The organism is Microvirga aerilata (assembly GCF_016743775.1).
GTDB classification, from domain to species: Bacteria; Pseudomonadota; Alphaproteobacteria; order Rhizobiales; family Beijerinckiaceae; genus Microvirga; species Microvirga aerilata.
Genome location: NZ_JAEQMY010000035.1, coordinates 1 through 53,696 on the forward strand (window position 1 = coordinate 1; position 53,696 = coordinate 53,696).

Consider the following 53,696-nt stretch of genomic DNA (forward strand, 5'->3'; position numbering starts at 1 on the left):
CGCCTCGATGATCTGCTGCCGTGGGCCTACGCCACTGCGCCAGACCTCAAGGCCGTGGCCTGAGAACAGCGCTTACGTCTCATCGAGAACAGGGCCTTGAACGCCTCTGCAAGCACTACCGCGCAGGCCGTCAACTTCGAAGGACAAACCGATTTATCACGGTCTTGATTGGCCTCCTGCACGATCAAGCACCCAGCGTGCGTCGTTGGTCCCTAAATGCCCTTGCACTGATCGGTACTAAAGCTCAGTTATCTGCAATTCGGGACGCTGTTGTAGCAAACCGCGATGATGCAGATATTTTTGCTGCTGGAGTGTCGGCTCTCGCAGCCGTCCTCGACGCTGACGAAGCTCGTACCTTTTTCCACATCCATGATATGCCGCTAGAAGGTGGTATACTTTTCGCCGCCGCCCAACAAAACGACAACTTCAAGCAAGAGCTACGACAGAGCAGGGTAGATATTGATTACGCGAGTGCGGCAGACTTGCGACTGGTCGGATTATTGATCGGACTCGGGAAGGCCCCCGAAAATCTCTTCTCTCTTAACCACAAAAATGCAGCGGTAATCGGTGCTCTAAACGGACACGACGATAGGCTGGTTGCGCAGTACTCAGTATGGGCGACATATGAAAACCCAAAACTTGGGTTACGTCATCTACGCATCCCTTTGAAGGACATTGAAGCCCAGCGCCCGAATGTCAGGAAATACATTTATCGCTTGATTACATCTCAGGAAGCGGATGCCAAAAGATATTATGAGCAACTGGTGCAAGGCTCACGAGACTCCCAAACCGAAGTTCGGGAGGGTCTCGCTGTAGGAATCAAAGATCTCCGCTTCGACGGGCTCGATCAACTTGTTCTCGACTGGTTTGTTACCGAGGAGAACGACGGTGTACGGCAAGCTCTCTTGGAGCATATGGCGGCTAACGCAGATGTTCTTCCAACATATCGACAAACCGTCATTCAGAGTTTTGAGTCCGCCAGACCAAATTCACTTCTCAGAGCTAGGTTAGAGGCAGCATCGCATAAGACCGACCTGTACCGCGAGTTGAAACTCATCTCCTTGAATCAGGAACAGGAGAGTTTATTCGGTGACATAGAAGAAGAGAGCAGACCATTGTTGCAGAACCCAAGCACTAGCAAGGCGCGAGGCAGCGCAAAGAAACAAGCTAACAACCCAGACGTTGAGGCGGAACGTGCGCGTGTTCTCGTGGTAGTAGCCCTGCCGAAAGAGCTCGCTGCCTTCAATGCAATGTTCGACACCGAGCCAGTCCAAATCGGAAGAGCCGGTGATCCTAACATCTATTCGGTTGGCAGCTTTCCAGATTCCAAGAAATCATCTGGCGGAAGATCGGTTCTCGTTACTTCTTCTGGCATGGGAAATGATAACTCATCATCTGTTGCCGCAAATGCTCTTAGAACCTTTTCTCAGATTGAGCATATTGTGATGGTCGGCATTGCAGGAGGGTGCCCGAATGAACAAAAGCCTGAGGAGCATGTCAGACTAGGAGATGTAGTCACCTCTACAAAAGGGATTATCGGTTACGATAATGTGAAAGCTACAACAGAGGGTAGTGAGATCCGGGGCAGTATCCAAGCACCATCAGCTCGCCTACTTGCCGCACAACGAGGATTGGAAGCGGGTATTCTAGCTCGAAAGAAACCTTGGATCGACTATATCCGGTTTGGGCAGGGTAAGCTTTCAGATAATTTTGCGCGTCCCTCTCCAGATAAGGATGTTCTTCACAATGCTGATGGGACTGCCATAAACCATCCGAACCAGTCGGGCCGTGTTGTTGATGAGCCATTGATCCATGGTGGTGTGATCGGCGCTGCTGACACTTTGCAGAAGGATCCGAAGATGCGAGATCACCTTCGGGATGCACTTGGCGTGAGAGCTATCGAGATGGAAGCAAGTGGTTTGCAAACCGCTGCTTGGGCTCAATCAAAAGACATATTTGTTATTAGGGGCATATGTGACTACTGTGATGCTTTCAAAAATAACGATTGGCAGGAGTACGCTGCTTTAGTTGCAGCAGCTTATGCGCGTGCTCTTATCGAGCACATGCCTTCCGAATGGTTTCCGGATTGATGACTGCACGTCTTAGATCGTTGCGGCAATAATGAATGTAGACTCTTGAAACCTGTTGGTTTTGGGGTGGCCCTAAACTTCATTCCTGTTCAGAGAAAGACACCGCTATAATAGCTTTTCCATATCGAACAGGTGGTAAACACTGCAAGCAGACTGATCTGACCGACCAGTAAGCTTTAACATCAAGGTATACCCTGAGGTGACGTAACCCGTTGGGTCGGTTAATGCGTAACATGAAGGCCAATGCGGGCTGCTGATGCTGCATTCGATCTAAGCGTTGATCCTGAAGTGACACTGGTTTGGTCCAAGAAGGCACTGTCTTTGACCCTTCTGGTCAAGTAAGCGTGATAGCGCCCGAGTCCTACTAAGGGATCCGGGCGCTGGCCTTAGCTCATGCTGCGTTTGGATACATCAGCGCAATTTGGGAGCGACCGCGCGCCACTGTGCCTTCCGACGGATAGTCACGCCACTTCAACAGCCATTGGTCACCGTGCGGCATGAGCACAATCGCCTCGTACCACCCTTCATTGACCGGATCATACGCAAGCACGAGCGAGCCGATCCTGATCTCATCCCAGTCAACAGGGCGCTCTATGGGAGCAGGCACATTCCGAGCGGAATCCTGGGCCGTACGTACTGGCACGGGCTGATCGTCCGGCTGGGTATCAGCAACCATTTCGTGTTGAGGCGTTGCCGGCTCTGAGTCTAGGATTGTTGGATCCAATGGCTCGCCGCCAGTTCCCGGCAAGGTGGTTTTCTCGTCATCACGATGGCCACCACTCAGAGATTGAGCCGAGAATGCACGTTCCAGCTCGTTGTACAGCCCACGATCAATGGTAGGGAGATCAACATTGCCCTGCTTCGGGATATGTCCGCGCGAAAGTTCAACCGCATAAGCTTTCTGAACATCTTCAGTCAGCAACACGACACGTTGGTTTTTGGCGAGTGATGTTGGCACTAACCGATCGGCATCCCTTTGGGTCAACCGGGCGCCACAAGGTTGATCGCCGTTCAGACCAAAGATGAGCACAGCTGGTTCAGCTTTACGAGACTTAGAAGTAGCAGTTCGATTCATGATAGAACTCCTGAAACACCAAGGGCCCCGATGGGGCCCGTGACTGGTGCGTTGAACTTGTTCGATCCAAATGCAGTTAGTTCGAGTGGAATGGCCGCGCTTAGCTCATGGTTACCTCCTCTAATTGCACAGCCATTGTACATGGCCATGCTGGATGATTACCTATTATAACATTATGCTAGCGCATTGCAACAACAAAATTGCCAAACCAGTCAATAACTGCCAGCTTCGCTGACGGAAAAGCTCGGCAAAACTTACAAAACGGTGAGCTTTCTTAGCTTTGCTAAATATCAGCTTAGCATTAACGCCGGATGGTACGGCACTTAAGCGTATACAGCCGAGCTGAAGCTCGGCTGTATACGCTTAAGCTAACGGTTGTGTTTAGTATTGCTAAGCTTGGTTTGACTAAACTATGTTTCAGCTGGCTTTTCAAATGCAGCGGCATGCTATGTCGCATCGCCCAACCCGAAGCTCCTCTGGGGGAGAACCGAGCACGGATGCCAGCGCCGATGAACAGAGCGTCGAGGTGCTCGTCCTGGCGAACCCAGTTATCAAAGCTCCCGCCGCTTTGCGCCGCCAGAATCTCTTTGAATGGCCGATGAGGTCAGGGTCCTTAGATCAGGCCTGCCCCTTCTTGACCAGCATGTGACCGCCTCGAGTTCCGCCAACAGCCAAATTCGAAACCCCAGTCCTGCCGCGCAAGCGCGGCGGCCCGCTTCCGGATCCGCCCACGCTCTCGCGTGGGATCATGCGCTCTGCCGCACACCACCATCCGTCATCCTGTACCAAGTAATGATGGCGGACACGTAGGCCCGGTGAAGAGCGTGGAAGGGAAGTGGCTTCATCGGCACCACCGGGAAAGGCAGAGTATCCGGCCGACCCGTCGAAATATATTCCGCCATCCGAATTCCCATAGCGGTTTGGAGACCCACGCCACGCCCCATGCAGCCGATGTCGACGAGGAGCCCGGGCTGGGGCTCGTGGAGATGGGGCAGGAAGTTTCGGGTGAGCGCTACGCGCCCGCACCAGCGGTGTTGGAACGGCACCCCAGCGAGGCGCGGGAACATCTTGACCACGACCCGCTCCAGGTGCGCCCAGTCAGCGGCGGAGGTAGGTTCCCGGAAGGGACCACGCCCGCCCATGATCAAACGTCCTTCGTGATCAAGCCGGAAGTAGAGAAGAAGCTTTCGAGTATCCGAACAGACCTGGCCATGAGGAAGGATGGACCGGCGCAGGTTGTCGGACAGGGGAGCAGTGGCGACTTGGAAGGAGTTCGGGGCAATGATCGTCTGCCTGAGCCCCGGCACGAGGTCGCCCGTGTAGCCGTTCGTGCACAGCACCACCCGCTCGGCCTCAACAGTCCTCCCATTAGCCACAGTCACGTGCCAGCGTCCGCCTTTCCGGACGAGGCGTGTCGCTGGGCTGCGCCCATAGATGCGCGCGCCCGCCTGCAACGCGGCGCGAGCGAGGCCGCGGGCATAGGCGAGCGGCTGGATCGCCCCGCCTCGCCGGTCGAGCCAGCTCGCCTCATACTGGCCTGTGCCGAGATGAGCCTCCGTGGCGGTCCGGTCCAGGAACTCGACCGGCGCGCCTCGTTCCGCCCAGTCCGCGGCACGTCGGCGGACGGTCTCGACGCTTTCGGGGGTATGCGCACCCTGGATCCACCCTTGGCGCAGATGCGGCACCTCCATCCGGTGTTTGGCGATGAGGTCGAACACCGCATCGGCTGTTCTCCCGGCGAAATTCGCCAAGCGATCCCCGACCTCCTCGCCGAGCATGGAGCGAAGCTCACGAGGGTCGTATTTCAGCCCTGGAATGACTTGGCCGCCGTTGCGGCCGGATCCGCCCCAGCCCGGCTCATGCGCCTCCAGTACGGTCACGTCGACACCTTGCTCGGCGAGGTGGAGCGCAGTCGAAAGTCCGGCATAGCCGGCCCCGATCACGCATATGTCGGCCCGAGCGTCAGCCTCAATCGGCGGTGTCTCGGGTGCCGGCGGCGCTGTTGCGGCCCAAAGAGAGGGGCTTAAGGGAAACGGCTCGGTCATCGGGAAAGACCTTTCAGAGAGGCTTCAGCACGCGCCGCAAGAAATCCTGAGTCCGAGGATTGCGCGGGTCCGTTAATATTTCGGCGGCGGGGCCCTCCTCGGCGATAACACCGCCATCGAGGAAGAGCACACGGTCGGCGACCTCGCGGGCGAATCCGATTTCATGCGTGACCACCACCATGGTCATGCCCTCATCGGCGAGCGACCGCATGACGGCCAGCACGTCGCCTACGAGTTCTGGGTCTAGGGCGGAGGTGGGCTCATCGAAGAGAATCGCCTTCGGTCGCATCGCCAGCGCACGGGCGATCGCGACCCGCTGCTGCTGTCCGCCGGAGAGCTCGTGCGGATGAGCCCCAACCTTGTCCGCGAGCCCTACGCGCTCCAAGAGGAGCCGCCCATGCGCCTGTGCATCCGCCCTTGGCTCGCGTTTTACAAAGATGGGACCCTCGATAACGTTCTCTAGCGCAGTGCGGTGCGGGAAGAGGTTGAAGCGTTGGAAGACCATGGAGACCTGGGTACGCACGGCGGTTATGGACTTTGCTGTCCGGTTCACCGGGATGCCCTCAAACCGGATCGAGCCAGAATCGTAGCCCTCCAGACCGTTAATACACCGTAGGATTGTACTCTTGCCCGATCCTGAAGGGCCGATGATGCACACGACCTCGCCCTTCGACACGTGGGTCGTGATTCCCCGGATGACGCGGTTCGCCCCGAAGCTCTTGTGAACGTTGTCGAGCTCAATCATCGGCATCGCGTCACCTCAGTCCGAAACGCCGCTCGAGGTGGCCGACGAGGAGGATCAACGGGATGCTCATGCACAGGTACAGCAGCGCCACAAGGGTGAAGACGGTCGTATTTTGGAAGGTCGAGGAGGCGATGAGCTTGCCTTGAAGCGCAAGCTCCGCAACCGTAATCGTGGAGGCCTGGGACGAGTCCTTCAGCATCATGATCATGATGTTGCCGTAGGGCGGGAGCACGATCTTGAACGCCTGAGGCAGGATCACTCGCCGCATTGTGAGTCCCCAGCCCATGCCGATGGTTTGGGCCGCCTCCACCTGTCCACGGTCAATCGCCTCAATACCGGCTCGGAAGTTCTCCGACTGATAGGCGGAGTAGGCGATCCCGAGCCCGATGATTGCGGCCTGCACCGCTGTGAGTGAGATGCCAAGGTCTGGCAGGACGAAGTAGATGTAAAAGAGCTGCACGATGATCGGAATGCCCCGGATCGTGTTCACAAATGTCTTGGAAATGCCCGCGAGGATCGGCACTCCCGACACCCGCATGAGCGCCCAGAGAAGGCCAAGTGCGGTCGAGAGCACAAGGGACCCGGCCGTCACGATAAGGGTGAGGCGCAGGCCCTGGAGGAGGATGGGCAGGAACTCGATAGAGTCCTTTAAGAAGCCTTGCATGGGGACCTAGCGGCAGGAGCAGGCGTATTTGGAGGGGTGCGGCGGAGGGCGCCCCCCGGCGGGCACTACTCCTGGAGCCCCCACTTGGTGAGAACCTTGGCCACCGTGCCGTTTTGCTTGAGCTTTGCCAATGACGCGTCGATGTTCCGCAGCAGCTCGCTGTCGCTCTTACGCACCCCGATGCCCACGGATCCCACCACCATGGGCTTGTAACCCTTCACGAGCCGCACCTCGGGAAAGCGGCCTTGCTGGAGGTTATAGGCGACGATGGGTAGATCAGCGAATCCGGCTTTAATGCGGCCGGCGTTCACATCGCGCATGATGTCCGGGATCGTTTCGTAGATCTTCACTTCCGGGAAGAGCCCGCTCTTCTGCAGCGGCTCCACATAGGCTGTGCCGACCTGGACTCCGACGGTGAGGCCCTTCAGGTCCTGAAGCGACGCATATTCCTTGACGTCACTCTTGGGCACGAACAGCCCGTCCCCATAGGTGTAGACCGGGGCCGAGAAATCGATCTGCTGCTTGCGAGGCTCGGTGATGTACATCGCTGCCGCGATAATATCGATGCGGTTCGAGGTGAGTGAGCCGATGAGCGCAGAAAACTGCATCGGCTCCACCTGAACCCCGAAGCCGGCGTCCTTGCCGATTTCGGTGATCAGATCCACCATGACACCCTGGATCGTGTTCGACTGGGTGTCCAGGAAGGTGAACGGGATACCAGTCGGGGTCGAGCCGACCTTAAGGGTTTGCTGGGCGGCTGCGGGCAGCGCAAGCGAGACGAGAATCGCGCCGGCGGCGATCAACGAGCGCAACAACATTAGGGGCCTCCCTGGTTTTGTTGGTTCGGGCCGCTGCCCAACCTTCACTGGTATGAAGATTTCTGCATAGCCTTAGCTTGTCCGCAATGTTTTTTTCGCGACGATGAAGACTTGGAGATCTGAAGAGGAGGGATGCGGGATTAGCCTAGTCTAAAAGCGAACAAACGGCCAGGGAAAGAGGCCGCTGTCACTAGCAGACCGGAGACTAGGGCAGCTCACCCTGTGATGAACTGCCCTTCACGGCACAGATCCTACTGCAGGATCGCCTTGACCTTCTCGGCAACACCGGTGCCAATGGCTTTGTGAGCCTCTGGGCTTAGGTGAACACCATCAATGCCGTCAGTCGTTGTCAGTTTGCCGACATCAAGGAACTCGGCTCCTGCCGCTTTTGCAATCGCCTCATAGTAAGCTGGAAGCGCCTTCGTCTTCTCAACACCGCCGGCGAACCTTTCGGCGCGCCCTTCAGGGAACAATTTTCCAAGCGGAGGCGGAGCGAGAACTAGAATTTTGGGAGTAGAATATGATGTTCCGACCCCGCCCTTGGTCTGCGCCACGATGTCGATCAGCTTGCCCATGCCAAGCGCGATCCGGTATGGCGAACGGTCAAACATCTTCTTCACGTCATTGGTGCCAAGCATGATGACTACGAGATCAAGCGGCTGGTGCGTAGCAAGAGCCGAGGACAGGTAGGCAGATCCATCGAGACCAGCACCTGAGATGTGGGGCAGTGTCGGATCGGGGACATCGGTTGTACGGGCGCTCAGCCCTTCGTCGATGATCTCGTAGCCTGATCCAAGTGTTGCCTGCAGGACGCCGGGCCAGCGCACGTCTTTGGGATAGCGCGTGGTCGAGCCGCTTTCGACTGGGATGAAGCCCCAGGTGTTGGAGTCGCCGTACACCATGATGCGTTTGGCAGCTCCATCGGCGGCGTGCGCCATGCTTCCAGCCAGCAGCGCGACTGCCGTGAGTGCGCCGACGAGACTGCGTCGGGTGGGAGACATGTAGGTTTCCTCCTTGTTGCCAACCATGGGTTCGGTCTGACAATCGACAGATGAGCCTGCCGAAGGTGTCTCTGAACAGGGACTGCGTCTCATGGCAGAGTTGCGAATAACACAATCGTACTTTTGGCTCATGCACTCAGGAAGACAGCCGTGTATCTCGCGTAAGCCTCTCTGTGGAGCCGGATGGGACTGCGATTGGTCGTATTCGGAAGATGAGCCTCCAGATATCCGCGCTGTTCCTGCAAGTATCCAATCAAACACACCCTGACAGGAGCCCCAGCCGTTCGCCAATGACTCGGAAAAATCAAAAGAGATTCACCGTCTGGGCTATGGAATTCAGCGCCAGTAATATTCCATCCTTGGTCCAGACATATGCTCCAACCACAGGATGGTCGGCTTTGGGCCAGGGACCGAGATTCCGTGCGTTTTCGGAACATCCGGTTCGATGAGGATTGCTGCCTTCGAGCTTAGGTCTCAGGAGGGCACCGTCAGGATAACGCGCCGGTGACTGGACCTGAGCATAACCGGAGGATGAAACCGACCCATCATCCCCGCTATGCCCGTCACCGCTTTCCGGCTGAGGTGATCAGCCATGCTGTGTGGCTGTATTTCCGATCTCCGCTCAGTCTGCGTATGGTCGAGGAGATGCTGGCCGCCCGAGGGATCTTGGTCAGTCATGAGACCGTGCGGCAGTGGGCGCTGAAGTTCGGCCAGAGCTTTGCCAACCAGATCCGCCGCCGCTTTTGGGAGACAAGTGGCATATAGACGAGGTGGTGATCCGCATTGCAGGCCGAAAGCATTGGCTCTGAAGAGCGGTGGACCAGCATGGTGTCGTGCTCGACATCCTGGTTCAAAGCCGTCGCAGTGCCAAGGCAGCCAAGCCGCTGCTGCGCAAGCTGCTCAAGAAGCAGGGCATCGCACCGCGCGTGATGATCACGGACAAGCTCGCCAGCATCGGGGCTTGAACCACAGGGCGGAGACTAGCCATCAGCCGACCCGACGACGGGAGGGCAGCATGAAGCGCTTCAAGTCAGCCGGGCAGACGCAACGCTTTCTATCAGTCCACGATCAGATCGCAAACCGCTTCCGTCGTCCTGTCAACGCCAATGCTGCCGAGCAGCGCACGTCCCGAACCCAAGCCTTCAGGGCTTGGGCTGAGGTGACTGGCATCGGCACTGGCTTGCTTTCATCCTCCCGCTGTCGGCTGCGTCAAGCCTCCCAGCCAGAGCCATCAGGTGCCGTGAGCCGCAATTCAACGGCCTCGGATCTCGGCAGCGGCAAGCCTCGCTTCCCTGGCCCTGATGCGTTCACGGTGGGCCGTATAGAGGCCGCTTGCCGCAATGACCAGCCCACCAAAAAGGGTCATGGCTCCCGGGACGGTGCCGAAGACAGCAAAGCCGAGCAGTCCAGCGAACAGAAGCTGGACGTAAGAAAACGGCGCGATGGTGGACGCTGCGGCCCTGCGGTAGGCCAGGATGATGAGCCAGTGGCCTATGGTCGAGAAGCTGCCCATCAGCACCGCCAAGCCGATCTCTCCAGCAGTGGGTGTGCGCCAGTGGAACGGCACAAAGGCTGTCAGGGCGAGCAGCCCAACCACGGCCGACCACGCCAGGGTTGCCTCGGGTCGTTCAGAGCTCATCAGGCGGGTAGCGATAGCAGCTATAGCCCACGCCAGGGCCGCGCCAATCGGCAGCAGGGCGGCCACTTGAAAGGCCGAGCCGCCGGGCTGAACCACGAGCATCACGCCAAGGAAGCCCACCGCTGCCGCGGCCCAGCGCCGGATGCCCACCTTCTCTCCGAGAAGCGGGATGGATAGGGCGGTGATGAAGATCGGTGAGATGAAGTTGATCGCTGTTGCCTCGGCTACTGGGAGGTGCCCCAGTCCAAGGATGAAAAGAACGGCTGAGCCCGCCACGGCCAGCGCCCGGATGATCTGGAGCCGCAGGCGCGGCGTTTGCATCACCCTCGCGCCGCGGGCGACAAAGACAGTCGGCACGACCAGCAGGCAGAAGACAACGTAGCGCAGCCAGGTGACTTCGATTGCAGGCAGGGTGCCTGTCAGGACCTTGGCGGCGACATCACCCATGGCGAAGAAGATGGTCGACAGGAGAGCCAGGCCAATGGCGGCGAAGGTCGCGTCTTTGGCAGGAGCACCGCTCCTTGCGCCGGATCTCGCGGGGCCGGCTTCGGCGATTAAGGAACAATCCGCCGCGGCGGACGAAGAGTGAGGAGGGCTCATGTGTGCTGGAAGGATCTCGGCGAGAGCATGGGGCTTCACGCGCTCTGTTGAACAGCAGCATTACTCGGTACCGCTGAAAGTTGCATGAATTGATCCCCTCCTCTTGCGCGGGCTACCCCCGCGCTCGGCGCATGGAGGTCGCGCTGCGGCTTCGACGCCCTGTGGCCAGCTGGTGTTTGAGACCTAAACCAAGACGCAAATGGCGCCAGCAGTTTCACCATCTGATGCTGTCACCCTTAGGGGCGGATCAGATGGCAATGGGACGGTATGATCAGGCGCTGCGGACCTCCAGTCATTTCCCGGAGTTGCTTTTCACCGCTGGGTTACCAAGCCAGTTGCGGAGTTCTTCCAGGGTTGGGAAGTCATGTTCGATCTCTTTGAAGGGAGCCGGTCTCTTGCTTCGTGGTAGAGCCTCGAGCAGTTCCGCTGTCCACGTGTAGGGCTGTTGGGACCCGTTTCTGACGACGCTGCCCATCACCTCACCATTCAGAAGCAGGTCATAGGCGCCAGGTGCGAGCTGGATCAGACTGTAGGTCATGCCGGATCCTCAGCGGAAGCTAACAATGCCTTGTTCCACTCATATGCTTCAATAAGAGCAGCCTCACGATCCGGTACCATAATCAGGGTCGGGCGCTGCTTGGGCTGAGTCACGAAGGCCATCGAATCCAAACCACCTCGGCTAAGCCGGATCTGGTAGCCATTGTACTCCACGAGGGTGGCTTTTCGGGGTGGTGAGGATCAGTCTTGGTGATGACAGCAAGTCTCGGCTCTTACGCAGCATACACCAGGCGATCGGTTCGGCCTTGTGCTTGAATGGACCAGTGGGTGGTGGGCCTGGAGGGATCTAAACCGCCGACACAAGGATCATGATTTGATGCGATTCAAGGCTAAACTGCAGCAAATAATACTGTTTCTTTATAACGCGTTACCTCTACGCTAGACATATGACCTTAACAGGGGAGCCCCTCCTGCTGCCCAGTTCTCAAGCAACTAGCCGAGGCGTTCCATGAGGTAATGCGCGATGAAAAGGTCGAGGTGGCCAGCGCCTGCATTCTTGTACAAGGTAATTTCGTTAACAGACTCACGCCCGGCGTGCCGTCCAGTGCAAAACGCGAATAAATCGGCTTGGATATCGCTTGCCGAGATTACCCCACGCGCAATGGGCCCTGTGAACTCCCCTGAACGCTCAAGACAGCCATATGTATCGACGAATATCCGGGCTCGCCTTAGCATCTCGTCGTTCGCCTCCCGCATAGACGGAGTAAACGATCCTACAAGGTCCACGTGAGTGCCCGACTTTACAAGCTCACCCTTGATCAGGGGCTCTTCGGACATCGTCGCGCTCGATATTACATCTGCGGCACTGATGGCGCTTTTGAGATCGTCTACTACCTCTGCATCAATACCTTCAGCTCGCAGCTGGGTCGAGAGCGCCTCCGCCCGCTGATAGGTACGATTCCAGACGCATACACGCCGCAAGGAGGGACGAACATTGATGTGAGCACGGACAAGGTAGGGTGCCAGTGCTCCAGCTCCAACCATCAGGAGCGTTTGAACATCCTTTCGAGCAAGATAACTCGCTCCCAGGGCTGAGTCGGCCGCTGTTTTGCGGAAGATTAGAGCCTCACCATCGATGATGGCCAGGGGCACGCCCGTAACTGGATGAAAAACCACGTAGAGTGCGTTCACCGTTGGAACGCCATGGTTTTCCATATTCCCTGGAAAAGATGTAACAAGCTTAGCTCCAAGAGCCCTCCCGGGCTGCCAAGCTGGAATCGTTAAAAGGATGTTTGGCTGACCCTCTGCGCGATCTTCTTTGAGGGTGACCCGTCCCGTTTCCGGAACCTCGCCGCGATGAGCTTCCCGCAGCGCAGCAATTGTGCTTGTCCAATCAAGCAGTCCATGAACAAGCTCCGCCCCGACAAAACGCATGTTGAATCAGCCTAAAGCTGATGCAGGTTGAGCCGGGTTGAAATGCTCCTGCACGAAACGCGCGTAGCCCAGCACCTCCGCCGTCACTCGTTCGTCATCCCATCCAACAATATCAGCGATAGCCTCTGCGGCGGCACGCGCGGAAGACAGACCCATGTCGCCTGCCCAGCCGAGCGATACACGGCGAAACAGAAGATCAACAAGTGTCTCGACGTGTTCATGAGCCGCTGCGTGACGCAGGTCGGCAACTTTCACTTCTGGATAATCATAGGAAATTGGGAGGGAATTTTGATTATCAGGAGGCAGCTTTGCCCCGTATGATAAAGTCCTTCCTTGCTGGGATGGTCGCCTCATCTGCTTGACCTTGCTGACCACTGCACGCCCTGCGTGGCGGTGCAGCATGATGGGAGTGCCGGTGACAGTCAGTGCATTTGGCATACCATCATCGCTCATGTCATGAATGGTCAGCGACTTGACACCCTCATGGCCCGTGCTTGCCGTACGTGGCCGAACGCCAGACCAGCTATAGATGATATCCTTCTGGCTGAGTGCGAGACTTGGGAACACCGTATTCGCTTCATTCAGGATAAACGCGACCTCCTCGGGCAGAACTCGGACATCTTCCGGATTACCATCGAAGACAGTCTCGGTTGGACCGAAGAAATGGTATTTACCCCAAGGCATGCAATAAAATGGCTGCCCGATGCTGCTGATTGTCTCCATTCCCAACCCGCGACACCCGTCCGGGAGTTTCACCATGATATTTACGCCCTTGATACCGACGAGGCGTTTACGTGGGCTCCGCACTGCCTGGGCGTTCACTTGGTCCGCCCATGGACCGGCGGCATTGATCAGGATACCCCCACGCACCTGTGCAGTCGATCCCGTCATCTGGGTATCCTCAAGCGTGACTTGCCAGGAGGAGCCAGGCATTCGCTCCAGTTTGACCGCTTTTGTATAGTTACGGACAGTCGCTCCGCATCGCTCGGCATCGAGGACCGTGTCCACACAAATCCGTTCAGCCCAATTGAACTGGTACTCGGTGAAAACGCCGACGCTCTCCAAGCGGCTCCTATCCATCAGCCGGATCAAGCCAAATTGATCGGCCGCGGCCTCCGCGGGTATTCGGCGGTAATTAAGCGGCGCATCTCGAGATCCGAACAGACCGAGCGCCTTGTAGCCAAGGTCGACCTTCCATCCTAGATACTTACTGTCACGGTAGACGGGGAAAAAGAACGTATGCTTGTTCAGCCGCTTCGGCATAGTCCTCATGAGCTGCGTGCGGCATTCCATTGCGAGCTTCGCCATTCTGACCCGGGTCAGCAGGTCACGTGGGCGGTAGGCGAAGCGCCAAAGCTCATAGTCTGGAGAGAAGTAGGCAAGACCACAATAGAGCAATCGGCTCGAGCGACTGCTGGTGCCACTCGCGAAATCTCCTTGGTCAACGAGCAGAGTACTGTAACCTTGAGACGCAAGATGCTGCGCGCTGCTTGCCCCTGCCGCGCCGCCTCCGATTACAATCGCGTCGTAAGATCGTTGCTCAAGACTGGACAGCGGTGCTCGCATGATCTCACATCCACGTCTAAACTTTACCAGAGATTTTTCGCTTGGCACGCGACCTAGAACTATGAACTGACGGCCAGCGTTGAACGTGATCCTTCAGATACAGAGACAGGAGTGAGTACATCCGTTTCGAGGGCATGCCGCAGTCGATTGCGCGTCGCGATAGCCTCTTCTAACCACCCGGGGCGCGCCTGCGGAACTGAGCTAACGAGGAGCTGCGTATACGGATCCTTGGGTGATGAGAGTACAATTTGCGTCGGACCACTCTCGACAATACGCCCATGTCGAAGGACTGTGACCTCCTGGGCAAGAGTCGACACGGTTGCGAGATCATGACTGATGAAGATAATGCCCAGCCGAAGTTTCTTGCTTAGGTCCTCCACCAACTGAATAATCGACTCTGCTACAATTGTGTCGAGAGCAGAGGTAATCTCGTCGCAGATCAAAATTTCCGGCTCCGCAGCCAAGGCACGGGCAAGATTTACACGCTGCTTTTCACCACCGGAGAGCTGGCTCGGCAAACGATTTGCATATTCCGGCGGCAGCTGCACCATTTTCAATAATTCGGCGACTCGAGCCTCGCGTGCGCGGCCGGACGTTCCATGGAAGAACTTCAAAACCCGTCCAAGAATACGACCGACACTGTGCTTCTGATTTAGCGCCGTGTCTGCCATCTGAAAGACGAGCTGAATGCGCTGGCGCTCGGAAACAGTCCGGCGTTCTACAGTATCAGCAAGGTTCTTTCCATCCATATAGATCTTGCCCTGAGCAGCTGGATGTAGGCCAGCTATGACACGTGCAAGAGTGCTCTTACCGGAGCCAGACTCACCGATTACGCCGACGACTTCACCCTTGTGAAGTTTGAGGCTAATATCACTTAGCGTTGTGACAGCGGGTGCGCCATCGGTAACCTTGCCGAAGCCCGCAACCACTTTTTCCACCGTGAGGAGCGGCGTTGCCGCATGGCTAGGAGAGGGTGCAATGATATGGCCCGCACCCGCTGAGCCAATCGTCATGTGCTTGCTCGCCGCGACGAGCTCCCTAGTATAGGCTTCCCTAGGTGAGTCTAAAATCTCGCGAGCTGTTCCAAACTCAATTACACGGCCCGCGCGAAGCACAGCAATCTTCGTCGCGATCTGAGAAACAACTGCGAGATCATGACTGACAAACAGAGCTGCAGTGTTATTGTCGGCAATTCCTTGCTTGAGCGCCCGCAGCACCTCAACCTGTGTTGTTACGTCGAGTGCACTTGTTGGCTCATCGCAGACAAGCAGTAGAGGCGATTCCTGCAGACCCATCGCGATCATAAACCGCTGAAGCTGGCCGCCAGAGACTTGATGCGGGAAGCGTCCCCCGACCACTTCAGGATTGGGCAGATCGAGACGGCCGTAAAGACGGTGGGCCGCTTGGAGAGCCTCTTTGTATGGCCGGGTATTATGCACCCGTGACACCTCGGTGACTTGCGCATCAAGGCGCAGGCGTGGATTGAACGCTGCCGCCGCACTCTGCGCGATATACGCAATCGTCCGTCCTCTAAGGGACCTCAATGTCTGTGGAGCGGCACGCAGCATTTCAGTGCCGTCAAGGGTAACACTGCCGCGCCGGATTCGTAGCCCAGGCCGCAGGTGGCCAAGGGCTGTTAACGCAAGCGTAGTTTTCCCGGATCCCGAAGCTCCGATCAGAGCTAACACCTCACCCCGCTCGACCGAGATCGAAATGCCATCAACAACAGGACGGCCCCCAGATACCGGCTCAACAACCAAGTCTTCGATACTCAGAACAGAATTGCTCATCGGGTGCCCTTCTGCTTGCGCTGGTGTTCGTCAAGGCTGTCGACAAAGAGATTGAGAGCAACTGACGTCACCGCGATCGCGATAGCTGGAAAAATAGGAACAAGTGACCCTGCGGCGAGACCTCCGAGATTCTCGCGCACCAGACCGCCCCAGTCAGCGAGCGGTGGCTGTACTCCCAAGCCTAGGAAGCTGAGGCTGCTCATGAACAGAATGGCAAAACTCATGCGGATCGCGAAATCGGCGGCCAGTGGCTGAGCAACGTGAGGAAGTATCTCTGCGAATAGAATCCAGCCAGTGCCTTCCCCTCGCGACTTTGCAACTTTAATAAAGTCCATATTCACCAGGTCACTTCCGAGCGCTCGCGCGATGCGGAAGACACCGGCGGCATAGACGATTGCCGCCAGTATCACGATGACGACTATCGAAGGGCCGAGAGCGGCCACAACAACAAGCCCGACAATAATCTTGGGAAGCGATAGAATCAGGTCCGCGACTCGGCTGATTACCGCGTCTACCCACCCTCCTCGCAGAGCAGCCAAAAGGCCCAACGTATCCCCAAGGAGATGAGCCAAAGCGGTGGCCGCAAGCGCCATGACCAGGGTCGTGCGCGTTCCATCGATCAGTCGTGAGAAAAGGTCTCGGCCGAGATAGTCCGAGCCAAGCCAGATTCCAACCTGCGGGCTACCAAAAGGCTCGTCTGTAACGAACTCCGTTGGATCATGTGGCATGATCCAAGGACTGAAGATTGCGACCAGAGTACATAGTCCGATAATGAACATGCTGATCCAGAGGGTCAGCTTCATTTCCCGGCGGTGGACCACAGCTGCGTCGAGCATGTTACACCTTTACCTCGGCTGTCTGCGCGGTTGATCGTGGATCATATACATGAGCTAGAATGTCGGCGAGGAGGATCATCAACACGTACGTGGCGCAGAAGATGAGGGCACACGCTTGTACAACTGGAAGGTCACGGGCTTGGACTGCATTGATCATAAGGCCCGCAAGGCCTGGATAAGCGAAGATCGTCTCAACGACGACAACACCGCTCACCAAATACGCGATGTTAAGAGCGACAACGTTCGCAAGCGGGCCGACGGCATTGATCAGTGCGTGCACACCCACAACTCGGCGGGTCGGCACGCCCTTCAAAAAGGCCATCTCAACGAAGGGCTGTGTGAGGAGGTTTGCGATTATAGCCCGGGTCATACGCGCAATCTGCGCGGTCACGACGATGACAAGAGTCAGAACGGGCAAGAAAAGAGCACGGGCCGTCTGGGAAATCCCTGCACCAGGACTCAGGTAAGCAACTGCGGGCAGCCAGCGCAGTTGAACTGCAAAGAGCAGAACAGCAAGGGTGCCGATCAAAAACTCCGGTGTAGCCGACAGCCCAAGCACAACGATTGAGGCGCCTCGGTCCCAGGTGCGTCCGGCCCCGACAGCCATGAGAAGACCGAGTATCAGGGCGAGAGGCACCGCGATAATCGTCGTGACCAGAGCAAGAAGCCCCGTATTCCAAAGACGCTCCGATAGCATCGTGGCGACCGATGTTTTTGTGGTGATTGACTGTCCCCAGTCGCCCTGAAGAATGCCAGCAAGCCAACTTAAATATTGTACGTAGGCAGGGCGATCGAGGCCCAGCTCTAGGCGGAGCGCTCGGACATTGTCCTCTGTAGCGAACTGTCCGAGCGCAACCTGAGCAACGTCACCGGGCAGGATTTGGCACCCAATGAACACAAGAACCGAGACGGCGAGTAGCAGCACGGCGGTTTGAAGAACCCGCTTCAAGATGAACGAAAGCAAATTCTGAACTCCCTTAGACCATTTTACCTACCCGCCGTCCGATTCAGGTCAGCTTTCGAGCCAAATGCGATCTGTGAAGTTGAAGCCTCCGAGGCTGCCAACTGGGACAGGCGTCAGGCCTTTTACCTTGTTCGAAATACCATCGACATAGCTGAGGAAGCAGGGAAGAACCATCGCTCCCGAGTTATAAATGATGGCCTGAATCTCGTCATACTGCTGCTTACGTTTCGCCGCGTCCAGTGTGGCGCGCGACTCTGTAATGAGCTTCTCGAGGCCTTCGTTCTCGTAGTGTGAGAAGTTCCATACGGCCCCCTTCCGCCACGCGAGATTAAGCAACATGTTGTACGTGGGACGCGGATGGAAATTCGTCGCGAAGTATGGACGTTTTCCTGCGACAGCGCTCCAGTAACTGTCCGACGGCTCACGCCGAAGCTCAAGGTTAAGGCCTGCGCGTGAAGCTTCCCGTTGCATGAGCTGGCCGATATCGACGCTGTAAAGCACGCCGTCGCTTACCGAAACTTCGATCTTTGCTTGACCGACGCCAGACTTCTTCAGATGGAATTTCGCCTTGTCGGTGTCGAGAGCTCGCTGCGGGAGTGCGGTGTTGAAGTACGGGCTCTGAGGGCCGATCGGATGATCATTTGCGATGGTTCCATAGCCGCGCAAAACCGTATCAAGAACTCGTTTGCGATCTACGAGATGAGCCAACGCCAGGTTTAGATCTTGGTTGTTCGACGGGGCCCGATCAACGGCAGCCTGGATTGCGGTGTAGCGCGTGCTAGGGGTGACGAACACGCTTGCATTACTCGACTTCGCAACCTCTTCAATGCCGCTGCCGCGCAACTCGATAATCATATCAACGTCGCCAGAGAGAAGCGCGTTCGCTCGCGCCGCAGCATCCGGGATTGGGAACATTTCGAATTGATCGATGTAGGGACGACCTTCCTTCCAGTATGTGGGATTTCGCACCAGGACCGTACGAATACCTGGCTGAAACTCCTTTACAACGAAGGGCCCTGTTCCGATCGGATTCGCAAATTCGTACGTTCCCTTTTTCACGATTGCGAACTGCAGAATTCCTACAAGGACTGGTAAATCAACATCCGGCGATTCCAGCTCGATCACCATCGTGTCTGGGCCGTCCGCTGCAACAGACTTGATGTTGCTCACAAGCTGCTTCGCGCTTGAGGCGACCTTGTCTTCCTTGTGGCGCAAAATAGAGAACGCGATGTCGTCTATGGTCAACTTGGTGCCATCACTAAAGGTGATGCCTTGACGAAGTTTGAAGCTCCACCTCGTCGCATTCTCATTCGGCTCCCATGAGAGGGCAACCTCAGGCTGAGGGCTCCCCTGCTCATCAAGGCGCGTCAGATAACTGAAGACGCTGGTGCCGCGGATGTAATCGTTACCGGTCACATATTTCGCGGAGTCAAATGTGTCGTTTGTGCTCTGCTGTGCAAGAGCAAGACGCACCGTGCCGCCGCGCGTGGGAGCGGCAACGGCAGCACCGATGATCGGAAGCCCGCTCGCGGCGATCATGCCGCTAGACAGCAGCCCCATGTTGAACATGCGCCTGCTCAGATGAGGTAGGCCGCTCTTCGCTGCGTTGTTTTTCTGAGTCGACTTGTCGGCTTCGTTGGACATAGGGGACCTCCTGCGTATGTTCGACGCGCTTCATCGTTGCGCGATGCTCTGGTTTTGTTGGTTTGCTTTTCTGGATTTCGGCAGTCTGACGTTAAACGGCGCTTTGCCCTAACCGCGAAACCTGTTGTAGCACATAGAAAGTTCCTTCTGGTGACTTGTCAAGACGAATTGCATGCTTGATACACCTCGAATTCAGCATATTACACTACTTCTCAGCTCGAATTCGGCATATTGCACTACTTCTCAGCGACTAGACTATTTCCAGCCTATATCAATGCCTCACCTGCATCGCAGATGTGCAGCTATGCATCATTTTCCAGCATCATGCGATTGCAGCTTGCTTCGCTTTAACTCATTTTATCTTTCGCATTCCCGTCGATTTAGGTTTGCGTTCGAGTGCGGCGCGCGGCTCGAACATTCCACATTATGAGCCACTCATGATCCTGACGGCACCGCGAAGGGAAGCGATTCCAGAGCCGATCATTTCTTCCTTCAAGCGGAACCTGCACAGTTAGTAGCCCCACTTCAGTCACGCGCGCATTCAGCCCATAGAAAGCGGTTCAATGCCTCGTGGCGTAGTGTGACCCCATAGCCTGGTGCATCAAGCACCGGGATGTAGCCGTCTCGAACGGCTGGTTCGATCGGATCTGCGAGGACCTCGCAATGCCCCTGAATGCGTGACCAGTACGGGAAATGCTCCTGTATGTAAAAGTTCGGAATCGACGCGCTAAAGTGCATGCCAACGGCCGTTGATAGTGCGCTCGCGCAGATATGGGGTTGGATCTTGAGGCTGTAGGCCTCCGCCATTGCGGCAACCTTTTTGGCTTCGAAGATCCCACCGGTGTTACCGATATCGGGTTGTAGTATGTCGGCAACCCGTGCCTCCAGGATGTCCCGAAAGCCGTAGCGGGTGTAGATCCGCTCACCCACCGCGATCGGAAGGTCGATGCTGGCCGCAATCTTTCGTAGCGCACCCGGGTCGAACGGATCGGCGGGCTCCTCTACGTATGTGATCCCGAACTCCTCTATGTCTCGGCAGAAACGGATTGTCTCATCGGGAGTAAGTCCACCACTCAAGTCGAGCATGATTTCAACCTTTGGCCCGACTGCCTTTCGCACGTTAGCGATCGTAGTAACCGCTGCTGTGCGAATCGACTTCTCGCTTGATCGGTGGTCGGGATGGCGAAGACGCCCGTCTTCCAAAATGGTTGCGAAGGGATAGAACTTTATCGCGCTATATCCGTCCGCCACTGTTCTTTCAGCTGCATCTGGGAGATCAGCGTTGCTAGTGCAGCCAAAGTACCAGCCGTTGGCATAGGACCGCAGTCGGTCACGCACTTTCCCACCGAGAAGTTCATAGACAGGAACACTCAGCGCCCGCGCCTTGATATCCCACAGAGCCTGCTCGATAGCACTGATCGCAGCGAACACGATCGGTCCGCCTCCCTTCGCCCAGAAGGAATGATCGTACATCTCTGACCATATTCGCTCGATCTGGAACGGGTCCTTGCCAACCACGTAGCGCTCGCTCAGATCCTTTAACATACCTGCAGCAGCTGTAGCGCCGGCGCCGTAGGCAACGGCTGCCTCGCCAAGGCCGGTGATACCCTCACCTGTTGAAATCTCCACAATAACTGGGCGGATTCCGCCGCTCTCGATGAGATAGATGCGCACAGATTTGATCTTCATGGCGACCTACTTATGTCCTGATCTGTCGAGCCATCAATGGCATGGTCAAAAATCCTTGCAGAGCCTCACCGCGTCGTAGACAGCAGCATGGATATTTCGACTTGCGACTGCGTCGCCAACCCGGAAGAGCTGAAATCGTCCGGCCGGATTGTTGTTGATGATTTGAGGACGCCCCGCAATAAGCGCGTCAATGTCGACCTCACCAAGGTTTCCGGAGCGAGGCTTCAGGTCGTCGTAGAGCTCGAGGTTTGGCAATGTGCCCTGCTCGATGACGATTTGGTCTACTGCCCGCTCCTCCTCTTCGTCCGTGAACACATTTGCGAGAACAGCGATGCGCTTGTTTCCCTCCAAATAGATCCGCTTGAGCTTACGGTCAGGGGTGAATACGACGTCGTGATTGTATGTCTCTCGCAGAAAGATCGGAAGGTTGGCTTTGGGTATTTCTTCGCCTGGATGCCGATCATAGGTTGAAAGCTCGACCAGCGCTCCCCGCTTGGCTGCAAATTCAGCACAAGAGATGGCAGGTTCGTAGCCGCTGTCGTCCCAAATGAGGATATTTTCGGCGAGCTCGACATTGCCCGTCAGAATGTCCCATGTGCTGATGGCGTGCTCTCTTCCCTCAACCCCGTCGAAGTTGGGACGCCCACCGGTGGCGATCACTACGACATCGGGATCAAGTGCTTCGATGTCGGAGGCCCTGGCCTTTTGGCCTAGGCGGACATCGACACCCGAGCGCTTAACCTGCCCTTCCAGCCAGCGAGCGATGTTAGCGAGTCCCTCGCGCCATGTTGCTTTCGAGGCGATATTGATTTGTCCACCGAGCTGGTTCCCAGCCTCAAACAGAATTACTTCATGACCCCGCTGTGCGGAAACGCGTGCGGCCTCTAAGCCAGCCGGCCCTCCGCCGGCAATAACAATCCGACGCTTAGTCGATGACTTGGTGATGGTATGCGGGATTGAGGCTTCGCGTCCGGTCGCAGGGTTGTGCAGGCAGACAGCCCCGCGTCCAGAAAGACAGAAAGATGCACCGACGCAAGGCCTGATATCATCAACCCGTCCCTCCATCATTTTGTTTACAATGTGCGGATCAGCGATATGGGCTCGGGTCATCGCGACCATATCCAAATGACCTTCTTCAATAGCCCGCGTAGCCGTTGAGAGATCAGTGATCCGGGTGGCATGGAACACCGGGATGTCGATTTCGGCCTTAATTGCACTCGCCATATAGAGGAAGGGAGCGGAAGGGGTGACCATGTTAGGCAGGTACTTTGCGTAGTTGATCATGTCATTGAGCTGACCTGGCATCACGTTCACAAAGTCAAGCATACCAGTACTGACATAGTGCCTCGCAATATCAAGGCAGTCCTCCGCAGTCAGGCCTCCGTCGATCATTTCGTCGCCGGAGAAGCGCATACCTACGATATAATCGTCGCCAACCTGCTTACGAACTTCCTCAAGAACCTCAATGCCGAAGCGCATGCGGTTCTCAAGGCTACCCCCATACTTATCGGTCCGTTGATTGGTCATCGGTGACCAGAATTGGTCGACGAGGTGCTGAGCGCCTGCCATGACTTCAATGCCGTCAAGGCCCCCCTCCTTGCCGCGACGTGCCGCCTGACCAAACCCCTTAACGATGCGTCGGATGTCCCAATCCTCGATCTCTCTTGAGACCGAACGACTGTAATGCTCTCTTTTTGGAGTCGGAGTTACTGGAACCAGCCAGTTAGCTGAGTCCCAGCGGGTGCGTCGCCCCATATGGGTCATCTGCACCATGAGGGCCGCGCCGTGTTGATGGATACGGTCTGCAAATTGCTGGAGATGCGGAATGACGTCATCGCTCTCCAGTGAGATCCCATTCCAGAGCGCAGCTGGGCTGTCTGGCGCAACGGACGATGAGCCGCCGAACATTGTGAGGCCAATTCCTCCCTTGGCCTTTTCCTCATGATAGAGCTGAAGGCGCTCGCCTGGACGGCCGGCATCTGCAAACCGTTCAGCATGGCTCGTGCTCATGATCCGATTACGGATCGTAAGATTCTTTATTTTTAAGGGTTTTAAAAGCGCGGCGTGGGCATTCATGAAGCATGTTCCTTAGTTTGGCTGGCCTCTTGTGCCGAATCGAGGAGGATACGCTCGCTGCGCATGAAGTTGAGGATCGCGTGTGCCGCAGCTTCCGCGTCCGGGTTCGTTAGCGTTGTCCGCTGGTTATTGGCCTGGGTTTCAGACGCAGGTCTAATACGTTTCGGGCGTTTGCGGGCAGGTCTCTCTGCAAGGGGCTGCAGCATAAGGTTTGGCGCGAGTAGCAGCCTCTCGGGAACAGCTACTTCCTCAATCACCCCACGCCGGGCTGGACCTTTAGCTATCTGACGTACCGGCGGGCCATGATCGTCAACAGTCACAAGCACTGGCCCACTTGTTCGGAGAAGGCGTCGCTTCGCACCGGGAACTGCTTGCAAGAGTTCTGCCGTCTCACCACGCAGCGTTGCTGAAACGATTTGAGGCACAACAGGCAATGCCAATCGTTGGGCAATCTCGTAAGGAAGAAGGCCGCTTCCGCTTCCAATCTCGGCGCGTGCTCCTGTGAGCACCAAGCGTGGCTTCATGAGAGACAATGTAGATGCGATAGCCGGAACTGGATCTTCGCCTTCCGGGACGTCGATTTTGATGAGCCGGGCAAGTCCCATTCCAAGATAGTCATGAAGGACATCCTGCTGTTCGCCAGCATGAACGCCGATCACCGGCTTCCCTGTCCCTATGGCTATTGAAACGGCGCGAGCATCCCGCTGAGCCCGCCGGGGCCGCCCCGAAACCGGGTTTCGTCCAATTGATAGTAGAACAACAACAACTTCTGGGTTCATCGTTGTTTCCTCAGAAGGGCCAAGAGAGAGGGCATCACGGTCTGAGCGTCTGCAATGATTGCAAGGTCCGCACGCTTGATCATATCCGCGTGTAGGTCGGTGTTGACGGCGATCACTCTTTCGCATCGAGCGATACCTTGGAGGTGCTGCGGTGCCCCAGAAATTCCGAAGCTCAAATAGCATCGTGGATTCACCAAGGTGCCGGAGGCACCGACCTGCCGATGGCGTGGTAGGTAGTTTGCATCGCAGACCGCTCGGGTTCCGGCGACAGCAGCATTCAACACTTTCGCAAGCTCCGAGAAGCTCTCCCAGTCTGAAACACCGTTTCCGGCGCTGATGATAAAATCGGCCTCCTGCAAGGGAACGGAGTACGGGTCGACCGGCAGCAAGCCACAATCCTCAATGGTTTCGTCGACCTCGGAGAGAGCTGGAATTGGGAGGACACGCGCCTCTCTGCGAGCACTTGGTTTCGGGTCAGCAGACTCCGGCGCAACAAGAATAACAGGCGCAGCGGGCAAGGTCTGCTCTATCCGCCCTCCATCTGCTAACCGCACCAACTCTCCTCCTGAGATCCGTATGACACCGGGCGCAATAGCCAGAGACTGACGAGTTGCGATCAGGCGTCCAAGGTGCCCCCCGCCGAGGGGTGTATCAGGAAGAATAATGTGAGCCGGCGCGTACTCAGCCAAGATAGCCTCTAGCGTTGCGAGACGAAACGCTGGCTCTGTGTGTACATCAGGTAGCTGGACCAGACGATCAATGCCGATGGCTCCGTAATCTGCAGCAGCCGCGGGAGCTAAGGCGATGACGCCACCATTTTTATTGTCGGCAAGAAGCCTTGCCGCAGCGATCGCGTCCCGGTCGTGTGATGTGAGAGCTCCAGACGGCGCGTCCGGAACCACCAGTATCCAGCAGGAGGGAGCCTCAATCCGCAATATCTCGGGTTGGGAGGGGCGAGTTGCGAGTGATGGGGATAAAGTCGAGCCAGGATCGCCTCGCCTGGCAGTATGACGACTGCGTAGAGGGGAGAGACTAGCAGGATCGGACAGAAGTGCCTGAATACCGGAACTGCTCAGCTGGATAGAAGGCCTCTGACGGCGGCGATCACGCTCCAGGCGCGGATCACGTCGGCGGGAGCACGCCTCAGTCGAAGATTCAGCCTCGTTCGTGCGGCATCGCCGAAGATTCCGCTCAGCACGCGGGTCTCGGCGCATGGGTCTTTGAGGCTCGTCACATCTCATGATGAGCGGCCTTCCACTGCTTCTAGAAGGATCTCACTCAACTCTCGAACCAGCGGTCTGGGCTGGGTCACCCCCTCCAGCATCATCGTGCAGTTTGGGCAGGCAACCACTATGATCTCGGCCTCGGTTTCACGCGCCTGCTCCATACGCAGGTCTGGAATCCTCTGTTTCCCTTTGATGTCGGTGACTGGGCCACCTCCGCCACCACCGCAGCAAAAAGATTGACGACCGTGCCGTGCCATTTCAATGCGTTCAACCCCGAGCCTGTCAATAAGCGAGCGCGGCGCATCGATCTCGTTGAGATAACGCCCGAGGTAACAAGGATCGTGATAAGTCACGCGCCCGTTCAGCTGCCCCTCAACGGAAAGGCGGCCGTCTCTGACCAAGCTCTCCAAAAACGTCGTGTGGTGGAAAACCTGATAGTTGCCCCCGAAGGCGACATAGTCGCGAGAAAGGCTATGAGCAACATGGGGATCAAGGGTCACGATCGAGCTGAAGGAATAGCGGGATAAAGTTGCTATATTTGCTTGTGCTAAGCGCACGAATTCGATCTCATCGCCCAGCCGGCGTGCCGTATCGCCACAATCCCGCTCTTCGGCTAGAACGGCGAAATCTACGTTGGCGATGCGTAGGAGCTTGATGAAGGCGCGCAAGCTCCGCTGATTGCGCAGCTCAAATCCGCCCTCCCCAATCCAGAGAAGAACTTCAACAGGATGCTGCTCTTCAATTAGAGGAAGAGCCAGATCGGCCGCAAAATCGAGACGGGCGGGAAGAGGGTTGCCTGACTGTGTATCAGTCTCGCGCAGCGCATCGAACAGATCCCCAGCTTTTCCCGGGGTCGCACCGTGCTCAAGCGTTTCAAACCGCCTTAGTGCGATCATTCCATCGAGATGCTCGATCATCATCGGGCATGCGTCGACGCATGCCCGACACGTCGTGCACGCCCAAATCGTCTCGGGCGCTATCGAAGCTCCCTCCGCCCCAATCAAGATCGGGCCAGCGTGTCCTTGGTGCTTCGGAAGACCAGGATGGGGGGAGCCAGTGTAGTTAACCGGGGCGTTTGAGCCAGCGATGTCATTAATGAATTTCTTCGGATTAAGAGGCAGTTCAGCGGCGAAGGCAGGACAGGCAGCCTCACACCGGCCACATTGCACACAGGTGTCGAAGCCGAGAAGCTCATTCCAGGAAAAGTCCTCAATGCGATTAGCACCAAGTTTGGATGCATCCAGGTCGATTGGAGCAAACGCTGTATCTGCCCCTCGTCCGTCAAACCGTCCTGGCCGAGGATGCCATGCCAGATGGAGCGCTCCCGCTAATGCGTGCCGCATGGGCCCATGGCCTACAATCAGCGCAAGCCCCGTCAAAGAAACGGCTCCTGCCAGCAGAAGGAGAATACCGGAAGGCGTGTCCCACGCCGCGATTAGATCAACGGCTGCACAAATCCCGACGCCCGCGAAGAAAATGTTTGCGAGGCCAAGGAGCCAAGGAAGACTGTAGTAAAGTCCACCTGAAAGGTATGATGGCTTTTGGGGCGAGCGTCGGGCAAATGCGAATACTGCGCCAGCGATACCGGCCAGCCCAGACAAAGCGATCAGCGCGGCGGAGGCTTGGCCTGTTAAGAGGCCAGCTACAGCAAAGAGTGCGAGTACACCTGTGAGGATAAATCCGCCCGCTGCGAGAGAATGCATGCGTGCAGCAAGTGGCCTGCGAGCAACAACAGCGTGAACATCAACAAGGTAACGACGAGGAACAGTGAGCAGATCGGACATGTTTACAGGCGCAGTTACGCGCCCGCGCCGCCATGCATATGCACGTGTCGACAGGGATCCTGCCGCGATAACCGCAGCCAAACCAACAATAATCAGCGGAGGGAGAGCAGATACCGTCACAGAGAATCCTTTAAATCCGTTCCACCTTCATCATGGTGGAACTTGAGCCAAACCGTCGGCTCCAATCTCGCGCTGGCGATGTTCATTTTCGCCTGCGAAACGAGTACGATCCCTCCAGTTGGCAGTGCCGTTTCTACCTGCCCACCCGCGTAAGGATTAGACCTGCGCCTATCTTCGAGACTCTACTGTAGACTAGCCGACCAACATGCCTGCGGCTTGAAGCTGCACTTTGATGTCTGAAAGACTACCCTCGTATTCCCACGTCTGAACTGTGTTATGCGGACATTCAATGAAGAAATATTCTTCCGTAAACGAGAGTATCCTATCGATTTTAATGACCTTTTCGACAAAGTCACGATTAGGAATATCATCGATGATAATCTGTCTTTCGTTGTCATACCCGTGGTAAACCTTAACAGGTCGGACTCGCGCAGTGATATACTTCATCGTGGTCTGTTTCCTACTTTGATCAGCATTGCATTGTGAAGGAGCTTTTTCTGCCAACTGGTAAGCAATTGTGGCTTCCGCGACGGTGATTGTCGCTTGCGAGCTGCCGCACTTGCAGCACCCTCAGGTTGGAGGTCGACTGCATATCGGAACTTCGGCTAGTCCTGAGCACACTGGCCACGTAGTCTCTGATCGAGATCAAACGAGATTTTAGCCCCTGGCACCAACCGATCGTCATATTTTCGAATGTCAGATCAGATACATCGGCTTCACCGAGGCCGTCAGAGCTGCTGAGCAGATTCAGACCAAGTGTATGGACTGAGCGACCAGACCGTCTGAAATGCATTATCTTCAACAAGCGGTGAAATGCTACGCCAGTCAGACTCTCGTGCTGAACTGGCGGCTCCGAGTCACCAGATGCTGTCAGCCTCTGCCCACAAGAAATATACTGATCTCCACTACGCATGACTGACGAGGCATTGCGAGAGGCAAGTAATTGTGTGTCGAAGCTGCGCACCATGCCATTGAGTTCGTATAGCAGTTAGCCAGCGCAATTAAAGCAACATCCCTGGAGCATCAAAATCGAATGATTGCGGATCGTTATGCGTTTTGGTTATACCGCCCAATTAACCGGGTAGCTCGTTTAGGACTAGGTCCCTAATCTCCCCCATCTTCGAAAAGAGGGCCTCCATCGCTGGCGTCGATGGGCGAGTCTCTGGTCGAAGCAGCGCAACTTTAAACGGAATGGTCGGGATGAATGGGATTAACTCCACCTCATCACTCCGTTGGAGGACAGCAGTAAAAGGATCGAGGATGGCGATCCCAAGGCCACGTTTCACCATGGCGTAGGCTGGGGTCGAGAGATTGGTTTCGATGATTGCCTCAGTTTGTATCCCAAGAGACTGCGAGGCTTGATCAAGCAGATGTCGCGCAGGTGCGAACGATGAATATAAAATCAGTGGATTTTTCGCCAGATCCTCTGGGCCTATGCTAGACCGCTCCGCGAGAGCGTGGCCTTTGGGAACAGCTGCAACATAAGGCGCAGTACTGAATGGCTCTACTTTGAAGCCTGACCTCCTAAAGGGCATCTCAGCCATTCCAAAATCTATTTGTTGAGCGGCCGCAAACTCCTCGATTTTTGGGCCCATCCGAACGCTCAGGGTTACTTTCGTTTCTGGCCAGTCTTTATGGAATTCTGACAGCACTTGTGGCATGAAGTCATTGGCGAACGCGGGCAGTGCCGCCAGGCTGATATGGCTCCCCTTTCCCTTCGCGAGCCGCAAAGCGAAAGACTGGAGAGCTTCCAGCGAAACGTAAGCGCGTTCTATCTCATTGAGCAATTCGTGCGCTTGTGGCGTCGGAGTCACCAGACCCTTCCGTCGCTCAAACAGAGCGACACCAAGTTCATATTCCAATTTATCGAGTAGTCGGCTGACTGCAGGTTGGCTGCGCCCAAGGATTTCGGCCGCACCGCTGACGGTTCCAGTAAGCATAACGGCACGAAAGGCTGCGAAACGATTCAGATTCATGGGATACCTAGAGACGATCGATTGGGGCTCACATGCATGTTACACTGCATGAAGCGCAGCCACTCTTTTAGAGCGTCCGGGACTGAACGCCAAAGGCGTCGCCCGAAGCAGGTACTACAAATTGGGACCTGTCAAACCGGACTTCGATGCAGCGTCGTGATCCGAGCCAATGGCTAGAGATTTCTTGCCCTGAACAGCAAACACGTGCAGTGCACGGCAACCCGGCAACCCGGCAACCCGGCAACCCGGCAACCCGGCAACGGAGGGTTATTCGCCCAAGCGGCTTTGGGTCTTGTACCAGCCGACACCTTTCCACAATGAAACATCCAGGCATCAATTGGCGAGCTTCGCGGCAAACGGCTCACTAAGGTTTCAGAGGTGGCCCAAATCTGCTTGGTCTAGGGTGCAGTAGAATTTCGAGAGTGTTGCAAAAACAATGATTTAGCTTATGCTCAGGGGAAATCGACCTTGGGTAAACTTTACCCTTCAATGCTGGGGCAACAGTCTCATTCAGCCCAGAAGTACCGCCCTGGTAATACTGCATCAACCGGCAACATTCGGCAGGCGTCCTCAAACAACATGTGTCACCAGAGGCATTAGCGAATAAATATTGCTAGCCACGCAGTACATCTTCGTGCAACTATTTGAAATAGGGAGTTTGCGGTAGAGGCCCAGTGAAAGCGGTTCAAGACCAGATCGACGTATCTTTAACTTGAGCCAAGATTACATTTTTTGCAATGTAACCAGCAGGGCTTAGATTCTTGCTTCAGTGCAGAGCCTCTTACTCTTGATCAGCTTTGTGAGTACGCGTTCGCATGTGCACGGGAGCTCATAGATCGAACGTCCACGGGCACGCCAGCAGCACACTCTACCAAAAGTTTTACTTCGGAAGCAGCAGAGTGGGAGCTTGATGATGAACCTTCTTCGATCCTTTTTTTGCGCCCTTTACCAGACAGGATGCAACAGAGCGGACGAGGAGCACAACGTTGTGCTCGACAATATGGCCAGTCCATCGGTTGCCCTAATCCAGACCGAGACATCAGAGCCAAGACCCTCGAGGCAAGTGCCTCTCGTCTGGGGAGCAACAGCAGCGGCGTTCGGCATGTTCTAAGTACAAGGCAGATCAACCGTCGAAGTTATCATGATGCTAGGGCTCGTGGCACATTCAAGGGTGAGTACACGCGGTGCATTTGAGGATTGCCATCTGTTCGTCGCTCCAACCCTGCCGCTGGCGCTGACACTCAGCCGATTGTTGCTGGCGTGAAGATCTTTGAACTGGTAGCGCGGCTCTTCCGCCGATAGCATGAAGGAAGCCATCGGGTGGCGGACGTGATACTGTCTGGGCTTACTGCTTATCGGTCAAAGCGCGACATTCTCCGTTCTTTTTACTGCAAAGATGCAGAAATCCAACAAAGCCCAACTCAACATCAACTCTGCCTAACGGCCTTTCATACCGGCAGCCGCAAGGTGTAGGTTGGAAGCATCAGCGACGACACAGTCGATCTCCTCAAAGGGGAAGCAGGTGTGCGCTTAAGAGCTCCTCCGTCGATTGACTACGTCGATCAGTGGTTCACCTGTTTGGTGGCGGCGGATATTGGCAACCACTACTTTTGCAGCGGTCTCCGGTTGGGTCATGCTCGCGATGTGCGGTGTGACAAGGACCGCCGGATTCCCCCAAAACGGGTGATTCCTTGGCAACGGTTCGGTCGCAAAAACATCCAGTACTGCGCCTCGAATCTGCCCGCTATCGAGCGCGGTCAACAGGTCCTCTTCGACCAAGTGCCCCCCACGTCCAACATTAATGAGGCCCGCGCCACGAGGAAGTGTATCGAAGAGGCGACTGTTCAGAATCCCACGTGTTTCCTCCGATAGAGGCAACAGGCAGACTAAGATATCGCACGAGGCCAGAAACAGATCGAGTTGATCACTCCCGGTATAGACAGTGACACCCTCAATGGAACGTGGCGAGCGATTCCAGCCCGACAGCTTGAAGCCAAATACATTCAGGTGCTCAACTACAGCGAGGCCAAGCGTGCCTAGACCCATAACACCGACGCGGCGTTGGGATGCTGGGACATTCAAACGAGGGCTCCATGCAGCTTTGGATTGATTTGCAATGTAGCCCACCATGTCTCGATGCAGGGCCAGCACGGCAAAGCTAACGTATTCCAACATGCCGGTTGTCATGCCAGGCTCGTTCATCCGAACAACGGGGATATGCGGCGGAACGAGTTTAGGTGTGAATTGATCGGTTCCCGCGCCTGCCGAGAAAATTAGTTGAAGATTAGGATATTGTTTCAAGAGGTTCGGCGGAACCTCCCATGTCATAAGGTAGCGCACCTCATGCGGGGTGATTTTGTCATCAGCGAGAAGGAATGGGATATCCGGTGCCTCAGCTGCGAACATGGACTTCCACCGAGACCCCCGGCTTGGGTCCGCCAGATACAGAAACGACATGAGATCGATCTCTTACAATGTTGCAGCTTTGGACAGGTTCGTACTTGCACCTGAAGAAGACGGCGCTCAGCCGAGACTATGGCCTCGGAGCGAGCATATTAAATTGCGGAAAGCGATGGCCATTCAGCATATCCTGCCATCGATATGTGACCGGAAAAATTTCTGTAGACGAATTGTCTTCGCAGGAGTCCGCGCCGGCTTTAGGGATTTCCATGGAAGCAAGAAGACTCTATCGGGATTGATGGCTTCATGCCTCTTGTGGCTTTGGCCACCAAGAGTGAGTTTCCGTCTCTGTATGATGGACTACGGCCTAAATCTGATAGGCGTTGCCTGGGAACAGCAATGTCCTTCCCTTTCGCCCTTGCTCAGGGTACAACAAGCTCGGCGGCAGAGCTATAGCTATGCTCGCTGTCACTGGACAACCATGGTAATTCATTCTTCCTGCGCATCAGCCTCCGCCTTGTCCCCGCGGCAATCTTGGCCTCCATTGCCTTCCAGAACGGGATCTGGCGAACTATCGTTGGCATGAGGGGCTTGAACCATGACGGAGGCTCTCAGGCTGGACAGGATTGACATCAATATCTTGGTTCAGCTTCAAAAAGACGGCCGGATGACGAACGTTAAGCTGGCTGATGCAGTAGGCCTTTCGCCAAGCCCCTGTCTGCAAAGGGTGAAGCGGCTGGAGAAAGCAGGATATATCACTGGCTACCGCGCTCATATTAACCTGACCAAGCTCACCGACTCCGTCACGGTGTTTACCGAGGTGACGCTGTCGGATCATCGGCGAGAGGACTTTGTGAAGTTCGAGTCCAGCATTAGGAATATCGACGAGATCCTGGAGTGCCACTTGGTCAGCGGTGGTTATGACTACCTTCTGCGCTTTCTTGTCCGCAACGTTACTCACTATCAAGAGCTGATTGAATCGATCATTGATCGTAATATCGGCATCGAAAAGTACTTCAGTTATATTGTTATCAAGTCGCCTATCATGAAGGGTACTATGCCTCTGCGTTCGCTCCTGAATGTGGACTAGCGCTGTTTCCACTGATGGGAACAGCTCTCTTCTTTGGTGTCCTGCACTTCCTGACGGCCCGCCCGGTCCACGGCGTCGAAAAAGGTCTCGGCCGAGCATCAGCTGACAATGCAGAAGACTTTTCGAACAGACTGTTCGCTGATCCATCTGTTGGTGGCGCCTGCCGGCACAAGGATTGCCTCCCCAGGGCCAACCTTCCATTCAACTCCATTAAGTTCAGCGAGAGTTACTTCACCGGACGTAAGATACATCAGCTCGCAGAACGTTGGCGTTACGTCACGCCGCGCATAAGGGGTACATTCCCAGACACCAATTCTAATTTGGCCCGATCGTGCAACGAACTCTCGACGATTGTGGGCGACAGGTGGCGCTGTAAGCAGTACTTCCGCGACGGGGGCAGCGCAGCGTTCAAGCTCCATCACAGGATTAATCTTGATCACCTCACGTTCAGCTCCATCTGCTGCATCGGGAAAGATCACAAAGCTGCGGATTACGATATCGGCCTGCACCCAGCGGAGGCGTGATCCGGCCGGAATAATAGCGCAGTCACCAGGCAAGAGCTTGAGGACCGTGTTGTCGGCCGCTTGGATCGTGACTTCCCCACGCCACACAATAAGAAACTCAGTGTGGGGCATTGTGTCGATACGCAAGTCGCATGCACTGCTTTCAGAAAGTCCTGCAGAGAACCGCAGCCTCTCGTCACTGACATGATACCGTCGCCCGTCGCTGAATGGATCGTTGCCTTCAAGCATCGGAGGGGCCAAACGCAATCCTACCGGCACGCCGTTGCGTACGACAAAGCAGCGTGATGCATCCAGGGTCATTGTCTTTTTCCTTATCCGGCAGGCGCCAGATTGATCATCGATTAGCGCCCGACCACATCCAAGAGTTGTTGCCAGCCAGCTGCTAGGCGCACTGCAGGCGAGCGGAAAGCATGAAATGGAATGGCGTGCAGGGGCTGCGTCTCAAGAAGAGCGGCTGATGTTGCTTCGCCAGCCGTCTTGCGGGCGAGATATCGACCCATCAAGCTTGCCATTGCGACACCAGTTCCATTGTAGCCGACGGCAAAATAGGTTCGATCATCGAGCCGTCCCACGTGTGGTAAGGCATCCAGCGTCATTGCCACGAGCCCGGACCATTGGTGCACAATCGGCGTATCTTCCAAGATGGGGAAAAGCTCCACCATATTCTTCCGAAGAGCTTTGAATGATGCTGGTGAGTCATCACGTCCGAAGGCGCCGCGACCGCCGAAAATTAGCTGGTCTCCCGCCATGCGGAACCAGCGCAGCATTCGCTTGGTGTCACCGCACAGACGCCCCCCGGGCAAGATCTGTGCTCGGACATTGGCCGAGAGCGGAGCCGTGGCGATAATGGCGCTCCGAAATGGTACAAGACGCTGATGGATCGGCTTTGTAGCATCTGTAAGATCCGAATAGCCGTTGGTAGCCAAGATCACCTGACGGGCCGTAACTTGGCCTTCCGGCGTATCGACGACCACCCCTGCGCCTTCACGACGAAGTTTCAAGGCGGGTGTCTCAACATAGACCGGAACGCCCTTTGCCTCGAGTCCACGCGCAAGGCCGCGCGCATAGTTCAGCGGATGGATTCCGCCAGCGTCAGCAGTGAGCAAGCCACCGAAAAAGGCTTTTGTGCCGATCTCCTCACTCACCTCTTCGGCGCTCAGCATCACCGACTTACCATACTCTGCCTTGATCCAGTCACCCGTTACTGAGAGACCCGCTAGGGCACGCGGAGTGTGAGCTGCTGCGATATGGCCATAACGTCCAAAGCCTGCGCTCTTCAAGCTTAAGGTTTCAACGAGCTCCTCAACACAGTCGACGGACTCGTAGGCGAGATCGTACATCCGCCGAGCAACCTCGTTGCCGTGTGCGCTGGCGATGCCGGGGAAAGAAATCCGGAACTTAGGGGAAACGACGCCGCCATTACGACCGCTGGCTCCCCAACCAATCTGGTTTGCCTCGAGAACGAGCGGGGCCCGGCCTGACTCAGCGATGTGATAAGCTGCCGATAGGCCCGTATACCCGCCTCCGATGATCACGACATCGGCCTGGGCATGCCCGGTGAGACGTGGAAACACCGGCTCTGCATCGGCTGTTGCTGCCCACAGAGAATCCACATGCATGTGTGTTCGCCCTGATTAGATTAGAGACGGGGTGTCGAGCACCCCGGCACACATTAGCTACGGGTACCGAGCTCCGCCTCAACAGCGTCAGCCAGCTCACTCAGGGTGGCAAAGTGATAGTCGGGCTCAGTGAGCTCCGGCACTTCCAGCGTTCCACCGAAACCTTTGAGGCCTTTACGACGCTCAATCCAGGCTACAGTGTAGCCAATCTTCTTTGCGACGCCAATATCGTGATACTGGCTCTGGGCTACATGCAGGATGTCCTCGAAGAAGATCCCGCTTGTGCTGAGACGCCCGCGCGCGAAAGCAAAGAATTGCGGATCCGGCTTCTCGAAACGGACATCATCTACTGTGATGCGCTCGTCAAAGGGTTGCTCAAGTGTAGCTGCCATATGGTCTAGCGCCCACCGGCGGGCGTTCGTCATGGCAACAAGGCGGTAATGCTTGCGCAACCGCTTGAGAGCATCAACGGAGTCGGAAAACGCTGGCCAATCCCTTACCGACTCTTTGAGACCTTCGGCTGCGCCGGGAACATGCGGCAGCTCAAGCTTCTTTTCCATGTCTTTATAGACGCGGACAAGATCATCCGGATACAGGCCTGATGATTTATCAGCCCGCGAGTAGCGATAAGCTTCCAAAATCGTGTCATCGCTGAGATGCTGTGCCGCATCACCGGCAACGCTACGGATGTGATTGATGATTCCCCTCTCGAAGTCGATGAGTGTGCCGACAACATCGAAAGTCAAAGCTTTGAACTGGCGAAACGACATGGTCCGAATACCCCTCTGGAGCGGCGATTGTCTGGCGAGACCAGTTTGGGCCAGCTTGCACACCAGAGTGTCGCCTTTCGCCCAGGATATAAAGCATAAGGTGCTGTTTCGAGCCCTCTTAACGGCAGAATAGGAACGCACACGCTGACAGAGCCTACCGCATTTGCATGATGTGGAAGGAACAGGTTGAATGGAGCTGGCAGTCCCCGGTCCGGGAGCGCTCCATGCCAGCCAAGCTGCCTTGCAATAGGTGCAATTAGATTGTGCCTGCCGTTGAGAGTAGACAATTGATATGTCAGGCAGGCTTGCGCATTGGCCTGAGCCCTCTTCCGCCAGGACGCTGATGCCGAACGGCAATCCAGCTCCACTCTGCTTTATTGAGCTGGAGGTATCCCCTGCAATAGACCACCGGCGACCTGAATAACAGATGCCCTCGACGGTGAGGCTGGCCCGATGAGTAGGGCCGCTCGCGCCGACATGTCCTCCCGCAGTCCGCAGTAACGGGTCGCGCGACGTAGGCGAGGGAATCTAGATTGCAGGGCTTGAAAGGGTGAGGCCGCGACCGACGTTTGTTGCCGACGTTAGGAGGTGACAACCACCCCACCCGGAACAACGACGTCCTTTTTCCGCGTTGAACGACGCGCTCGCCCGCGAAAGCTCGCAGGTCAAAGAAGACTTGCCTGCACCAATAGAATGTCCGGCCACTCCCCTTGCTCTGACAAGGCAGCCGCATCGCGTTCGGGAGCCCGCCAACAGGAAATGCGATGGGCCTCATAGCCCACCGTTTGTATTTCTAGTTCAACGAGTGCTGCTTCATAGGCCGCCGATATGCAGCGCTTTAATCTCGAGATATTCCTCAATTCCGAGCTGAGAACCCTCGCGCCCGAGGCCCGACTGTTTCACCCCTCCAAAGGGAGCTACTTCGGTCGAGATCAGCCCAGTATTCAGCCCCACCATGCCAAATTCAAGGGCCTCGTTCACACGGAATGAGCGAGCGAGGTCACGTGTATAGAAATAGGCGGCAAGCCCAAACGGTGTGCCATTAGCAATGGCGATCGCCTCGGCCTCAGTCTCGAAGCGAAAGAGCGGGGCCACTGGACCAAAGGTTTCCTCCTGTGCCAACAGCATGTCGGTCTTGGCATCGCGTAGTACAACCGGCGAAACATATTGTGAGCCGCTCGGGCGAGGATGATCAGCGGTGATCACGGTCGCACCCTTGTCGATCGCATCAGCAACGTGTCGTTGGATTTTCTCGACTGCAGCCTCGTTGATCATAGGACCAATCATCGTGCCATCGGCAGTGCCATCACCAACCTTGAGCGATACCACCCGCTTGGCGAGCTTATCAGCAAATTTCTCATAGACCTTGGATTGAACCAGGATACGGTTAGCGCAGACGCAGGTCTGACCGCCGTTGCGGAATTTCGATACCAGCACGCCCTCGACGGCGAGATCCAGGTCGGCATCGTCGAAGATGATGAACGGTGCGTTCCCGCCCAATTCCAGGGATAGGCGCTTGATACTATCGGCGCAGTTGCGCATCAGGATCGAACCCACACGGGTCGAGCCGGTAAAGGACAGCTTGCGCACGACAGGATTCGAAGTCATCTCAGCGCCAATGTCTGTTGGCATACCGGTTACGACATTGATCACACCAGCGGGAATGCCTGCGCGCTCGGCTAGCACCGTCAGCGCGATTGCTGAAAATGGGGTGAATTCGGAGGGTTTTATAACAACGGTACAGCCTGCAGCCAGTGCCGGAGCCACCTTGCGGGTGATCATCGCATTAGGAAAATTCCAGGGCGTGATGATCGCGCAGACACCGACAGGCTCCTTGGTTACCAGAATTCGAGCACCCTGCGCAGGCGACGGGATGATGGTGCCGCCTATGCGGCGTGCCTCTTCTGCAAACCATTTCACGAACGCATTGCCATAGGCGATCTCGCCGCGCGCCTCGGCCAGAGGCTTGCCCTGCTCTAATGTAAGAATGCGGGCTAGATCCTCAGCATTGGCGGCGATCAATGTATGCCATTGCTCCAGCAGCTTGGCACGATCAGCATGAGTGCGGGCCTTCCACTCCTGCAGCGCCGCTTCCGCAGCAATGATCGCGGCGCGCGTCTCGGCGCCGCCGCTATCTGGCACAGTGCCCAGCACGGAACGGGTTGCCGGATTAGTGACCATCACAGCTGGGCCATTGCCAACATCTCGCCACTCACCGCCGATCAGGTTCGCTTGGCGGAAAAGGGTTTCGTCATTCAAGCCGACCATCACATTCCCCATTTCAGAACATTATTCCCAACCTATCTGTCCGCGCCGACACGATTCAACTGTTGTGGCCTGTCCTATCCGCAGAAGCTTTCGCACATCATCGGAATTCAACGGATTCATCTTTGATCCTCCATGGTATCTCTGTCCGTTGATTGAGAGGGAGAGAGCGACATGAGGACCCATCGCATTGCGGTTATCCCCGGCGACGGTATTGGCGTCGACGTGACCCGCGCCGCCTGGGAGGTTGTGGCGAAGGCTGGGGCAGCCGAGGGCGCCGGCTTCGAGGGTACATGGTTCGACTGGTCCTGCGAGACCTATCTCGCAACGGGCCGGATGATGCCTGAGGGTGGGATCGAGACGCTGCGCGGTTTCGATGCAATCCTGTTGGGTGCAGTCGGATGGCCTGCAAAAGTGCCGGACTCCGTCTCGCTTCACGGGCTTCTACTCCCGATCCGAAAGGCCTTCGTACAATATGCCAATATACGTCCTCACAGGCTTTTACCCGGTGTCTCTGGCCCCTTAAAAGCCCAAAACTTCGACATTCTCTGTATCCGTGAGAACACGGAGGGCGAATACTCCGGCGCTGGTGGACGTGTGCATCAGGGCACACGAGATGAGGTAGCGGTAGAGACCTCGATCTTCACCCGCACGGGGGTGGAGCGCATCTTGCGCTTCGGGTTTGAGCAAGCACGGATGCGGCGCAAGAAGCTCGCCTCAGTGACGAAATCCAACGCGCAAAAATATTCCATGACATTCTGGGACGAGGTGACTGACCAGCTGGCGGGTGAATACTCCGATGTCGACGTCACCCGCTATCATATTGACGCGATGGCGGCGCGGATGGTGATAGCCCCAGAAAGCCTTGACGTGGTTGTGGCCTCAAACCTATTTGGCGATATCCTGACTGATCTCGGTGCGGCGATTCAGGGAGGCCTCGGCTTCGCGGCCTCCGCGAACATCAACCCCGATCGATCGGCTCCATCGATGTTCGAGCCCGTGCATGGCTCGGCTCCAGACATTGCGCACCAGGGCATTGCGAACCCGATGGCAGCTATTTGGTCCGGTGCAATGATGCTTGAGCATTTGGGCGAAGGTGCAGCGGCGTCACGGGTTATGGCCGCGTTAGAAGCCACAACGGCCGCCGGCATTGGCGCCACGCCAGGTCGTGACCGGACCGACGCGATCACGAAAGCCGTGCTGGGCAATCTTGGCGTCTGACAAGTTATGGCAGTCGCCATTTATTGGCGATTTGCCCCATTCCTATGACCACCATCGACAGAGTTTGCCTAAACGGCAAACTCTGTCAGCTTACAGCCCTCACTTCTGTGCTCTCGCGTGATACGCTCGGTTACTCCGCGCAGCAGACACGGGCAGCAACTCTGCCGCATCACTCGAGAACAGCTCGGACCTCGGCCTGCTCAGCCACTTGGTCCAGCGTTGCCTTCACACGCGCGACGAGTTCATCAATATCTGAGACGGAGTAGTTCAGGCTAGGCGCCAAACCTATCGTGCCGTTGTGGAAAGCGCGGAAAATCACGCCATTTTCCAACCCTGCCTGAGCCATCCTAGCGCCGATCCCGATCTCGGGCGTGAACAGCGCCTTTGTGGCTTTATTGGTAACAACCTCCAAGGCTGCCAGCATCGAGATACCGCGCACTTCACCGACCAGCGGGTGGTCAGCGAGTGTTTGGAGCTGCGACATTAAGTGGAGGCCAGATTTCTGGCCGTTCTCCAGGATACCGCCCTCAGTATAGAGCCGGAGCACTTCCAGTCCCACTGCGGCGCTGACAGGATGGGCGGAGTAGGTAAAGCCGTGACCTATTGCTGCCGGTCCTGCGGCATCGGCCATGGCTTCATAAAGTCTGTTGGAAAGGAACACGGCGCCCATAGGGACATAGCCGGATGTTAGCCCCTTGGCAGCAGTGATAATATCTGGCGTCAGACCCTCGATCTCGGATCCAAACAATGGTCCTAGTCGACCAAACCCGGTGATCACCTCGTCTATGATGAACAAAATTCCCAATTCACGGCAGGCCGCTTGCATGGCGGAAAGCCAGCCCTTCGGTGGCACAATCACCCCACCCGATCCTTGCACCGGCTCACAAATGAATGCAGCGACAGTATCAGGACCAAGAGCAGCAATCTTCTCCTTAAGGGCTTGGACCGATCCAGCGATAATAGTGTCTGGATCGCTGCCCAGCGGATTACGATAGCTATAGTGGGAGGGAATTTTATGTTGGTTGGGCAGTGGCACGTTGAAGCCGGTGTGGAACACGGGGAGTGCGGTCAGTCCTGCTCCTGTGCTGCTCGAGCCGTGGTAACCTTGCTCCATCGAGATGAAGTTGACACGCGAACCTTGCCCAATGGCATTGAAATAGAATTGCGTAAAACGCACCGCGCTGTCGACGGCATCTGATCCACCTAGCGTGAAATAGATATGCTTCAGGTCACCCGGTGCCCGCTCGGCCAGTTCGGCCGCAAGCCGGATTGCGGGTTCGTTGGAAAAGTGGAAGTAGCCTGTAGCATAGGGTAGTGTAGCCATCTGCTTGGCAGCTGCCTCAACGATTGACTGATGGCCATAGCCGACGTTCACGCACCAAAGGCCAGCGAACCCGTCGAGATAACGATTTCCCCCCGCGTCCTGTACGTGGACACCCGAGGCCGAGGTCAGCACAACTGCACCATGCTCCTCGTGGGTGCGGTAGGAGGTGACCGGGTGTATGAGGTGACGGCGGTCGAGTTCGACAAGGGCGTTGGAAATCATAGGGAGCTCCGTTATGAAGTGTCGATCATGCCTCATGCGGCTAGCATTAATCCCTGTTTACCTGTGGCCCGCGAAACCCAGCACATGGTGAGACGGGTCAGGGCAAAACTTTATGCTGTGCGTCGCCTCAGATCCAGGTGAGAGACAGATGGCCCATTTAGCGAGGGATAGCCTGATCGCGGGTTTGGGTTTGTACACAGCCAGGGTTAATGCCTACTTCTACTGAATTCTATCTGACGGCCTGATTGTCCGCAGGTACTGGCGCATGAAGGCGGGCTTCACCATTGCGGAGAAGTTGATTGCGAGCTTTTCGTGCCGGGTGGCGATGGATCGGCAGCCTGTCAGCCATCCAACACAGCACTCGATCACGTTGCGTCTGCGGTAAAGATCCGGATCGAAGGCTCGTGCGCAGCCCTGCCCCATGTTGCCGCCGGTGCGAGGTGGAATTACGGGTTGAATATGGCGGGCCGCGCGAGGTGCTCTACGACTACATCAAGACGGTCCTGGTCAAGCGCGATGCCTATGGCCGCGGCCACCCTCGTCATCCAGGCAGCCTGAGGCCCGCGGCCCCTTAATCTGTCCCGCTTAACCCAAATGCTACGCTTCAGCGAGGAGTTTAAGTAACTCACATTTCGACCTAACGTTGGGATAATGAAGGTCAACAAGAAACAACTGCGGCTTGAGAGTAGGATGCGCGCTGCTATGTGGTATGGCATCGTAAGCTGGATCATACGAGATCTGAGCACTGATGCCCGCATAGACTTCCCACTTTCGGGCAAGGCGCTGAAGCCGTTGTGTCCAAAGCATTTTCGCTTGCTGTGGGAAAGCCCTTTCCTTCTGAGCTAGTTAACGGAAAATGTCTCGGAATTCAATCAAATGACTCATGACTTGGTTGAACGATGTGAGTCATAGCAAGGATCTTTAGAGTCATGCAAAACTACCTCAGTAGCTGCGGATTTGGAATGACGGTCAGCTGAATGGCCTTTCCTTTCGATCTCTCCGGTCGGCGGAACCGCTTGAATCGCGAGATGCCAGTAATCGGCATACAGATCGGCGTCGCACTGCGGGTCGTGGGCCACGCCAAACAACAAGCTCCAAGTCCAGCTCACGATTTGGAGAATGTAATAGACATGCTCGCTCCGATGCTGGTTCAGATTCTTGCGAGGTCTGCTCTTGGCCAAGGGATCGCACTAGATGCTGCTCAATGTTGTCTGCGATGATGGCGCCCGGCCGCGGTGCTCAATCCCCACGGCTGGAGCGCCCTGCATGGCGGTGGCGGCACCAACCATGGATCGTCCCGGTGGGAGCATGCCAGAGGCGATCACAGCACAAGTCCCCGGCCATGCGGCCCGGCAGCAGTTCCCGCCTCCGCAGCGGCTCCACCACCGTCCAATCGTGCGAGGCGCGGGCCACTCGCTGCATTGCCGTCTCGACAGCGTATATTTGCGTATCAAGACGGGCCGGCGCTTGTCGCACCATCAACGCAACCAATCGTCAGGCTTCTATGCAACCTTCTGTCCTGGTGGATGCGCCGGAGCAGGGAGCGGAGGCATGGCTGATCGGCTGACCACACAAATACGCGCCTCTCACGCCCCTTTCTCCAGTATCTGACAAGGTCTCCGTGGCAGGACCCGATCACATTCTGGTCTTGAAAATCAGCTTCTCAACCGGCTCGCGATCGGCCGGCATCTCCCGTGTCCTGAGAGCGTCCGTGAGCATTGACCGATCGCCGATCCTTCCAATCGCCGCGATCGCGTTGATAGCGTACCCGTCCGGCACGTTCAGCACCGTGCGCAGCCGGTCGTGGTTGAAGCCAGCCATGCCGTGCGTATGCCAGCCCGACAGATAGGCTTGGAGCGCAAAGGACATCCAGGCCGCACCCGTGTCGAAGCTGTGCGTCGGCGAGGGATAAGGCGCCACTGAAGTCCATCGTTTCCTTCGAGACGAAGGCCACCAAAGCCGAAGCTGGGATAGTCCAGGAGCGGTTGGTGTTCGACAGGCGGGCACGCAGGTCCTTCAGCCGTCTTCCCCACGACCTTAGTGGACACGCTCGGGCTGCACTTCTGCGATGAGGGAGCCCAGCGAGCGGCCTCGAAGAGCGCCATGAGCTCTGCATCTCCAATCGCCTCGTCGGTGAGGTCCCACGGTGACGAGCGGCTGAGAAAGAACGGCCCGGTATCGTGCTGGCCCATCCGTGGAGTCAGCGCCTTGCAAAGGCCGTCATCACAGAGCGATGGACGCAAGCCGGAGAAGCCATCGTCCACACTCTGATTGACCGATATGCGTTTGACATCCCCTGTGACACCACAGCTGCGGACCGGACAAGGAACGACGCTCACCTTGTTTTACCGGAACTTCAGGTGTACAATTTATGCAACAAACAGTGTATTGCCCTGCACGCGTCCCTCGCATGGCCTCCTGTTCCAGCTTTGTATACTGGTACTCTCGGACAATGCGTCCAGATAGTTGTTGTGCTTGTACTCGCTCGGTTGTTACGGCACTCAAGGCAGGGCCAGCATGGGCGCTCAGGACCATCCAACCATCTCACTGCCAACGGGAGGCGGTGCGCTGCGTGGCTTGGGAGAGAAGTTCTCGCCGGATCTGCACACCGGCACAGGCAACTTCTCGATTCCGCTTGCGCTGCCCAGCGGGCGCAATGGATTCCAGCCCCAGCTGAGTCTCGATTACAGCACCGGCAAGGGCAACGGCCCGTTCGGCCTCGGCTGGAGCTTGAGTGTTCCTGGAATAAGCCGAAAGACGTCCCACTCCATTCCACAGTACAATGATTACGACGGAAACGATCGCACTTCGAATGCCGTCGGCGACGTGTTCGTCCTGAGTGGGGCCGAGGACCTCGTTCCAGTGGCATCCGTGGTTGGGGGGGCGACACAGTACCGCCCGCGCACGGAAGGCCTGTTTGCACTTATTCTTCGCCACCGCGATGCCGCGAGCGACTACTGGGAGGTGCGCAGCAAAGACGGCGTCGTCAGCTTCTACGGAACGCCGGCCCGGCTGGGATCGGACCAGGCCGTCATTGCCGATCCCGCCAATCGCCGCAAGTGTTTCTCGTGGCATTTGACCAGCACGGAGGACCCGTTCCGCAACCGCATCGAGTACGAGTACGAGCGCGACAGCGTGGCAGAGGGCCCGCGTCACTGGGATCAGCTCTACCTTAAAACAATCCGCTATGGTGACTACACCGACCAAGGCGAGACGATGTTCCTCGTGTCGGTCACATTCGAGTACGAGGAGCGGCCGCAGGACTCGTTTTCGCACTACCGGGCAGGGTTCGAGATCCGCACCCGCAAGCGTTGTCGACGGATCGTTGTCCGCACCCACGCCGGCAGCGACCGTCTCGTGCGCACCGTCGAGCTGCGCTATGCCGATCAGGACGCCGCGCGGCCCGACTCTGCCCCTGCGAACGGCGTTTCACTGCTGTCGACCATCACCGTCACCGGTCACGATGGGAACGAAACCCAGTCCCTCCCGCCGCTCGGGCTGCGCTACTCCCGCTTCGAGCCGGAGAGGCGGGACTTCTTTCCTCTCGGGGGCAAGCAACTCCCGGGACGCTCGCTGACACACGCCGACATGGCGCTGGTCGATCTCTTCGGCCAAGGTCTGCCGGACATTCTGGAAATGAACGGCGCAACGCGCTACTGGCGCAACCTCGGCGGTATGTTCGATGTGCCCCGCACGATGAGGGACGCCCCCGCCGGCCTGACGCTGGGCAATCCCGGCGTGCAGATCGTCGATGCGGACGGAGATGGCCGGACGGATTTGCTCGTCACCCGAGAGCCTCTGTCCGGCTACTTCCCACTGCGTTTCGGAGGCATGTGGGATCAGCGTTCCTTCCGCCGCTATCGGCATGCTCCGACTTTCAATCTTGATGATCCGGAAGTGCGGCTCGTCGACCTGAACGGCGACGGCATCGTAGATGCCGTCAAGTTCGGGGCGCGCCTTGAATGCTTTTTCAACCATCCCGACAAGGGCTGGCACGGCACACGGCAAGTTCCGCGGAAGGCTCTCGATGATTTCCCGGATATCACCTTGTCCGACCCCCGCGTGCGTTGGGCCGATATGTCTGGTGACGGTTTGCAGGACATCGTGCTTGTCCACCACGGGAGCATCGAATACTGGCCAAACCTCGGCTATGGCAACTGGGGCAAGCGTATTCGGATGGAGGGCAGCCCAAGCTTTCCGTTCCACTATCAACCCCGTCGGATCCTGCTGGGAGATATCGACGGTGATGGTCTCGCTGATCTTGTGTATGTTGACGCGAGCAGTGTGACCCTGTGGGTCAACCGCAGCGGCAACAGCTGGAGCAATCCGATCACGATCACCGGAACGCCGGCCCTGTCCGATGCCGACACGGTGCGACTGGTTGATGTTGTGGGGACCGGGGTTGCAGGCCTGCTCTGGAGCCGGGACTTCGCCGTTGATAGCCCCAATCAGCTTTTGTATCTGGACTTCATTGGCGGGCACAAGCCGTACCTGCTGAACGAGATCGACAACCACATTGGCGCCACAACAAAGATCGAGTACTCCCCATCCACCCGCTTCTTTCTGGAGGACGAGAAACGGCCTGAAACTCGCTGGGTGACGACGCTTCCGTTTCCGGTTCAAGTCGTCGCTCGCATGGAAGTCTTGGATGCCCTCTCGGGGGGCAAACTCACCACGGCATACCGGTATCACAACGGCTATTGGGACGGGGCCGAACGTGACTTCCACGGGTTTGCGATGGTCGAACAGATCGACTCGGAGTCCTTCGATCGTTACAACAGCGCAGGCCTGCACGGTGCGCAGGCGGCCTATGTCGGGGTGGAACGCCGTCATTTTTCTCCACCGACGCTGACCCGTACGTGGTTTCACCAAGGTGCCGTGGGCGATGAGCTGGGGGAATGGCAGGAGTCGGACTGGTCGGATCAGTATTGGGCTGGCGACCCGTCCATCCTCGGCCATACCCAAGGCGTGAATCAGTTCCTCGGGGGGCTTCCGAGTGCCCCCAATTCACGCCGCATGAAGCGGGATGCGTTGCGCGCGCTGCGAGGCTGTGTATTGCGTTCGGAGTTGTACGCGCTCGACGGTTCACCGCGTGCGGACCGTCCCTACAACGTGAGCGAGTACGCCTACGGTCTGCGCGAGGAAGCCAAGCCGCAGACCGCAAGCGAGCGTCCCCGAATCTTCTTTCCGCATACCGTAGGTCTGCGTACCACCCAATGGGAGCGCGGTACCGATCCGATGACGGCCTTCACCTTTACTGAAGACTATGATGCGTTCGGACAGCCCCGCGTGCAGATTGAGATCGCTTGTCCCCGCGGATGGCGCGCCGAGCAGGACCGGCCGAGCGAGGGCTACCTCGCCACCCGCACTGTTACGTCGTACGCGACACCCATTGATGCGGGGATCTACATCCACAATCGCGTCAGCCAGTCCGTTGGTCACGCGATCACCCATACGTCCGGCAGAACTGTCGCGGAAGTCCGCAGTCGCGCCGTCACGGGCATTGGGTTGGAATTGATGGCGCACGCGCTGCAGTTCTATGACGGCGCTGAGTTCGAGGGCGAGGCGTGCGGGCAGGTCGGGCAGTTCGGGGCTTTGGTTCGGACAGAGTCTTTGGCCATGACCGAGCCACAGCTCGATGAGGCGTATAACGTGCGTCGGCCGCCGTACTTCGCTCCGCAGGACAACACTTCGTGGCCTGTAGACTACCCAGCTGAATTTATTGCCCTCCTCAAGCCGCATGCGGGCTATATCTGGCGCTCAGCGCCCCCCTGGACGCCAGGTTTCTATGTGGCGTCCTTGCGACGGGCCTACGACTTCCAACGGCCCGGCAGCCGCAGAGGGCTGATTGTGGTGACACGCGATGCGCTCGGCCATGACACTGCGGCTGCCTACGACGTGCCTTACCTGATCCTACCGACCACGATCACGGACGCCGTCGGCTTGCAGACGGCCGCCGTTCACGATTATCGTCTCCTGCAGCCCAAGCGGGTTGTCGACCCGAACGGCCATGCCACCCAGTGCTCCCTCACTCCTCTGGGGCTTTTGAAGGAGTTGTTTGTGCATGGGCGAGATGGCGAGGGTGACTCCACCAGGCCGAGCTTGTCCATCGAATACGGGCTCCATGCTTTCGAGCACAGCGCCCCTGGGAACCCGAAGCCCATCTTTACGCACACGCGGCGCCGTGTTCATCACGAGACGGACACCGATGTACCTCAGTCTGAACGCGACATCGTTCTGGAGAGCTATGAATACTCTGACGGATTCGGACGTATCATGCAGGTCCGGAGCCAAGCCGACGACCTGCTCTACGGTGATGCACCGTTCGGAGCAGGAAACCTTTCCGGCGATCAGACGGTCGCGCCTTGGGATTTGGCAGGTCGATCCCGCGCTGCAGCCGACCCGCCGAACGTGCTTGTCAGCGGGGCTCAGGTCTACGATAACAAGGGGCGACCTGTCGAAAGGTACGAGCCTTTCTACTCCACAGGGTGGCAGTTTGTTCCGCCGGACGCGGAGTCCGTCCGCCTCGGCCACATCGTGTTCAACAACCGATGCACAACGTACTACGACGCCATCGGCCGCGCCGTCCAAATGATCAATCCGGATGGCTCCGAACAGCGTGTGGTGACCGGCGTACCCGGCTCGATCGCCGCACCAAATCTAAATGATCCGGACGATTTCGAGCCCACGCCATGGGAGGCTTATTCTTACGACGCGAACGACAACGCTGGTCGTACCCATCCGACTACGTCATTGGGCTATAGGCACCACTGGAACACGCCCTCGAGCGTACTCATTGATAGCCTTGGGCGCACGGTCGAAACAGTGGCGCGCCACAGAAGATCCAATGGGGCTCCTGTGGAGGAGCTGCGTACGACATCAACCTATGACGTCCGTGGCAACGTGCTCTCGATCACGGACACGTTGGGACGCCGTGCGGTCCACTACCTGTACGATTACGCCAACCGACGTCTTCGATTGGCGAGCCCGGATGCCGGCATTCGCATGACTGTATACGACGCCGCCGGTCAGAAGATCGAGTACAATGATGCGAGAGGCGCTCGAACCTTTGTTGCGTATGATCGCATGAACCGAGAGAGCCGTGTCTGGGCACGCGACAGCCAAGAACAGCAGCTGACGCTGCGGGTGAGAACCGAATACGGTGACGGCGGCACTCCGGCTCAGCCGGCGGTCGAGCGCGCGGCGCAGCGCGATGCAAACCGCCTGGGCAAGGTGTTCCGGCAATACGATGAAGCAGGACTGCTGACGTTCAGGTTGTACGACTTCAAGGGTCAGGTTCTCGACAAATCACGCCAGGTCATCCGAGACGAGGTCATGCTGGTGGCATTCTCGGCGCCGCCGGCGGACTGGCACGTGCCTGCGTTCCGGTCAAACTGGCAGCCACCATCGGGGATAAAATTCGAGACGTATGCCGCCGCGCAGTTGGACCCGACCCAGTACGAAACCTCGGCCACACACGACGCATTGGGGCGCGTTAAGAGCCTCGTATATCCGAGGGACGTCGAGGGTCGCCGGCGCACCCTCGTTCCACGCTACAACCGCGCTGGTGCAATTGAGAAAATCACCCTGGACGGTCAGGTCTATGTCGAGTTCGCCGCTTATAACAACAAAGGTCAGCGTTTAGCGGTCGTCTATGGTAACGGTCTGCTCACCACCTATGCTCACGATCCCCATACATCCCGGCTGAAACGCTGCTGGACCGGGCGCTATCAGCGTTTAGCCGGACCGGCGCCCATATGGCGGCCGATCGATGTCGCCGAACCCGTGCAAGATCTCGCCTATGAGCACGACCTTGTGGGCAACGTCATCCGGATTTCTGATCGGACCCCGGGCTCCGGCGTAATCGATACGCTCGACGGTCCGGATGCTCTCCACCGCCTCTTCGAGTATGATTCTGTCTATCGCCTCGTCCGGGCCACCGGGCGCGAGAGCACCAGCATTGGGGCACCGCGGCCATGGGCGGATAATCCGTGGGGCGGGTTCAACTCCGGCGGGCATGGGACACCGGGGCAGAACAATGCGCCGCAACTCACACGCGCATACGCGGAGGAATATCGCTACGATCCATCTGGAAATCTTGTCTCGTTGCGACATAGTGCCGGGACCAGTACCTGGGTGCGCCGCTTCGGCATAGCTGGCTTTGGTCCCGCGCAATGGCAGCAACAATGGGCCAGTCACTTCGCCACGGGGGAGGCCTGGGAAAATGCTACAGGCGATCGTCTCACCCACGCGATTGATCCGCCGGTGTCGCTCCCGCAAACCCATTTCTTCGATGTGGGCGGCAATCTGGTCGAAGAAACAACGGCTCGCCATTTTGAATGGGATCACGACGATCGCCTGAAAGCTTTCCGCGTGCAGTCGGGCACCGGCGAACCCAGCCTACACACCCAGTACCTGTACGACGTCTCTGGCCAGCGTGTGAAGAAGCTGACGCGCCGGCAGGGCGGGACAGTCTCAACCACCACTTATATCGGTGGGATCATCGAATATCACCGCCGTATCAGCGGGACTACCATTCACGAGAACAACTCGCTTCACATTCTCGAGGCTCAGAAGCGCGTGGCTGTCATTCGCATCGGCAGTCCATTTCCCGATGATGCCTCTCCGGCCGTCATCTTCCATCTCGGTGACCTGCGCAGTGCAAATGTTGCGGTCGATACAACCGGCGCATGGGTGAACCGAGAAGAATACACGCCTTTCGGAGAGACGACGTTCGGCGGCTTCGCACGCAAGCGCTTTCGTTACTGTGGCAAAGAGCGCGACGAAGAAAGCGGGCTCACCTACCATGGCCTCCGTTACTACGCCCCCTGGCTGTGCCGTTGGATCAGCTGCGACCCTTTGTCGATCGTCGACGGGCTGAACTTGTATGCGTATGTATCCAATAATCCGGTCACCCTGCAGGACGCGCAGGGCACTCAAGCGCACTCTGACGACGAGCTCGATGCTGGAGCGACATCCTCCGCCCAGCGGCAGGAAGGACTGCATCTGGAGACGCAGCAAAGTGCGGCAGAAAACAATGCGCGGCTCAAGCCCGGGGGAGCGGCCGAACCCGAGAAGGCATCGGCAGGTCTTGCGGAGTATGACACCAACAAGCACGCCGATGCCTATGCGGCTAAGGAATCAAAGAAGGGCATCCAAGCAGGCGCCGTAAAATTTGTGGCTCATACCGTTGACGCTGCAATGACCATCTCCGGTGGAAAGCTGGTGCTGAAGCTGCGCGGTGTGAACCCAAATCTGTATTCCGACGCGATCATGAGCCTTGCGCCCGAAACGGACACTGAGTTGTCCCAGAATGTTGCCAGCGCTACAGAAGGGGGTTTGATGGTCCTCACGATGGCCGGTTCCCATGTGACTGCCGAGATGCGGGCCGCCGCCCGCCTGCGTCAGGCGATGACCAGCGGGCTGAAGGTCGATCCCTTCGCGATGCGGAGCAGTGCCCCTGCGGTGTCTGAGGCCGAGAGCCTTGCGGCCGTCAGCGCCGAATCGAGCCCCGGAACCCGCATCTGGGTCGTCGGCCCGGAGGGGGCCAAGTCAACCCGGGTGATCCGCTTCAACGGGAACCGCATTACATACGACACGGCTGCTCCGGCAGGAAGCAAGGCGCGCCAAGACATGGAAGTCATCATGAACAACACAGGCACCAAGGCGGACTGGTGGAGCGGAACCCATGGCACCCCTGCGGGTGAGTTTGGGCCGGGGCATTATGAATACCAGTTTTTCCGCCAGGATAGGGCTGTGGGCCCATTCCGCGGTTTCGACGTCAGGAACGTATATGGGCAGCCGCGATCCCTCGTCTTGGCTCCACCGCAGCGCCCGACCGTCTACTCCTGGTGTTACAGCAGCGCGTGCTTCCAACTCCAGCCGCCGAACTGGCTTGCTCCTCCCAGGTTATTGCCACCGTAGCTCTGGTGGAGACCAGCACGTCTGCCTAGAGCATCGGACGCTTACACGGACGCATATCCTGCGGCCCTGAGATAGTTCCAGCATTCGTCTGGCTCGAACAAGTTGCAGATGTCGCCGAGCGCTCGCCAGAGTGCATCCAAAGTTCGGGCTTCGGCCTTGCGCAGGTGCGCCTTGATCTTGGCAAAGGCCTGCTCAAGTTTCTTCCTACTGTCGCGTGAACGCTCTAGGGCAGGTTTCTTCGCGCTCGCCGGAGGCACATCCCACGCGACCCTATCCTCATCGCCGACTCAGCGATGCTCCGCAGCAGGGGGTGCGCTAGAGCATCGGACGGTTAAACGGACGCATATCCGGCGGCCCTGAGGAAGTTCCAGCATTCGTGCGGCTCAAACAAGTTGCAGATGTCGCCGAGCGCTCGCCAGAGCGCGTCGAACGTTCGGGCCTCGGCCTTACGCAAGTGCGCCTTGATCTTGGCGAAGGCCTGTTCAATGGGATTAAGATCGGGCGAATAAGCAGGCAGAAACAGAAACCAAGCACCTCGCCGTTTCAAACACTGCGCGGCCTTCCCGCTCTTGTGAACCGCCAGATTATCGAGGATCACCACGTCGCCTGTGTGCAGCGTCGGCGCGAGCTGCGTCTCGATGTAAGCCTCGAACGCCAACCGGGTGATCGGGCCATCAATGACCCACGGTGCACACAGCTCATGGCACCGTAGCCCTGCGATGAACGTGTGAGTTTTCCAGTGTCCAAAGGGGGCGCTCATGCGCAGGCGCTGGCCTTTGCGAGAGCGCCCACGCAGGCGCGTCATCTTGGTGTTGACGTACGTCTCATCGAGAAAGATCAAGCGGTGCGGCTGCTCGCGCATGCGGGCTTGGCGTTGTGTCCGCCAGACTCGGCGCTCATCCCGCACGTCGGCGCGTGCGCACTCCGCCGCCATCAGGGCTTTTTTTATAGCTGAAGCCGCACCGGCACAGGAAGCGCGAAAGCATCGCCGGGGCCGCAACGATCCCATGCTCAGCCAGCAGCCTTGCGGCGAGTTCTGGCATGGTGATGGCCGGCTCGGCCTCGACCGTCTGGATCAGGAAGGTCTCGTAAGGCACCAGCTTGCCGCCTCCGGGCGGGCGGCCTTGCCGAGCTGGTGCCGGCGAGCCGGTGTCCCGCGTTCGCCGCACCAGCTTGATAGCGAAGCTCTCGCTGACGTCAAAGTGCTCGGCGGCCGCCCGGCAGGAATGGCCCGCCTCGACAAAGGTGGCGACCCGCACCCGAAGATCGAGAGAATAGCAATGACCCATGATCCACCTCCCGTTCCAGCGAGTGAATCACAGATCGCACCGGGCCAAAACCCTGGGAGTCGGATTTCCAGTCCGGTGCTCTAAGGAACGCGATTAACGTATGAGGTGACATGCGTGCCGTACCAAATCGGGGCATTGGGAGGTCATACATCGGGATAGTGCGCTTGGCTATGTTGACCATGCAGAGCCGCTTGATAGCATCTATCAAGATCGGAGCTGCCCCAAAATGGGAAACCGGAGCTTCTACGATACAAATTTCGAGGGCGCTCAGTCAGTTCAGATCCGCTTCCCTGGGCACTCTGGGTTATATCGGATCCACCAGTTTGAGGCTATGCTCCGCACAAGTGGGCTTGCTCGAAAGGTTCTGAGCGAAGGGGCTGAACTCCATTCGCCAGATGACGTTCCAGATCCACCAACTGCGTCCTTGAAACTGACGGCCCCAAGTGAGGGCGTTGTGCAGCAGGTAACAGTAACGGCTAAATCTCACCGAAGCCTTCAGGCGATAAGGCTTTACTTAGATGGGCGCTTGATCGAGACCCGTTTCATCGTAGGACAGACAGCAGAGGCCACTTTCCCAGTTGCGAATCTTGGGAAGGGCCATTGGATCACCGCTGTTGCTGTTGACTCCGCTGGGCTATTAAGCCTAGCGGCCGGAGTGCAGACTGAAGGGCGCATCAAGCCCTTTGGAACGCTACGGGCCATCTTGCTTGGGGTTCAGGCCTATAAGGATCCTGAACTGCCCCCTTTAAGCGCTGCGACCAGGGACGCCGAAAGGCTTGCAGGTGCCCTGAAATCAATCGCCGGCAGGTTCATCGCCAAGGTCGAGACGCAGGTCTTACCGGAAGCGTCAACGCCCGGGTTGGTCTTCGACAAAATCCGGGAGGCGGCGCACGCCACCGGCCCTGAAGACCGGCTGCTCCTGTTCTATGCAGGCCATGGTGTTGTAAACCGCCGTGGGGCCACAGCGGATCAGCAGTTTATGCTGACCTTCATCGGGACCAAAGCGAACGACCTTACACACACAGCGATGAGATGGTCAGAGATGACGGACGCTCTAGCAGAATCCCGCGGACCAATAGTCGTGCTCCTAGATGCCTGCCACTCCGGGCTAGCCGGCAGTGAGGCTCTCGCCACGAATGACGATCTGGCGTCGGCGCTCTTCACCCGGCGAGGCGGCGCCACTCTCATTCTTGCTGGCTCCAAGGGCAGGCAAGCCAGTCTGGAGGACCAGACTGCAAGGACAGGACTGTTTACAAGTGCCGTTGTGAAAGCCATTCGCAGCGGAGCACAAAAAGGTCCACTCAACCTTGGCGAGCTTTACGGAGTGGTGAAGAGTAAAGTTGTTGAAACGAGCTCTGGGCGACAGACACCGTGGCTCGTTCGCAATAACCTAATCGGTGAAATCCCGTTGTTCTAAACGGGTGCGGGTTCGGTCAAGACGTCTAACCGCAGCAACGCTCGAGCCAGGGCGCTGGCGGCACTAATCAGGCCATCGCATCTCCTCTGCATGTCCGGTAGCCACGAGCACGCGGACCAATGCGCAATGGCGAGAAGTGCCCGTAGTATCGATCTGGCTGCTGGCGGTTCGGCGTGATCCGAATACTACTGGATCGATCTTGGGTTCGGCAGGAGGCCGAAGAAGTCCTGTGCTGGTCCGACATTGCCGAGCACCCGGCGCGGCGCCCAGTCCGGCGTGCCCTCCCGCCAGCCACGGTGCTCGTAGTAGAACAGCGCCCCATCTTCAGCCAGGGCGTAGATCGCGCCCTCGCCAGTTCCCACCACCCGCTTGAACTGCCCCCAGCCGCTGCCGACCTCCCGCGGACCCGTCCAGGACGGCTCTCCATTCCAGTAGCCCTGGTGACGAAGCCAGATCAGCTTGCCGTCAGGCTGGATCCGGTAGATCACTCCTGCGCCGCCGGAGAACGCCGCTGCCAACTGGCCCCAGCCTGTGTCCACCACCCGCTGCGGTTCCCAGTCCGCCGGCAGCCG

At 57.3% G+C, this 53,696-nt stretch carries 36 protein-coding genes and 1 pseudogene; 7 read left to right on the forward strand and 30 right to left on the reverse strand.

Features of this window, described 5'->3' with window-relative positions; genetic code table 11:
- Positions 1–197: 197 nt before the first annotated feature.
- On the forward strand, positions 198–2,090 hold the full coding sequence (locus JKG68_RS34565; protein ID WP_202062879.1) for a 5'-methylthioadenosine/S-adenosylhomocysteine nucleosidase family protein: 1,893 nt from the start codon (positions 198–200) through the stop codon (positions 2,088–2,090).
- A gap of 391 nt (positions 2,091–2,481) precedes the next feature.
- Here the strand turns inward: JKG68_RS34565 and JKG68_RS19495 are convergent, their stop codons facing one another.
- The 6 genes from JKG68_RS19495 to JKG68_RS19520 form a co-directional block, all read right to left on the reverse strand.
- Positions 2,482–3,165, reverse strand: a complete 684-nt coding sequence (locus JKG68_RS19495; protein ID WP_202062881.1) for a hypothetical protein — start codon at positions 3,163–3,165, stop codon at positions 2,482–2,484.
- Between the two features lie 746 nt (positions 3,166–3,911).
- The gene (locus JKG68_RS19500) at positions 3,912–5,210 is read right to left on the reverse strand and encodes an NAD(P)/FAD-dependent oxidoreductase (RefSeq protein ID WP_202062883.1); all 1,299 of its coding nucleotides are present in this window, start codon (positions 5,208–5,210) and stop codon (positions 3,912–3,914) included.
- A 13-nt stretch (positions 5,211–5,223) separates the two neighbouring features.
- Positions 5,224–5,955 (reverse strand): amino acid ABC transporter ATP-binding protein, encoded by a 732-nt coding sequence (locus JKG68_RS19505; RefSeq protein ID WP_202062936.1) that lies wholly within the window; start codon positions 5,953–5,955, stop codon positions 5,224–5,226.
- A gap of 10 nt (positions 5,956–5,965) precedes the next feature.
- The gene (locus JKG68_RS19510) at positions 5,966–6,619 is read right to left on the reverse strand and encodes an amino acid ABC transporter permease (RefSeq protein ID WP_202062885.1); all 654 of its coding nucleotides are present in this window, start codon (positions 6,617–6,619) and stop codon (positions 5,966–5,968) included.
- A 65-nt stretch (positions 6,620–6,684) separates the two neighbouring features.
- Positions 6,685–7,437: an ABC transporter substrate-binding protein gene (locus JKG68_RS19515; RefSeq protein WP_202062888.1), complete on the reverse strand. Its 753-nt coding sequence runs from the start codon at positions 7,435–7,437 to the stop codon at positions 6,685–6,687.
- 251 nt (positions 7,438–7,688) lie between these two features.
- Positions 7,689–8,438: an SGNH/GDSL hydrolase family protein gene (locus JKG68_RS19520; protein WP_246515608.1), complete on the reverse strand. Its 750-nt coding sequence runs from the start codon at positions 8,436–8,438 to the stop codon at positions 7,689–7,691.
- A 531-nt stretch (positions 8,439–8,969) separates the two neighbouring features.
- On the opposite strand from JKG68_RS19520, the pseudogene JKG68_RS19525 reads away from it, so the two are divergent.
- Positions 8,970–9,600, forward strand: a pseudogene (locus JKG68_RS19525) (IS6 family transposase); the annotation flags it as partial.
- A gap of 90 nt (positions 9,601–9,690) precedes the next feature.
- On the opposite strand, the gene JKG68_RS19530 reads toward JKG68_RS19525, so the two are convergent.
- The 16 genes from JKG68_RS19530 to JKG68_RS19605 all read right to left on the reverse strand — a co-directional run bounded on the left by JKG68_RS19530 (position 9,691) and on the right by JKG68_RS19605 (position 31,516).
- Positions 9,691–10,677, reverse strand: coding sequence for a DMT family transporter (locus JKG68_RS19530; protein ID WP_202062889.1), 987 nt, complete (start codon positions 10,675–10,677; stop codon positions 9,691–9,693).
- Between the two features lie 292 nt (positions 10,678–10,969).
- Positions 10,970–11,215, reverse strand: coding sequence for a hypothetical protein (locus tag JKG68_RS19535; protein ID WP_202062890.1), 246 nt, complete (start codon positions 11,213–11,215; stop codon positions 10,970–10,972).
- 452 nt (positions 11,216–11,667) lie between these two features.
- A complete protein-coding gene (gene lhpI / locus JKG68_RS19540) occupies positions 11,668–12,609 on the reverse strand; it encodes a bifunctional Delta(1)-pyrroline-2-carboxylate/Delta(1)-piperideine-2-carboxylate reductase (protein WP_202062891.1) in 942 nt (313 codons plus the stop codon).
- Between the two features lie 6 nt (positions 12,610–12,615).
- Positions 12,616–14,175 carry an FAD-dependent oxidoreductase gene (locus JKG68_RS19545; protein WP_202062892.1) on the reverse strand — a complete coding sequence of 520 codons (1,560 nt, stop codon included), beginning with the start codon at positions 14,173–14,175 and terminating at the stop codon, positions 12,616–12,618.
- A 59-nt stretch (positions 14,176–14,234) separates the two neighbouring features.
- On the reverse strand, positions 14,235–15,965 hold the full coding sequence (locus tag JKG68_RS19550; protein WP_202062893.1) for an ABC transporter ATP-binding protein: 1,731 nt from the start codon (positions 15,963–15,965) through the stop codon (positions 14,235–14,237).
- Entirely contained in the window at positions 15,962–16,801 is an 840-nt protein-coding gene (locus JKG68_RS19555) for an ABC transporter permease (protein WP_202062894.1), read from the reverse strand. Before JKG68_RS19555 ends, JKG68_RS19550 begins: the two co-directional genes overlap by 4 nt.
- Position 16,802: 1 nt before the next feature.
- Entirely contained in the window at positions 16,803–17,765 is a 963-nt protein-coding gene (locus tag JKG68_RS19560; RefSeq protein ID WP_202062895.1) for an ABC transporter permease, read from the reverse strand.
- 48 nt (positions 17,766–17,813) lie between these two features.
- Entirely contained in the window at positions 17,814–19,409 is a 1,596-nt protein-coding gene (locus tag JKG68_RS19565; protein WP_202062896.1) for an ABC transporter substrate-binding protein, read from the reverse strand.
- Between the two features lie 525 nt (positions 19,410–19,934).
- Positions 19,935–21,098 carry a mandelate racemase/muconate lactonizing enzyme family protein gene (locus tag JKG68_RS19570; RefSeq protein ID WP_202062898.1) on the reverse strand — a complete coding sequence of 388 codons (1,164 nt, stop codon included), beginning with the start codon at positions 21,096–21,098 and terminating at the stop codon, positions 19,935–19,937.
- A 45-nt stretch (positions 21,099–21,143) separates the two neighbouring features.
- Positions 21,144–23,174, reverse strand: a complete 2,031-nt coding sequence (locus JKG68_RS19575; RefSeq protein WP_202062900.1) for an oxidoreductase — start codon at positions 23,172–23,174, stop codon at positions 21,144–21,146.
- Positions 23,171–23,953, reverse strand: a complete 783-nt coding sequence (locus tag JKG68_RS19580; RefSeq protein ID WP_202062902.1) for an adenine nucleotide alpha hydrolase family protein — start codon at positions 23,951–23,953, stop codon at positions 23,171–23,173. The genes JKG68_RS19575 and JKG68_RS19580 overlap by 4 nt, the downstream gene beginning before the upstream one ends.
- Positions 23,950–24,855 carry an electron transfer flavoprotein subunit alpha/FixB family protein gene (locus JKG68_RS19585; RefSeq protein ID WP_202062904.1) on the reverse strand — a complete coding sequence of 302 codons (906 nt, stop codon included), beginning with the start codon at positions 24,853–24,855 and terminating at the stop codon, positions 23,950–23,952. Before JKG68_RS19585 ends, JKG68_RS19580 begins: the two co-directional genes overlap by 4 nt.
- Before the next feature lie 335 nt (positions 24,856–25,190).
- Positions 25,191–27,083 carry a DUF3483 domain-containing protein gene (locus JKG68_RS19590; protein ID WP_202062906.1) on the reverse strand — a complete coding sequence of 631 codons (1,893 nt, stop codon included), beginning with the start codon at positions 27,081–27,083 and terminating at the stop codon, positions 25,191–25,193.
- A gap of 192 nt (positions 27,084–27,275) precedes the next feature.
- The gene (locus JKG68_RS19595) at positions 27,276–27,530 is read right to left on the reverse strand and encodes a hypothetical protein (RefSeq protein ID WP_202062908.1); all 255 of its coding nucleotides are present in this window, start codon (positions 27,528–27,530) and stop codon (positions 27,276–27,278) included.
- A 626-nt stretch (positions 27,531–28,156) separates the two neighbouring features.
- Positions 28,157–29,059 (reverse strand): LysR substrate-binding domain-containing protein, encoded by a 903-nt coding sequence (locus JKG68_RS19600; RefSeq protein WP_202062910.1) that lies wholly within the window; start codon positions 29,057–29,059, stop codon positions 28,157–28,159.
- 1,530 nt (positions 29,060–30,589) lie between these two features.
- Positions 30,590–31,516, reverse strand: a complete 927-nt coding sequence (locus JKG68_RS19605; protein WP_202062912.1) for a 2-hydroxyacid dehydrogenase — start codon at positions 31,514–31,516, stop codon at positions 30,590–30,592.
- A 541-nt stretch (positions 31,517–32,057) separates the two neighbouring features.
- Between JKG68_RS19605 and JKG68_RS19610 the strand changes: the two genes are divergently transcribed.
- Positions 32,058–32,549: an Lrp/AsnC family transcriptional regulator gene (locus tag JKG68_RS19610; RefSeq protein WP_202062914.1), complete on the forward strand. Its 492-nt coding sequence runs from the start codon at positions 32,058–32,060 to the stop codon at positions 32,547–32,549.
- A gap of 98 nt (positions 32,550–32,647) precedes the next feature.
- On the opposite strand, the gene JKG68_RS19615 is transcribed toward JKG68_RS19610, so the two are convergent.
- The 4 genes from JKG68_RS19615 to JKG68_RS19630 form a co-directional block, all read right to left on the reverse strand.
- Positions 32,648–33,373 (reverse strand): cupin domain-containing protein, encoded by a 726-nt coding sequence (locus JKG68_RS19615; RefSeq protein WP_202062916.1) that lies wholly within the window; start codon positions 33,371–33,373, stop codon positions 32,648–32,650.
- Positions 33,374–33,414: 41 nt separating this feature from the next.
- Positions 33,415–34,692 (reverse strand): NAD(P)/FAD-dependent oxidoreductase, encoded by a 1,278-nt coding sequence (locus JKG68_RS19620; RefSeq protein WP_202062918.1) that lies wholly within the window; start codon positions 34,690–34,692, stop codon positions 33,415–33,417.
- Positions 34,693–34,745: 53 nt separating this feature from the next.
- Positions 34,746–35,462, reverse strand: a complete 717-nt coding sequence (locus tag JKG68_RS19625; RefSeq protein ID WP_202062920.1) for an HAD-IA family hydrolase — start codon at positions 35,460–35,462, stop codon at positions 34,746–34,748.
- Between the two features lie 813 nt (positions 35,463–36,275).
- Entirely contained in the window at positions 36,276–37,730 is a 1,455-nt protein-coding gene (locus JKG68_RS19630) for an NAD-dependent succinate-semialdehyde dehydrogenase (protein WP_202062922.1), read from the reverse strand.
- A 171-nt stretch (positions 37,731–37,901) separates the two neighbouring features.
- On the opposite strand from JKG68_RS19630, the gene JKG68_RS19635 reads away from it, so the two are divergent.
- Positions 37,902–38,948, forward strand: a complete 1,047-nt coding sequence (locus JKG68_RS19635) for a tartrate dehydrogenase (RefSeq protein ID WP_202062924.1) — start codon at positions 37,902–37,904, stop codon at positions 38,946–38,948.
- Between the two features lie 169 nt (positions 38,949–39,117).
- Here the strand turns inward: JKG68_RS19635 and JKG68_RS19640 are convergent, their stop codons facing one another.
- Entirely contained in the window at positions 39,118–40,494 is a 1,377-nt protein-coding gene (locus JKG68_RS19640) for an aminotransferase class III-fold pyridoxal phosphate-dependent enzyme (RefSeq protein WP_202062926.1), read from the reverse strand.
- Between the two features lie 440 nt (positions 40,495–40,934).
- Here JKG68_RS19640 and JKG68_RS34280 point away from each other — a divergent pair, with 440 nt between their 5' ends.
- A complete protein-coding gene (locus JKG68_RS34280) occupies positions 40,935–41,069 on the forward strand; it encodes a hypothetical protein (RefSeq protein WP_281399164.1) in 135 nt (44 codons plus the stop codon).
- A gap of 1,060 nt (positions 41,070–42,129) precedes the next feature.
- Here the strand turns inward: JKG68_RS34280 and JKG68_RS19650 are convergent.
- Positions 42,130–42,414, reverse strand: a complete 285-nt coding sequence (locus tag JKG68_RS19650) for a nitroreductase family protein (RefSeq protein WP_202062928.1) — start codon at positions 42,412–42,414, stop codon at positions 42,130–42,132.
- A 597-nt stretch (positions 42,415–43,011) separates the two neighbouring features.
- On the opposite strand from JKG68_RS19650, the gene JKG68_RS19655 reads away from it, so the two are divergent.
- Positions 43,012–50,418: a SpvB/TcaC N-terminal domain-containing protein gene (locus tag JKG68_RS19655; RefSeq protein WP_202062930.1), complete on the forward strand. Its 7,407-nt coding sequence runs from the start codon at positions 43,012–43,014 to the stop codon at positions 50,416–50,418.
- 331 nt (positions 50,419–50,749) lie between these two features.
- Here JKG68_RS19655 and JKG68_RS19660 read toward each other — a convergent pair.
- Positions 50,750–51,707, reverse strand: a protein-coding gene (locus tag JKG68_RS19660; RefSeq protein WP_281399162.1) for an IS630 family transposase whose coding sequence is annotated in 2 segments (ribosomal slippage) — positions 50,750–51,355 and positions 51,357–51,707 — 957 coding nt in all. Because the reading frame shifts where the segments join, the coding sequence is not laid out codon by codon here.
- A gap of 526 nt (positions 51,708–52,233) precedes the next feature.
- Here JKG68_RS19660 and JKG68_RS19665 point away from each other — a divergent pair.
- Entirely contained in the window at positions 52,234–53,124 is an 891-nt protein-coding gene (locus JKG68_RS19665) for a caspase family protein (protein ID WP_202062932.1), read from the forward strand.
- A gap of 185 nt (positions 53,125–53,309) precedes the next feature.
- Here the strand turns inward: JKG68_RS19665 and JKG68_RS19670 are convergent.
- The coding region (locus JKG68_RS19670; RefSeq protein WP_202062934.1) for a tachylectin-related carbohydrate-binding protein at positions 53,310–53,696 on the reverse strand (387 nt) is incomplete at its 5' end.

Coding starts and splice junctions, on each gene's coding strand:
- JKG68_RS19615 (WP_202062916.1), bottom strand. CDS start 33,373: ATGACCCTGGATGCATCACGCTGCTTTGTCGTACGCAACGGCGTGCCG.
- JKG68_RS19575 (WP_202062900.1), bottom strand. CDS start 23,174: ATGAATGCCCACGCCGCGCTTTTAAAACCCTTAAAAATAAAGAATCTT.
- JKG68_RS19510 (WP_202062885.1), bottom strand. CDS start 6,619: ATGCAAGGCTTCTTAAAGGACTCTATCGAGTTCCTGCCCATCCTCCTC.
- JKG68_RS19550 (WP_202062893.1), bottom strand. CDS start 15,965: ATGAGCAATTCTGTTCTGAGTATCGAAGACTTGGTTGTTGAGCCGGTA.
- JKG68_RS19655 (WP_202062930.1), top strand. CDS start 43,012: ATGGGCGCTCAGGACCATCCAACCATCTCACTGCCAACGGGAGGCGGT.
- JKG68_RS19620 (WP_202062918.1), bottom strand. CDS start 34,692: ATGCATGTGGATTCTCTGTGGGCAGCAACAGCCGATGCAGAGCCGGTG.
- JKG68_RS19495 (WP_202062881.1), bottom strand. CDS start 3,165: ATGAATCGAACTGCTACTTCTAAGTCTCGTAAAGCTGAACCAGCTGTG.
- JKG68_RS19625 (WP_202062920.1), bottom strand. CDS start 35,462: ATGTCGTTTCGCCAGTTCAAAGCTTTGACTTTCGATGTTGTCGGCACA.
- JKG68_RS19640 (WP_202062926.1), bottom strand. CDS start 40,494: ATGATTTCCAACGCCCTTGTCGAACTCGACCGCCGTCACCTCATACAC.
- JKG68_RS19535 (WP_202062890.1), bottom strand. CDS start 11,215: ATGACCTACAGTCTGATCCAGCTCGCACCTGGCGCCTATGACCTGCTT.
- JKG68_RS19545 (WP_202062892.1), bottom strand. CDS start 14,175: ATGCGAGCACCGCTGTCCAGTCTTGAGCAACGATCTTACGACGCGATT.
- JKG68_RS19555 (WP_202062894.1), bottom strand. CDS start 16,801: ATGCTCGACGCAGCTGTGGTCCACCGCCGGGAAATGAAGCTGACCCTC.
- JKG68_RS19500 (WP_202062883.1), bottom strand. CDS start 5,210: ATGACCGAGCCGTTTCCCTTAAGCCCCTCTCTTTGGGCCGCAACAGCG.
- JKG68_RS19595 (WP_202062908.1), bottom strand. CDS start 27,530: ATGAAGTATATCACTGCGCGAGTCCGACCTGTTAAGGTTTACCACGGG.
- lhpI (WP_202062891.1), bottom strand. CDS start 12,609: ATGCGTTTTGTCGGGGCGGAGCTTGTTCATGGACTGCTTGATTGGACA.
- JKG68_RS19610 (WP_202062914.1), top strand. CDS start 32,058: ATGACGGAGGCTCTCAGGCTGGACAGGATTGACATCAATATCTTGGTT.
- JKG68_RS19600 (WP_202062910.1), bottom strand. CDS start 29,059: ATGAATCTGAATCGTTTCGCAGCCTTTCGTGCCGTTATGCTTACTGGA.
- JKG68_RS19580 (WP_202062902.1), bottom strand. CDS start 23,953: ATGAACCCAGAAGTTGTTGTTGTTCTACTATCAATTGGACGAAACCCG.
- JKG68_RS19570 (WP_202062898.1), bottom strand. CDS start 21,098: ATGAAGATCAAATCTGTGCGCATCTATCTCATCGAGAGCGGCGGAATC.
- JKG68_RS19630 (WP_202062922.1), bottom strand. CDS start 37,730: ATGGTCGGCTTGAATGACGAAACCCTTTTCCGCCAAGCGAACCTGATC.
- JKG68_RS19515 (WP_202062888.1), bottom strand. CDS start 7,437: ATGTTGTTGCGCTCGTTGATCGCCGCCGGCGCGATTCTCGTCTCGCTT.
- JKG68_RS19605 (WP_202062912.1), bottom strand. CDS start 31,516: ATGTCGTTTCTGTATCTGGCGGACCCAAGCCGGGGGTCTCGGTGGAAG.
- JKG68_RS19520 (WP_246515608.1), bottom strand. CDS start 8,438: ATGTCTCCCACCCGACGCAGTCTCGTCGGCGCACTCACGGCAGTCGCG.
- JKG68_RS19505 (WP_202062936.1), bottom strand. CDS start 5,955: ATGATTGAGCTCGACAACGTTCACAAGAGCTTCGGGGCGAACCGCGTC.
- JKG68_RS19635 (WP_202062924.1), top strand. CDS start 37,902: ATGAGGACCCATCGCATTGCGGTTATCCCCGGCGACGGTATTGGCGTC.
- JKG68_RS19565 (WP_202062896.1), bottom strand. CDS start 19,409: ATGTCCAACGAAGCCGACAAGTCGACTCAGAAAAACAACGCAGCGAAG.
- JKG68_RS19530 (WP_202062889.1), bottom strand. CDS start 10,677: ATGAGCCCTCCTCACTCTTCGTCCGCCGCGGCGGATTGTTCCTTAATC.